The sequence below is a fragment of the Stenotrophomonas sp. 1278 genome, from assembly GCF_029892765.1.
Taxonomy (GTDB): Bacteria; Pseudomonadota; Gammaproteobacteria; order Xanthomonadales; family Xanthomonadaceae; genus Stenotrophomonas; species Stenotrophomonas indicatrix.
Genome location: NZ_JARXWD010000015.1, coordinates 1 through 57,671 on the forward strand (window position 1 = coordinate 1; position 57,671 = coordinate 57,671).

Sequence of the window (57,671 nt, forward strand, 5' to 3'; positions counted from 1 at the left end):
CCAAAGCCGAGGCAACAGCAACAGCCGGCTCTGGCTTTTCTCTGGTTTGGCGGGGGGGGGGGGGGGGGGGGGGCCCCCCCCACACCCCCCCGCGGGGGGGGGGCCCCCCCCCCCCCCCGCCACTACCACTGCAACGTCGCTGTTTCAGCCCGTGAATGTCCAGACATAGGCAACATCGGCAACCGCTGCTTCAACGCGTCGATGCCCGGCTACGGGTAGTGCCGGCCGCTGGCCGGCAAGCGCAGCAGACCTCCAGTTGACGGCCAGCGGCCGGCACTATCGCTGCAGCGTCGGCAGCGTCTGCTTCAGCGCGTCGATGCCCTGCCACGGATCCGCCTTCAAACGCTTCGCCCGTGCCAACGCCTTGTCCATCGGAAACGCATCGGCCGCGCTCACGCGCGCCAGCTCTTCCCAGCGCAGCGGCACCGCGACTCCCGCGCTCTCCCGCGCGCGCAGCGACCACGAGCACACGCTGGTCGCTCCCCGTGTATTGCGCAGCCAGTCGATGAAGATCACCCCGCTGCGCTTGGCCTTGCTCATCGTCGCCACGTAGCGATCCGGCGCCTGTTCGGCCATCGCCTGCGCGAACGCCTCGCAGAACGCCTTGGCTTCGTCCCAGTCGGCTGCGGGTTGCAGGGGCACCACCACATGCACGCCCTTGCCGCCCGACAGCCGCACGAAGCTCTGCAGCCCGGTTTGCTGCAGTCGATCGCGCACATCGCGCGCGCCGCGCTTCACGTCGGCCCAGCTCACGCCCTCACCCGGATCAAGATCGAACACCAGCCGGTCGGGATGTTCGGGATCGGCCACCGTCGCGCCCCACGGATGCAGTTCCAGGGTGTTCATCTGCACCAGCTGCAGCAGGCCGCGTTCGTCATCGATATAGACGTAGTCCTCGCGCCCGCTCTTCTGCTGCAGCGGCACCGCATGCACCGCATCACCCAGGCCCTGGCCATGGTGCTTCTGGAAGAAACACGCCTTACCTACGCCGTCGGGACAGCGCAGCAGCGACAGCGGTCGCCCACTGATTTCCGGCAGGATCCAGCGCGCCATCTGCCGGTAGTAGTCGGCGACATCACCCTTGCTGAGCTTCTTCTTCGCAAACACCACGCGCTCGGGATGGGTGATGGCAACGTCGTCGCCGTCATCGGCCGGTGTCGCACTCATCGCCAGGTCCTCCTTCTTCTTGTCACTGCGCAGTCGCTTGAAGCTGGCCTGGCGCAGCAACCCTTCCTTGCCCCAGCCGCGGAACGCGACCTCGGCCACTGTCACCGGCTTGACCCAGCGCACGCTCGCCGCACGCAACGGAACGTGCGCCGGCAGCGGCAGCACCGCCTCCTTCACCGCCAGCGGCGCGAGCGTGGCCGCCAGCGCGCGCAGCCCCTCATCGTCGAAGCCGGTACCGACGCGGCCGACATAGCGCAGGCCGCCCTTGTCCGGCGTGGCCAGCAGCAGCGAACCAAATCCCACCCGCGAGCCTTTGGGTGCGGTGTGGCCGATGATCAGGAATTCATCGGTGTCCTCGTGCTTCACTTTCACCCAGCTGCGTGCGCGGGTGTTCACGTAAGGCGCATCGACCTGCTTGCTGACGATGCCTTCGAATCCCGCCTTGCCGCTGGCTTCGAACACGGCAGGGCCGTGGTCGATGACGTGCTCGCTGAAGGCCAGCGTGCCAACTGCATCGCCGATCAGTTCCTTCAGCAGTGCCTTGCGTTGCAGCAACGGCGCGCGGCTGGTGTCGACCCCGGCCACGCCCGGCAGGTCGAACACGATGTAGCGCAGCGGTTGTTTCGAGCTGCCGTCGATCACCCGCTGCAGCGCGGCGAAGTCGCTGCGGCCGTTGTCGTCCAGCACCACCAGTTCCCCGTCCAGACGCGCATCGCGCACCGGCAGCGCCTGCAGCGCCTGCACCACTTCGGGAAAATCGGCAGTCCAGTCCAGGCCATTGCGCGAGCGCAGCGTCACCTCACCTTCGTGCACATCGGCCAGCAACCGGTAACCATCCCACTTGATCTCATGCAGCCAATGCTCGCCATCGGGCGCGGTGTCGCGGTGATCGGTGAGCTGTGGCTTGAACCGGTGCGGGTAGCTTTTGTCGCGCGCCTCGTCCAGCTGCAACGCGCGCGCATGCCAGCGTGCATCGGCCTTGCGGGGTGGCGCGGAACGCGGCGCGGGCGGTAACGCTGGCGCCATCTTCTTCGCTGAAACCCGGGACGTCTTCGCGGATGCTCGCGCTGGCGTGTGCAGCAGATCGTCCGCCTCCGCATCCCGTGCCTGCGCGTCATCTCGCTTGATCAGCAGCCACTGCACCTGGCGGCCCTTCATCGCCGTGCGTACCAGTTTCCAGCCACCGGCCAGGCGCTGCCCGTGCAGCACGAAGTCGACCTTGCCCGCAGCCAGTGCTTGCAGCGGATCACCTTCGCAGGCCCAGCTGCCGTGGTCGAACACATCGACATGGCCGGCGCCGTAATGGCCTTGCGGAATATCACCTTCGAAGCCGGCATAGGACAGGGGGTGGTCTTCCACCTCCACCGCCAAGCGCTTCTCACCCACCCGCAGCGACGGTCCCTTCGGCACCGCCCAGCTTTTCAGCACGCCATCCATTTCCAGGCGGAAATCGTAGTGGCGGCTGCTGGCGTGGTGCAGTTGGACCACGAAAATCGGCCGCCGCTTCGGATTGCCCCGTGCCGGTGCATCGTCCGGCTCCGGGGTCTGTCCGCTCCCCCCGCCCAGCCGACGCTTGCGGCGGTACTGATGCAACGACATGGCTCAACCTGCCTTGCGTCGCGCAGGGGTTTTCTTTGCCGCCTTCTTGGCGGCCTTTTTTGCCGGTGCCTTCTTCGCCGCTGCCTTCTTGGCTGGAGCCTTGCGCGCGGCCACCTTCTTCGCCGGCGTGCGCTTGTTGGCATCCAGGCTCTTCTGCAGCAGCGCCATGAAGTCCACCACGTTGGTGGTTGCGTCCTCGCGCGGTGCCGGCTCGTCCTCCACCTGGGTGGTGCCGCCCTTGGACTTGATGCGCTTGTTCAGCACCTGCTGCAGGCGTTCGCGGAATTCATCGTGGTACTGCGAAGGATCCCAGTCACCGGCCATCGACTCGATCAACTGCTCGGCCATCGCCGTTTCCTTGCTGGTGATGCGGTAATCGGCAAGCTTTCCACTGGGCAGCTTGTAGTCGTCAGGCTCGACCAGTTCCTGCGGATAGCGCAGGATCATCAGCACCAGCGCGTCATCGTTGGGCATCACCGCGCACAGGTACTCGCGCGTGCGCACCACCACCCGGGCGATACCGACCTTGCCAGTGCTGCGCAGCGTTTCCCGCAGCAGCACGTAGCCTTTCTCGGCCTTTTTACCCGGCACCAGCAGATAGGGCTTCTCGTAGTAACGCGGGTCGATCTGGCTGGCGTCGACAAAGGTTTCCACCTCCACCGTTTCATGGCTTTCCGGCGCCGCCGAACGGATATCGTCTTCCTCCAGCACGACGTAGCTGCCCTTGTCGTACTCGTAGGCTTTGACGATGTCCTTCCACGGCACTTCCTCGCCGGTGTCGGCGTTGACCCGTTCGAAGCGGATCGGTTTGCGATCGCGCGAATCCAGCATGCGGAAGTGCAGGTCGACCTTGCGCTCGCCGGACATCAGCGAGACCGGTACGTTGAGCAGGCCGAAGGAAAGCGTACCGGTCCAGATCGGGCGGGCCATGATGCGCACCTGTGTTTCAGCAGGGGTAGCCAGCTTCAGCCGGCTACCGTGAAACAACCGTGTCGGCCACGTGCAGACCATGCGGTAGTGCCGGCCGCTGGCCGGCAGCTCCTTGAATCCTGGCGATGCCTTCCAGCGACCGGCGCTACTGCAGCAGCGGCCTCACCGCAGCGGCGGGGATATGGTCCAGCGCGCGCCAGGCATCTTCCACCACCGGCTGCGCCTGTGCCCAGTTCAGGCGCGACTGTCCGCGCATCTGGTCCCAGTGCTCGGCCAGTTCGCCACTGGTATCGGCCTCGCCGCCACGCGGCCAGTCAGCGGCATGGGTGGTCAGCGCGAAGGCGTACACCGGGCACAGATCGCGCCAGTTGCGATGCCCCTGCCCGCGGCGTTCCTCGTAGTCGCTCAGCATGTACTGCAGGTAATCCTGCGCCACCGCCTGCGGATCCTCCAGGCGGCGCGTCCGGCGCTGCGTGCTGCGCTGGCCAAGCGGATCCAGCAGGGCGTTGAACACGGACGGGGCGGGGCGTTCAAGACGGGGCATGGCCGGCTCCTGCAGCAGGGCGGGTGGGCAGGAATACGCGCGCCGCCGTTATCCAGTCGTGACAAAGATGTTCATGACGCCAGGTTCGCAGTGGCTTTACTTCGTCCGCGCTCTAGTGGAGGCCTACCGGAGGAACGCCCCATGACCACCACCCGTGACCCCCTGCGTGAGAACCACACCCCCGAGCCGGGCGAGCAGCGCGGCAAACACGATCTGGCCGACGCCGAGGACCGTGGCGCCGGCATGTCGACACCGGACGAAGGCGTACTGCCCGTCGTGCGCCGGCCTGAACAGGCCGCACAGGACCGCAAGGACTGCGGTGACCGCAATCGCGGTGGCCAGGAAAGTCCGCTGAAGCGGCGCGAGCGCAAGCAGCACGCCAGCGACAACCAGGACGAGGCGCTGGAAGAGACCTTCCCGGCCAGCGATCCAACCTCGCCGTTCGTGCCCGCCAAGGCCCCGGATTGATCGGTAGCGCCGGCCCATGCCCGGCGGATCCGTCACGTCCGCGCTGCGCGCTCGCCGGGCATGGGCCGGCGCTACCGGGGCCCGCCTAACGCCATGACCACTGCAGGCCAACGCTGGCGCGGCGGTCAGGCCCCGGTTCAAAGAACCGGCCGTTACCGTCATTGACGATCACCGAGCCGATGTAGCGCTGGTCCAACACATTGTCGATCCGCGCGAATGCGCGCAGGTCACCGGCCTGCAGCGTCCAGCTGTGGCCGGCTTCCAGGTTCAGCAGCGCGTATCCCGCTGCGCGCTCGGTGGCGATGTCGTTCACCACCACATCGCTGCTGGCGGCAGCTTCCAACCCCCACTGCCACTGCCCCGGCGACCACTGCAGGCGGGCATACGCCTGCTGCCGGGGCACACCGGGCAGGCGGCTGCCAGCAGCAACCACGGTGTCGGGCACTGCGCAGTTGCTGGCCGCACAGGCCAGATAGGGCGAACGCACCTGCGCCTGCAGCCAGGTCCAGGCCAGCTGCAGCTCCAGCTTCTCGGCCAACGGCTGCCGGTACTGCAGCTCCACCCCCTGGCGGCGGGTACGGCCGATGTTGCGGTACGTGCTGCGGCCGTTGGTGTTGCTGGCAACGGCCAGCTCATCGTCGGTATCTGCACGGAACAGGCTGATATCGAGCTGTCTTCCATCCTGCGCATGCCATTTGCTGCCCACTTCCACGCTGCGGCTGCGGGCGGCCGCCAGATCCAGCGCCAGCCCGGCCTGGCCGTCGGCGCGGTAGCCCAGCTCGTTGAACGTCGGAGTTTCAAAGCCACGCCCGATCGCCGCGTGCAGGCGCCACTGCGGGTTTGCCTCGAAGCTGACACCCGCCACTGGCGTGGTGGCCTGGTAGCGACGGCGACCACTGTCGTCCGGGTTGCGCCCGACGATGTAGCGATCATCCGATTCGAAGCGCACCGCGCTGTGGCGCACCCCGGCCAGCAGCGACCAGCGCGGGCTCCATTGCCACCACGCCTGGGCGAACTGGTCCACGTTCTGCACGATGTCGATCTGGTCGCGACGCAGGCGGCCGCGTACCCCCACGGTGGTGCCGACGAAGTTCTCGTAGCCGGTGCGGTGCTGGCGCTGGCGATCGGCATTCACGCCCACCACCAGGTCCAGCGGGCGCCCCCACAGATCGCCGTTCCAGCCCCAGCGCGCGTCCAGCCCGCCATAACCGCCGTCCAGGTCGATCACGCCACCGGCATGCAATGGGTTGGCCTGCGGTCCCGGCGGAATCGGCAGGTACTGGGTCACCGCGCGCTGCCCGGCATAGCCCATCAGCTGCCAGCGCTGCGCACCGGCTTCACGGGTCCAACGCAGGCCTGCCTGCTGCTGGCGCACCGATTTGCGGGTGTTGTACTGCTCAGCCACCGCCGTGGCCTGGCGCGGGTCGGCCGCCACCTGCGCGCGGGTCAGGCCCAGCGGGTCCTGCGCGTTGGGCGCGTGCAGCGCATTGAGCAGCAGCTCCAGGCGGCCGCCGGCGAGCTCGGTGCCAAGGCGCGCGTTGAGCGATTCACGCCGCGCGCGGCTGTGGTCACGCCAGCCATCGGTGCTGAAATGGTTGGCGGCCACGTTGTAGTCGACGCCAGGACCCGCCCCGCGCAGCTGCGCGCCGACGCTGAGCGTGTTGTCGGCACCGGCATTCACCCGCACCCGCCACGGGTCACCGGCCTGGCCCTGCGCGCTCCACACCTGCAGCACGCCCCCGGACGAATTGCCGTACAGCGCCGAGAACGGCCCGCGCAGCACCTCGATGCGCTCGGCACCGAGCAGGCTGGCGTGCGACAGCTGGCCCTGGCCGTCGGGCATGGTCGCCGGCACCCCATCGATCAGCACCCGCACCCCGCGCACGCCAAAGGTCGAACGGGCGCCGAAGCCACGGATCGACAGCTGGGTGTCCTGCGCGAAGTTCTGCCGGTCCCGGGCCAGCAGGCCAGGCACTCCGCCCAGCGCCTCGGACAGCTGCGTGCCCGGGCCGGTACGGTCGGCGTCGATCCACACCGTATCCAGGCTGGCGGGCAGGGCGAAGGGGTCTACGCCGGGCACCCGCGCGGCCTGCACCTGCACCGTCGGCAGGGCGGTCGGCAATGGCTCGGCCGTCACCGCCAAAGGCAGCAGCAGCAGGGCGGAAATCGGCAAGCATTGGCGTCGTGCGCTGGGATTCATGATTCAGGTTGATGGATCGGGCGGCAACGCACGCCATGGTACGGGCAGGCGGATGACGATGGCGGCGGCCAGCCCCGGCAGGCTTTGTTACGATGGGTCGGTTTCGGCCGACAGGCCGCAAGCCGCGTGGCGCAATTCCTCCCCCTTTCCGTCTACCGAACGAGTACCGCCGTGTCCTTCTTTGCAAACGTGGAACTGGTCCCAGGCGACCCGATCCTGGGCCTGACCGAGGCGTACAACGCCGACAGCCGCCCGACCAAGGTCAACCTGGGTGTGGGCATCTACTACGACGAGAGCGGCCGCATTCCGCTGCTGCGCGCCGTCAAGCAGATCGAGCAGCAGCTCGCCAACGAAGCCAAACCGCGCGGCTACCTGCCGATCGATGGCCTGCCGGCGTACACCCAGGCCACCCGTGAGCTGGTGTTCGGCAAGGACTCGCCGCTGCTGGCCGCCGGCCGTGTCACCACCGCCCAGACTGTCGGTGGCAGCGGTGCGCTGCGCGTCGGCGCCGACGTGCTGAAGAAGCTGCTGCCGCACGCCACCGTCGCACTCAGCAACCCGAGCTGGGAAAACCACCGCGCCGTGTTCAGCGCCGCTGGTTTCGAGGTGGTCGATTACACCTACTTCGACCCGACCACCCATGGCGTCAACTTCGACGGCCTGCTGGCCGACCTGGGCAAGCTGGAAGCGGGCACCGTGGTGCTGCTGCACGCCTGCTGCCACAACCCCACCGGCGCCGACCTCACCGTCAGCCAGTGGAAGCAGGTCGCACAGCTGCTGAAGGACCGCCAGCTGTTCCCCTTCATCGACATGGCCTACCAGGGCTTCGACAAGGGCATCGAGCAGGACGGCGCCGCGGTGCGCATCATCGCCGAGGCCGGCATCGACAGCTTCATCGTCGCCAACTCGTACTCCAAGTCGTTCTCGCTGTATGGCGAGCGCGTGGGTGCGCTGTCGATGGTCGCGCCGACCGCCGCTGACGCCAAGGCCGTGCAGTCGCAGGTCAAGCGCGTGATCCGCACGATCTACTCCAGCCCCTCCACCCACGGTGCTGCACTGGTTGCCGGTGTGCTGAACAATCCGGAACTGCGCGCGATGTGGGAGCAGGAGCTGACCGAGATGCGTGAGCGCATCCACGCCCTGCGCCAGGGCCTGGTCGAGAAGCTGGCCGCCGCCGGCGCCCCGCAGTTCGGCTTCATCAACGAGCAGGCGGGCATGTTCTCGTACTCCGGCCTGAGCCGCGAACAGGTCGAGCGCCTGCGCGACGAGTTCGGCATCTACGCCGTCGGCACCGGCCGCATCTGCGTGGCCGCGCTGAACCAGAACAACCTGGAATACGTCGCCAAGGCCGTGGCCACCGTCGCCAAGGGCTGATCGACCGCTCCAGCAAGCTGTGGAAACAAAGGCGCCGAAAGGCGCCTTTGTTTTTGCTCCTGCCTTGCCACACCCTCCGCGCTCGCGGCCAACCCTGAAGCGCGCGGGAGGGGGAGGCAATGCAGGACCGTTGGCGCCATGGGCGCGAGGCATGCCTCGGGCGGGTTGGGCAGGATGCCCAACCCCGGTCTTGCCGTGTGCGCAGGACAGCGCACACGAGCAAGGCGCCATCGAGCTTACATGGACGTACTTGCAGCGTGTCCTGCATTGTCTCCCCCTCCCGCGCGCCTCGACGAAGAGAAGGCGCCACGACCGCAACGCCTCTGGAAACGATTACGCCTACCCCCGCTCACCCACGCGCAAGTCAGACCAGCGACAATAGGCGTTTTCCCGTTGCCGAGACCTGCCCGCCCATGTCCCGTACCTCGTTGACCCGCTTCCTGATCCAGCAGCAGCACGCCGGCCGCATCAACGCCGACCTGCGCCAGCTGATCGCGGTCGTCGCCCGCGCCTGCACCAGCATCTCCATCGCCGTCAGCAAGGGCGCCCTCGGTGGCGTGCTCGGCGAGGCCGGTACCGGCAACGTGCAGGGCGAAGCGCAGAAGAAGCTGGATGTCATCAGCAACGAGATCCTGCTGGAGGCCAACGCCTGGGGTGGCCACCTCGCCGCCTGCGCATCGGAGGAGATGGACCACAGCCAGCCGGTGCCGGACATCTACCCGCGTGGCGATTTCCTGCTGCTGTTCGATCCCCTCGATGGCAGCTCCAACATCGACGTCAACGTCTCCGTCGGCACCATCTTCTCGGTGCTGCGTTGCCCGACCAACGTCGAACTGCCCGGCGATGACGCCTTCCTGCAGCCGGGCAGCAAGCAGATCGCCGCCGGCTACTGCATCTACGGGCCCAGCACGCAGCTGGTGCTGACCGTCGGCCACGGTACCCACGCCTTCACCCTCGACCGCGAAACCGGCGAGTTCCTGCTGACCACCGAGAACATGCAGATCCCCGCGGCCACCCAGGAGTTCGCCATCAACATGTCCAACCAGCGGCACTGGGAAGCGCCGATGCAGGCCTACGTGGAAGATCTGCTGGCCGGCAAGGAAGGCCCGCGCGGCAAGAACTTCAACATGCGCTGGATCGCCAGCATGGTCGCCGACGTGCATCGCATCCTGACCCGCGGCGGCATCTTCATCTACCCGTGGGACAAGAAGGAACCGGGCAAGGCCGGCAAGCTGCGCCTGATGTACGAAGCCAACCCGATGGGTCTGCTGGTGGAGCAGGCGGGCGGCGCTGCCTGGACCGGTCGCGAGCGCATCATCGATGTGCAACCCGACCAGCTGCACCAGCGCGTGCCGGTGTTCCTCGGTTCGCGCGAAGAGGTCGCCGAGGCCGTGCGTTATCACCAGGAGCATGACGCAAAGAGCGTCTGACAGCGGCCATCCCTACAGCGGTCATGGCAGATTGATGACATGACCGCAGGGTGACAGCTGCAGCTGCAAACGGCACCATCAAGCCCTTGCCGTCGAAGGAATGCACGCATGCACGAGCCGGGCCCTGTCGATTTCATCGAGGTCATCCACAACGCCGTCCCCAGCGACGTGTGCGCTGCGATCGTCGCGCGCATGCGTGCAAGCCAGGGCCTGAAACCCGGCGCAGTGGGCAGCGGTGTGTTCCCGGAACTCAAGCACAGCAAGGATCTGCGGATCAGCGGCGTGGATGGCTGGCAGGATGTGGACCAGCAGCTGCAACAGGCGGTATTTGCGGGTCTGCAGACTTATCTACGCCGTTATCCACAGGCATTGATCGCGCCGTTGATGTTGCAGATCCAGGACAGCAACGGCCAGCCGCGACGCCTGTCGGCCGAGGATTTCCCCGACATGGCGCCGGAGCAGCTGGCGGATCTGGCGCGCACCTGCCTGCGCCCGGGCGCGATCAACCTGCAGTGGTATGCGGCGGGCGAGGGCGGCTACCCGTACTGGCACTGCGAGCTGTACCCGAAGGACGCGCAGGCCGAGACCCTGCACCGGCATGTGCTGTGGACGCTTTACCTCAACGACGACTTCGACGAAGGCGAAACCGAGTTCCTGTTCCAGGGGCGGAAGATCGCACCGCGCACCGGCAGCCTGCTGATCGCGCCGACTGCGTTCACCCATACCCATCGCGGCAACCGGCCGCAGGGCGGCGACAAGTTCATCGCCACCAGCTGGATCCTGTTCCAGAGCGCGCAGAGATTGTTTGGTGGGGGCTGAGGCACAGCACCACGCCGCGACCGCGACGACCTAGAACAAACTCCCCTGCGGCGTATCCACTTTCGGCGGCAACGGCTTCTCGAACCGGCTGCAATCCAGCTTCGGCCAATGGCTGTTCTGCGCGTTGAAGCCCAGGCGTTTGCGCGCCAGCTTGAAGCGATTGCTTAGCAGCTCTGCGTAAACACCCTGGCCGCGCATGCGCGTGCCGAACTGACTGTCGTAATCCTTGCCGCCGCGCAGCTGCTGGATGGTGCTCATCACATGCGCGGCGCGATCGGGATGATGGGTATCGAGCCAGTCGCGGAACAGCGGCGCCACTTCCGGCGGCAGGCGCAGCAGCACGTAGCCTGCAGTGCTGGCGCCGGCGTCGTGCGCGGCTTCCAGCACGGCTTCCAGTTCGCTGTCGTTGATCCACGGAATCACCGGCGCAACCATCACGCCCACCGGAATGCCCGCCTCGTGCAGGCGCTTCATCGCACGCAGCCGCGCATGGGGTGCCGAGGCGCGCGGCTCCAGCTTCGCCGACAGATGCGGATCCAGCGATGTCACCGAGAAATGCACGCTGACCAGGTTCTCCGCCGCCAGTGGTGAGAGCAGATCGATGTCGCGCTCGACCAGCGCATTCTTGGTGCTCAGCGAGAACGGATGCTTCGTCTCCAGCATCACTTCGATCAGCTGGCGGGTCAGCTTGAACTTGCGTTCAATCGGCTGGTACGCGTCGGTGTTGATGCCCAGCGCGATCGGCTGCGGCACGTAGCCGGGTTTCGACAGTTCCTTGCGCAGCAGCTGTGGCGCGTTGGTCTTGGCAAACAGCTTGGTCTCGAAGTCCAGGCCAGGCGACAGGTTCAGATAGGCATGCGAGGGGCGGGCGAAGCAGTAGGAGCAGCAGCACTATATGTGTTCGAGGAAAAGTGCTCACACGTCGCTCTCGAGTTTCGAAGTCCTCTAGAGACTAGCCGCGGCGGGGTTTCACTTTGCCTCCCAACCTAGGCCAGTGCGGGGCAGGTTACGGCCCCCGGCGGCGTTCAGCGTCCCTCGCTGAAAGTCTTTCGACTTCGAGGCGCTCATCCGACGCTCGCCGGTGGACGAGGAGGCCGAAAGCGAGAAGACACTGACTGCGTTGCATGGACGCCACCCGAAAGCGGAGATTACAGCTCTTTGGAGGGACGACGTTTCACCTAGTTCAAATGCTTAGGGATTGGCCTTTCGGTCGCCCTAGTAGATTCCTTGAGTAGAACGCGCAGGCGCCATGGGATCCATAGGATTCGAGATTCTCCATCGTAAGCCGTTATGCCTCATCGAATCCTGGTCACCACTGGCTATCAGGCAGTTCTGGCCATGACTGCACCTCGGTTTACTGGGCATCTCCTCCACGTCTGCATCTCCTCTTGCCGCATGCCATCAATAGTGATCAAAATTGAACGCACCTTGCTCAACCTTGTCGGAAGACTTGCTGCGTTTGTACAGGTAGTACATGTTCCGCGTCTCCCGGATGACAGGGTACTTTCCGACGTGATTCACTAGCAGAATTTCATCTTCGAGTTTTTCCGCTCGAAGCATCTTTAAGTGCTTTCCCTTGACCCATTCATCTGACCAGAATCCTTCCTCAATGGATCGATTGAGCTGCCGGTTGTTCATCCAGAAGTAGTCGAGGTCGAACCCTTTGAAGTCAAAGGTTGACAGGCAACCGATTTCCTGCTTTCGAGCATGGAAGTGAGTGTCGTAGAAGTTCTGGTCCATTTCAGCTTCAAGAGACGCCCTCCATGGTTCAAAGTCTCCCCTGTCAAAGCTCTGCGGTTCACCTTCTATACGCGGGGTGAAAAAGCAATAGACGCTGGATATACCTGACTCTGATGCCAAGTAGTCAAGCTCCCCAGGATCGACATAGATCCGGGCAGCCCCCTGCACAAGGAAGGAAGACTTGATCTGCAAGAACCTTGTCCACAACTCTTCACCCTTGAATTTCGATCGTGCTGCATTTGTAACCACAAGATCAATTCCAAAATCTGGACTGTACTTGCCGGCTTCAAAGCCATGGAAGTACAGTTGACTCGCGACCCAATACTCCGCTGCGTTACCTAGAAAAAAGTTCTCGTAGTTCAGTTCGTCGAGTGGCAATGCTGATCATCCCGAAGTGTCATTTCCTGAATTGTTGATTGTTCGTGCCGGATATGCAAACAATTACTAATGTGACTTACCGCGCCAGCTGCTACCGCATTGCGTTTTCAAATTGTTCCGTGTCTGGCTCTGAACTAGGATGATGCCGCAGAGTAATGTAGCTCCCGATCCACTTCCTTCGGCTCCCATGCGGGCTGGTGCGCCATGGGAAGCGCATGAGTTCTTAGAACTTGTTGGTGGTGTTGAGGCTGGATTGAGTCGCGAACGGATAGCGCACCGCCACGGGCGCTCGCCGGGAGCGATAGATATGGCCGCACGACGGCTGCTCCCGGCGTCCGTGCGCCCTAGGGCTCCAGAGATGTCCGTAGCCGCTCTCGCCGCTTATCTGCGCGAGAATCTGTACGTAGACAGGCAGGCGCTTATCTCGAGTGCATATCCCGCCTTCGCTTCCCGCCATGTCGGCAATCCAATCCAAGATGCGAGCCCTGCAATAGCTACCTCGCCGGTGATCGAGTCCACTGCATCAATGTCGGGCGACGCGACGCACCCTGACCTTGACTTGACCTCCATGTTCAGACCAAGCCTGCAGTATGGTGCGGATTCTGTTGGCCTCGAAGATGTGGGTATGCTGCTCAGCGCCGCGGTGGCGAGCCTGCCAAATGAGCGGGACCGTGATGTGCTAGGCCTGCGCTTGGGTCTAGACGGGCAGCCGCGAACATTCGCCGTTATCGGAGCGGAATGGGGCGTAACTAGAGAGAGAGTCCGCCAGGTCCAAGAGCGTGCGCTTAGGCGGATGGCATACCGCTCGCGGTATGAAGGGATGCCTGGTGCTGCACTCAGGGCTTTGCTTGAACCAGCTTCAGGTTCAGCTGAATCACTCGCTAGCTTGTTGTTAGAAATTTGTCATAGCTCGTTCGATATTCCGCCAAATCTGGCCGCGAAGTTGGTTCTGCGGGCTGCGGGCTTTTCCGCCGCGTCAGCACTCGAGATAGCGTCGATTCTCCCGGCTCTCGTCCGTGCAAAAAGGGCACAGCTCAGGAACGAGCACCTGCATCGTTCCTCAGCGCAAAGGGTTGGTCAAATCTTCGGTCGATGGCTCGAACATTGTGATTGGCCTGAACAACTAGCTCCTCCTCCTGCGGTGGAGCGACTCTCGTCGCAGCGTGCTGTAAATGGGTCGGAGATTGCCGGGCTTTTTCACTCGGCCAAGCTTGGCCGCCCGGTGCAATATGAATCAGGCTTGGAGCTCACTGTATTGAAGCTTCTGGAACGTTGCGAGCAGGTCGCCTACTACCAGGAGCAGCCGGCCGTTATCCCGTACACTTTTGCCGGTCGGGACCGAAGCTACTTTCCAGATTTGTTCATTGCAACGACTGACGGGCGCGGTCTACTTCTTGAAGTGAAGCCGAGCGACGGTATGGCGCTCAGCATCAACCAAGCTAAGGCCAGGGCTGGGCGCACGTGGGCAAATTCGCAGGGTTGGGGATGGCTGGTGGTGAGTGACCGTCACACCATTAAGGAGATCGAGGAGCACGTGATCCCCTTGCACCGATGGCATGCCCTGGAGCAGGAACTGAAGCTCCGAGGGGTGCTCACATGGCACGACATGATCAGCTTACGCACGAATCACGGCCTAACCAGGCTTGACGTAACCGCCTACGTGGTTCAGTCCGGCGCAGTCCTCGATTCAGGATATCGCCTCACTGCAGGCACCAACTGAGCTCTGATGTAGGAAGCGGAGCTCAGTTGCGTTCCTAACCACCCGAACTTCGGCGTCGTAGGTCTTCATGGATGCGGAACCTTGCACTCGGATGCGCGAGCGCAAGCCCGTGAACCGACTGGTGCGCCGCAAGTTCGAATGCGTCTAAAGCATGTAGGCGACCACCTGCCAAGAAGTTGCCTAGCAGGTGATCCAGCTTTCAGTCTGAAGACATCCCTTGACTAGGACCTGCGATGCGGAACATCGTTCGAAGCTTGATTAGACACCCGTCGTGATTCGAGACTGGGTTCTGTTCGGTCGGCAGCTTCACCAACAGATGCGCCCTACTTGAACCAATACTCCTTCATGTGCTGTGAGGCTTCCTGAGGCACGTTGTACCAAGAAGCATTGTTGCTGCTGGCATCAATCACTATCAAACAGTCATTGGCATCCATTACTGCCCATATCCTCTCGGCAGCCTGTTCGCAGGTGTACTGCGAGTCGACATACCAGACGGACTTCTGGACCTTTGCCCAGCTCCCCAATGCCTTAATAGCATTGAAGACGCTGTCGTAGTCCTTCCCAGGAGTGTTCAAGTCATAGGTTACAAAGAGATTATTTGCCACGACAGTCTCCATAACTGATGGCTGATTTGAGCGTGCTCCTACAGCCTGATCTTCTACTCGACGACCACATAGAACGGCTCGCTGTAACCAACCAGATGCTGATCAACCCTCATATGCCCAACGGCGGATACACGTTTGTGTCTCAGCCGAGTCCGACCCGAAAGCTGGGCCTCCGGCCAAGAGCAAACGCGTACACCAATGGCTTCTGAGATGGGTTGCGAAAGCGGCCGATGCGGGTAATCGATCAGCCGGCGACGGATCTATTGGCAAACACTTCGACGCTGTTGATCGACCTCGTAGTTAAACCGCTTGCGCTACTAGCAGCCATGGCTTGTATCGCCGAAAGAAGAGACGACGAAGGCCCAGGTAGAATCGCTCCAGTGGACCAATCCGGAAGAACGTAAAGCCTGAGTCGCCATTCTGCCGTTGAGAGGGACTTTCCTCTGCGACTTCCCACAAGTCGTGAACCCAGCAGTACGTTCTCAAGAAGCCCCTCTCGCGCCCCGTTACTTCGTGATTATGCATTCGTTCGGAGAGCAGCTTGCTTGCTCGAATGACCGCGTTATCAGCATTGTTTGCACTCAAGAAGAAAGTTGTATGGAAGCCGCCGACACGCCCCTCAAGCTCAGGGGCGTGAACGAAAACGCCTTCGATCATTATCCTATAGGAGATCATCGCGGCTACCTATTTCCATTCAGCTTTTCGTCGAGCTTCTTGGAATCAAGTCTTCCCCCAACATTGAAGTAGCCCTGGAATCCCCCATCCTGCCCAACCTTAACGCCTGGCATGGGTATGCCTGTGGACTTGTTGATCGTCCCCATTAAATTGTTCCATCTGTCTATATCAGCTTGTTCAGCCGGTCGCGGCGCAGGATCCGGAATGTACTCCGCTGCCTCTGCCACCTGCTCAAGAGCGCCCGCAGCTGCCAATGCAGCCACACTCAGTTTGCCCCAGAAAGAATGCCCTCTAACACCTTCTGTCTGATAGTGCGGCAAGCCCTTGCTGCCATCTTCCAATTCGTGAGCCGCATGCTTCAGCTGATCTGCTCTTCCGTGCGCAGCTGTTTCGATCTGACTTGCCACTTGCCTGCGATCTGCGACGACATTCTGCCCTGCGCGGCGCGCAGTGACTGCTTGCTCTTGTGTGATGCGAGCAACCTTGTTCGCCTGATTCGCCGTCAGCCGAACAAGCCATGCCACCCGCCCCGCCTCTCCGCTAGGATCGATGAATTTGTATGGATTGTTATTGGCATAGCGGTAGCGATTAAAGTGCGAGGCGGGCTTCTGTAGAGCCGTAATCGGATCCACGCTTAGGAAGATGCCGATGCTTGGGTCGTAGTAGCGCTGCTGCATGTAGGACAGGTTGTTGGCACTATCCGAAACATGCCCGGCGTAGCCAATACCATCGGTTAGCGGACGATTGCGTAGTTCGCCATAGGGCTCGTAGTAACTGCGCTCGACCACAGTTCCAGAAGCGTCGGTCACGGCCACCGGAGATCCCAACGCATCCAGATGCTGGTAGGTTGGACGAGTCACGCCATCAGAACCGGTTTCCAAGGTAGCTACCAGCATACCGCCAAGGTAAAGGTACTCGCGACTTTTGCCGTCGCGCTCGCTCTGCTGGCGGCGAAGCTTACCGTCCCCATCGTACATCGATAGGATCGAGCCGCTGCCCTGCAACCACGCCAGTACGCGACGACCCTCCGCGTCATAGCGGTAGTTTTCCGGCCCAGGAGCGGAGCGCAGGCGGTTGCCCATATCAAAGATGAAAGATTGGCCGTTGCGGAGTGCGAGATTGCCTTGAGCGTCGTAGGCCAAGCCGATGGTGGTGGCACCTTGGCTGGACATGACATTGGTCAGGCGGTTCTTCGCGTCGTATACGTACGTGTGGTCCTTGCCGCTCGCAACCCGCGCACTGCGGATGTTGTCCAGCACGTCATAGGTATATAGCAGGTTTCCGTCGCCACCAAAGGTGGGGGACGTTGCCTGCACTAGCCGCCCCAAACCGTCATAGCTCATCTGGCGGTCGCGTCCTGCGCTGACCATGTCAGTGATGCGGGTGACATTGCCGACGCGATCATATGCATACGCTAAACTACTGACGCTCGGAAGAGCGCCGATGCTGCTGGGCGCCTGCTGGATGTTAAACGCCTGCTCGAACCTGACGCCGTTACCGTAGGAGAAGCCCACCGGGCTGCCATTGGGATGGTAGGTTACGCCGAGGACATAGTTGCCTACTCGCGTTGCCTGACCGAGCGCATTGGGGTCAAGTGCAATGTAGGTTCCGCTCGGATACTGAATGCCCGATCGTGCGCCGTTGGCGTCGTAGGCATAGCCTAGTGCCCAAGTAAACCATCCGGCCTGGGCTGTGGATTCCCCCACCAGCAGCCTACGTTTGTTGTAGGTGTAAGTGTTGATAGTGTGGTTAGCACCACCGTCGTTTGCGGTCTGTACCTCCGCCGGCAACCCATCAGAGGTGTAACTCCAGCTCTGGTTGCCGTTGCCGTCCGGGAAAGTCAGGGTGATGATACGGTTGCGGGCATCGTAGGCACGCGTCACCTGACGCCCCGAGCCCTGTGCAGCTGTCAGATCACAGTTGTCTGGACTGGGCAGGTTGAGGCCGCTCGCGGACCAGGCCAGGTTTCCGGCGCCATCATAGGCGGTTACCGTCGTACCTGCTTCCGGCTCGATGAGCTTGCACAGAGTTCCGCCCTCGCCATAGGCAAAGCTGCGGCGTAGCTGCACGCTGCTGTCTGCGTTGCGTCGGATCACAGCGGTGGGCCGGGCGTAGCGGTCACGTAGCACGTCTGTGAATGAGCCTTCCGGTGCGCGAATGGCGATGGGATTCGACTGCGCCGGGGTACCAAAGGCTTGGTATTGGATCTGCGTCGTGTGGCCTAGCGGATCCACCGTGGTCTGCCAATTACCTGGCTGGTAGGTGGATACGGTGATGGCCAGTCCATCGTCTGTGTCTTGGGCGGTGGATGTAACGCGACCCAGCGCATCGTATTCCTTCCATGTGCCCTTCACCGGAGGCAGCGTTACCTGCACGTTGGTGTTCGGCGTGGACTCGCCGAACCGGCCGATGCCTTCTTGGTTCATCCGCCACTGCAGCGGGTAGCTGCCCGGCGTGGAAGGAGCAGTGATTGTGAAGACGAACTCCACCAGCCCGTTAGGCGGCACGCTGCTTGGTAGCGCAACACGTTGCGTGCCCCAGACCGTGTTGTCGGCAGGATTCTCCGATGCCAATGCATAGCCGGCTGCTGAAGTCCAAGTTGTCTCACCATTGTTGCGAACCAGCAGGCGCATTTGCGTAGAGCTTCCGGTCTGCATGCCCAGCGGCATCGGACCGCCCTCCATTCGCGCCGAGTTCACTGGGGCACTGACGTTGATCGCCACATTTGGCGTGGCAGGGCCGAACCAGCCCTTGCCATCCGCCCACATCTGGCGCTGGAAGTTGTAGGTGCCTGGCGTAGCCGGCGCCTGCAGCGTAACGGGTATGTCCAGGGATTCGCCAGGCGCAACCGTCCGTGGCAGCGCAGTACGTGCCGCGCCCCATACGGTGGAATCGGTGGGATTCTGCGAACCCAGCCAGTAGCTACCTGGCTGCCAAGCGATATCTCCGGTGTTTTTCATGCGTACCGTAACCACCTGCGCGGCACCGGTCTTCATAGCCGTTGGCACCGACTGGGCTTCGAAATCGGCACTGTTGACTGGCTGCCAGACGAAGAAGCTAAATTGCCCCGTTGCCAAGCCAAACCAGGCCCCACTGCGTTGCATCTGGAACTGAATGCCGTACAACGCCCCGTTGGTCGCATATGGACTTGGGGTGGCAACGAAATTAAACGTGGCTGTCTGGCCTGGTGCGACGGTTCCCGGCACTGTGATGCTGCCTACGCCCCAGCCGGCCTCATGCATGGCAAGCGCGTATCCGCCTTCGGGCGTCCAAGTCGTCTCACCGGTATTCTTCATCGTCACGCTGACATTGAAGGGTTGTCCGGCCACAACGCGATTGGTGGAAAGAGACCCGGCCACTATCTCGGCCGAATCGATGGGCGCAGGCGGTGCATTGACCGTTATGGTCACTGGTCCACTGGATAGCGACCGCACCACTTCCTCACCGTTGAGGTTGCGTATACCCTGCGCGGTAAGCATGTAGACGTAGGTACCGGGCGGCAGCCCCTGCACGGTATAGGTGCCGTAGGCGAAGTTGGTAACAAGGGTGCCGTTCTGCGTCAGGCGGACATTGTCGATGTACTCGGATTTGGGGCCGCCGTTGGTGCTACCGAACTCGACCGTCATGCTTACGGTTGCCGGGGCAGTGTAGACGGTCTGTGCAGGCCCGGTCAGCCGCACCCAGGCCTGCGCCGCTACCGATGGGTTGACACCCAGCAGGCAGAGCGCCAGCAGTGCGGAAGCTGCGCAGTGGCATCGCAGGGCATCCAGGAGCTGTCGAATCATGTTCATCACGGCTCCCCCACGCGGTACTGGCCGGGATAGGACGTGAAGGTCATCCGGCCGGCATAGTCATAGCTATTGATGACCTGTCGAAGCGTGCCGCCACGATTGGTCGCATCGTATTCTTCGGACAGCACAGGGCGGAGCAGCACATCGCGGTAAGTGATGCGTCGTGCATTGCCGGTCGCCTCCATCTCCCGCCAGTGGCCAGCTGCCAGACCACGCTCAGTGGTAGCGGTGCGTTGGCGTGAGAATGTCGTGGCATTCCATCCCACGCTGTCGCCGCCGGGATAGTTAATCTGGGTCAGGCGACCCATCGGGTCGTAGCCAAAGCTGGTAACTGCCCCCGTCTCGTCGGCCCGATTCAAGACCCAGCCATTACCGTCCACCAGCGCGGTAATGCCGGTACCGTCTGCATAGACGATCGTGCGTGGAGTTCCGCGGTAGTAGTCCTGAAAGTGGGTGGTGTTGCCGTTGCCATCCATGCTCTGACTGAGCATGCCCTGTGAATCATAGGCAAGCGTGGAGGTAAGCTTGCCGAACGTCCAGGTCTTGTACGGCAGCGACTGCGCGTTGAACTCTATGCGTGAGCTTTCCACGCCAGAATCGATGTCCGCCACGACCGCCTTCTGGCCCAACGTCCAGCTTCCCAGGCCGTCGTGATAGGTGATTCTGTCCTTTGCGACACCCAAATCGCTACCGCTGAATGTTTCCACCGGGCGTGCGAAAACATCGAAGCGGTCCACTCGCTCCACGTACTGCGTTCCGTCGCGAACGGTCGTGACGAGCTGCTGCGGCTCGACCAGACCTTCTGTGGGGGTGATGGCGCTTAGGGACTGCCCCACAAGCGGTACGAACTGCCCGGCCGCCTGCTCCTTAGCGAGGTACTCATAGTTCACCGTTTCCAGGGTCGTTCCCGCTGTGCTGACCGTCCGGCTTTCCAGCAAGCGGCCTTCGTCTTGGCGCGGTCGTACGCCGAAGCGATACCGGTTCGTGGACCCATCGGGCTGCGTTACCGTGGTCCAGCGGCCCTGCGGCCCGAATGTACCTTCATAAGCGTAGGTGGTGGTCATCCCCGATAGTCCAGCGCCGGTGACTGAGCGCTGCTGCAGGTTCCAAACCGCCACATAAGGCGCGCGCTCGCTGGACGAGCAGGGACTGATGTCAGTGGCGCGGTAGAAGTACCTATAGTTCAGGGTATAAGTGGCCGTCGCCCCGGCCGGGTGGGTCACGGTGTAGATATAGGGTCCCAGCACATCAGGCATGCGGGGATCGCATTCAGAGCCCTCCGGCGTGGGGCCGAAGATCGGTGGGCGCAAGGTTCCATTGGGTGAATAGGTCCATCGGGAGCCATCCGGCAGAATGACGGCGGCTAGACCGCCATCAAGGCGCGACCCCAGCGCTCCTGGCTCACGATACTGGTATGTCCAAGTCCGGCCATTGGCCGTCGCACTGGTGATGCGCTCTCCAGTATAGGTAATGCTGATGCTGCGGCCGTCGCTACTGCTGATAGAAGTCAGCTTGTCGCCCGTGTATCCGTAGTTCACCCAGTTGCCGAAGCGGTCCTCGGCACGGGTGGCCATGAAGAACACATGGCTGCGCGACAGATAGCGTGTGGGTGCTAGCGGGTTGTCCTTGTAGCTGTACAGGGGCATCTCGCGGCTGACTACCCAATTCAAGGAGTACGTGATTCCTTGCGGAGTGATGACCTGAAAAGCCTCGCCAGGAACGCCGTTCTGAGTCTGCGGTAAACAACGTACGCGTGTGTCACCAACGGTCACCCAGGGATAGCTTTTCCCATCGCTTGGCATTGGAATGTTGGCCGAAGCAACCAGCAACTGCGCATCACTCTCCCCCGGCAGATGCAGGTTGTAGCCGTTCCAGATCAGGTCTTCCGGGTAGGGGGTGCTTTCTCCGATAAAGGGCTTCTTCTGTAGTGAACATCGCTGGTAGCGGGTTGCATCGCCGTCCGCCCCAACCACCCAGCCGCGGGAACTGAAGATGCCTTCCAGATAGGGAACGTCCAAATCCCAATCGTAGAAGCCGGCCAGGTCGCCAGGTCTGGCGCCCTGATGGAGGTAACGCTCACTGATTGTCCGCTTGCGACGGAGCGCTACAGACAGAGCGTTGTTGCCCGGAATGGTGATATCCGTTATCGAAAAATCGAGTTGCCCATTGAAAAGGGAGACGTTTTCACCGAACGAACCTTCATCCAGCTGCCCAGTGTGCTGTGCCTTGCCAACCTTGTTCGCATATTGCGACTCAGGTTCGACACGATCCTGTGCCCCTGCAGTACCGCAGACGAGGCATGCAATTGCTGATGCTACGCACCATTTTCTGGAAACCATTCCTGTCCCCTGGCAGTAGATGAACGACTCGTTCATGAACCGTTGAGAGTTTGCACCGGATCGCGATCCCCGTGGCTATAAGAATTTCCCGCATCGTGCTGTAGGAAATATCCGACAAGCGCCCCAGTGCTTAAGCTATGGGATGGTCAGAAGAACGTAACGGTAGCTAGCGCAGGACCAGCATCAGTCATCATCTATGAGAAGGAGGAGACTGGGGGTTTCTTGTCGCTACTTATCATCATTAAGCCCAATAGCCTTGAAGAAGCTCTTCATCGATCAGCTCGAACGTTCTGCCTCTCGCATCGAGGTAGTGATGGAAGTCTATGAGGTCCTCAGCCCAGGCCTTTGCTGATGCAGGGGAACAGACAAGAGACGGTCGCTTTTCCCTGGTCAGGGTTTCATAGCAAAGAAACTCAAACGCTGGCTCGATGGCCATTGCCGTGTTTCGGCTGACCAGGAAGCTGAAACCTGCTGGTAGCGGTATGCCGGCATCTCCGGATCGTTTTGAATGTGTGCGCTTCCCAGCGCTTTGATCGTTTGCTTTGGGTGCTTTTACGCGCCGGATTTCAGCGTCATAGATCGTCATGGCGCGAGAACATAGTCGCACCCTTGTTCCCAGTTCAAGGCTGGAAAAATTCTTGTCGGAAATCGCTTAGACAGCCTCAATCTTCGAACAGTTAGTTGTGGGAACTCAATGCGTTACGCTCAGAGGGAAGGATGCGCTGCAGTTCTTAGACCGATTTCACAGAACGAAATTTGTGCGACTCGCGTCGCATTTTCTCCAAGGCCAGTGCGCAGCTTGTGCGCTCGCTGCGGAGCTGACTCGGTGCTGCAGCATGCAACGCTTCAACTTTTTTGCCTGTAGGCAACCATGTCCGAGATCCTTTGACCTCTACCTACCGTTAGTGGTAGTGGCGCTCATTTGCATGCTTGCCGCAAGCCATACATGTCCGATGCAAGCTGTATCGGCCTTGTTTCTCGGGACCAAGGGGGCCGCCACAGTAGGGGCAGATAGGACCATGTCCGAGTTCAGCTTGCCTGCAGCGATAGGTTGTCCAAGCCCCGAGAATGAAGGCGTAAACCATTCCGGCCACTGGGAGCCAGATCATCGCCTGATAGAACCCTCTGGTCATGCTGTTGCCGCTTAGCGAGGACACTATGAGCGCGCAGATCAAGGACAGGAAAGCGGCCAGCAGGGCGGGGAAGTACAAGCGCAGTAGCTTCAGCCAGTTCATAGGTTTGCTCTCCGTCGTCGTTGGAAGGCTAGGCTCAGCCTGTCTCACGGCGTGAGACCGTTTCGTCCCTAGTTGCCTGCAGCGATCGCTCTTTTCGGCGTTAGAAGAGTTGGCCTTGTGGGGAGTACTCCCTAGGAGGTTGGAACAGTTCTGTGTTCAGAGGCGGGAGCTTTGTGAAGCCAAGCTGCCGGTGTGCCTTCTTGAAACGCTGCGCCAGGAGATCTGCGAAGGGCCCGGTACCACGCATGCGCGTTCCGAAGGTAGAGTCGTATTCCTTCCCACCATGCAGTTGGCGCATCAGGCTCAGCACATGTTCCGCCCGATCCGGATAGTGCAGCTCCAGCCATTCTTTCCAGATTTCCTTGATCTCGTTGGGTAGGCGCAGCAACACATACCCTGCAGCCCGCGCTCCATGGGCATGAGCTGCTTCGAGGATCGCCTCGAGCTCGTTGTCAGTGATGCGGGGAATTACTGGGGCAACCAGTACTCCTACCGGAACGCCGGCTCTATGCAGTGCATCCATTGCCCTCAATCTCGCATGCGGTGCCGCTGCCCTGGGCTCGAGCTTGGCTGACAGCTTTCGATCAAGTGTGGTCACGGAGAAGTAGACCGTGACCAGACGATCCTTCGCCATCGCTGCGAGCAGGTTGATGTCGCGGGTGATCAGCGCACTCTTGGTGACGAAGCTCACAGGGTGGCGCGTCTCGGCCAGGAGCTCAAGGCATTGGCGGGTAATCTGATAACTCCTTTCGATAGGCTGGTAGCCATCTGTGTTGATGCCTAGAGCGATTGCTGCACATTTGTAGCTCGGGCGGCTCAGCTCACTACGCAATCGCTCTGCGGCATTCGTCTTGGCAAAGAGCTTCGTCTCAAAGTCCAAACCCGGCGATAGGCTCAGGTAGGCGTACGAGGGTCTGGCGAAGCAGTAGACACATCCATGTTCACATCCCCTGTAGGGATTGACCGATGCGCTGAAGCCAACATCAGGTGAAGTGTTCCGGCTGATCACACTCCGCGCCCGCTCTTCAGTTACCTCAGTCCTCAGCGAGGGCATCTCGCGAAGATCTTCATAGACTGATTCCCAACCATCATCGATTCCGACTGTCGCTGTTGTGTCGAATCTGCTCGGTACGCGTGAGGCGGAGCCTCGGCCTTTGATTGGAGCCTGGACCTTGCGAGCGTCTTGTTCCATATCTCCCCCAAGCCCTTCAGCGAGCAATTAGTATTATTGCTAACCACAGGCAGTGCAACTGACGGGGATTCATGTAGCCGTAGGGACTGAGCTGAATTCGACGCCCCATTGCCCCCAGAGTTATCCACATCTCAATGTCAGGCGCCGTTGAGCCAAGCGGCTCGGTTGGCTTCTTCGAAGTACGGGCACGAACTAGGAGTCGTTCCATTGGCCTTGGCAGAGAGGCGCGGGCTGCATTCCGCGTGCAAAGTGCTCATCAGAACTCGCGTATGTGATTGCTTTATATAAATAATTTCCGTGAGCACTTACGGCACGTTCGCACCATGCTCGCAGCCGCGATACGGATTCACCGATTGGCTGAAGCCGACGTCCGGGGAGGTGTTGCGGCTGATGATGCTGCGAGCGGTCTCCGCGCGTACTTCGGTGCGCAGGCGCGGGGCGAGGAACTCCTCGCTGTCGTCCACTGCCCAGCCGTCGTCCACCGCTTCGCTGACGGTGCTTTCAAAACGCCCCGCAAGATGGGACGTGGAACCCCGGCCCTTGATGGCGGCCTGGGCGTTGCGAGGGGGGTGCTGCATGTTGCCCTCCGGCCGTTACGGGCTATTAGTATTATTGCTAACCACAGGCAGCGCAAGCGGCCAGGATTCACGTAGCTGTAGGCGCGCAGGCACTTGGGAGCGCACCTTGACCCCAGACTTGTCCACAGGGTTGCATGGCTTGGGACCGGGCACGCACCATCGCCGCGGCAGGCCAGCATGGGCCACGGGTGTCTCAGCAGCTGCGATGGGAAGATCGGCTACAGGGGCGCTTGCCAGGCCGGAACACGGGGACCTGCCGCACGTCTTCGGGCTTCAACCTGGCGGGGAAGTCCCATGCACTGCTACAGCAGTGCCAGGTAGCCCTTCACCGTGGCATCCAGGCCGTCGTACAGCGCCTCGCCGATCAGCGCGTGGCCGATCGACACCTCCAGCACCTCCGGCACGGCGGCCAGGAAGTCACGCAGGTTGTCCTGCGACAGATCGTGCCCGGCATTCACACCGAGGCCGACGGCCTGTGCACGGCGCGCGGCCGTGGCGAACAGTTCCAGCATGGCGCGGGCGTCGCCGGCGGCATGGGCCTCGGCATACGGGCCGGTGTACAGCTCGACGCGGTCGGCGCCGACATCGGCCGCCTGCTCCAGCAGCGGGTTGCCGGCATCCACGAACAGGCTCACCCGGCATCCCATCGCTTTCAGCTCGGCCACCAGCGGGCGCAACCGCTGCGCGTCGCGTTCGAAGTCGAAGCCATGGTCGGAGGTGATCTGGCCATCGCCATCGGGAACCAGCGTGGCCTGCGCCGGGCGCGTCTGCGCGCACAGCGGCAGCAACCCGGGGTAGCCCTCACGCGGCGGCGCGAACGGGTTGCCTTCGATGTTGAACTCCACACCACGGGCACGGGTCAGCGCCGACAGCGCCAGCACGTCCTCGGCGGTGATGTGCCGGCGGTCGGGCCGCGGGTGCACGGTAATGCCATGCGCGCCGGCATCCAGGCAGGCCTGGGCGGCACGCACCACGTCCGGTTCGGTACCGCCACGCGAATTGCGCAGGACGGCGATCTTGTTGACGTTGACGCTGAGCTGGGTCATGGAACGGGACTACGGGGAGTAAGAGGGAGGGTCGCTGCCGTCGGCCGCAGCAACCTTGGCCTGCTCGCGCAGACGCCTGAGTTCATCGCTGTCCACCAGTGTCGCCGGATCACGCTGAAGGTCGCCGAAGCGTGCGGCGTATCTCCCGCGCACCCATGCCAGCAGGAAGGCGAGGGTACCCAGCAGGGCCAGCGACATCAGGCCCATGTTCGGTGTTTTCAGCGCAAAGGCGAAGCAGCCCAGCGCCAGCAGCAGGTACAGCCAGTACATTGTCAGTCTCCCCGGGCCACCGCCGCAGTGTAGCGCTGCCTCACAGCAGCGGCGAGGCCAATCGCGCGAAGGCTTCGGGCAACCGGTGCAGCCACAGCGAGCGTCCTGCCTGGTCGTGCACGCGGGTGGCACGCTCGAATTCGGACTGCAGCAACGTAGACAGTTCCGCCACCCGGCCACGGTCGCTGATCATCATCGACAGCTCGAAATTCAGGCGGAAGCTGCGGTGATCAAAGTTGGCGCTGCCGACGATGCAGACATCGTCGTCGGCGATGAACGCCTTGGTATGCAGCATGCGTGGACCGTACTCGTAGATCTTCACTCCCGCATGCAGCAGCTCGTCGAAATAGGAGCGCGCGGCCTGGGTCACGAACCAGGAGTCGCTCATCTTCGGCACCAGCAGGCGCACGTCCAGGCCACCGAGTGCGGCCGAGGTCAGCGCCATCCGCGCCGCTTCGCCGGGTACGAAGTAGGGGGTGACCAGCCAGACCCGCTCACGTGCTTCCTGGATGGCGGCCACGTGCAGGCGATGGATGGTCTCCCATCCCGAATCCGGGCCGGACACCAGCACCTGCGCGTTGATCGCGCCGTCGCCGCGCAGGGGCATGTCGCTGGGCCACAGCCGGGCGATATCGAACCGCGAGTGGTCCTGGCCGCTGGCGTACAGCCAGTCCTCGGCGAACACCAGCTGCAGGCTGCGCACCACGTGCCCGCGCAGGCGCATGTGCAGATCGCGGTAAGCATCCGGGTTGCGGCTTTCGTCTTCGTCGTCGGTGATGTTGATGCCGCCGGTGAATGCCAGCCGGCCATCTACGATCACCAGCTTGCGGTGCGTACGCAGGTTCAACCAGGGTCGCTTGAATGGTTTCAACAGTTGCCGAGGATGGAACCAGATCACCTCAGCGCCGGCGTTCAACAGCGGCTGCAGGAAGCGCTGGCGCACGGCCGAAGAACCTACCGCATCCAGCAGCAGCCGCACCTGTACGCCGGCGCTGGCCCGTTCCACCAACGCATCCCGCAACGCGGTGCCGGCGTGGTCGGGATTGAAGATGTAGTACTCCAGGTGCACATGGTCCTGCGCCTGTGCCACCGCTTCCAGCAGCGCGGTGTAGGTGGCCGCGCCGTCGACCAGCCAGGTCACTTCGGTGGCTGTGCTTGGCGCCAGCCCGGTGGTCGCCTGCGCGATCTTGGCCAGTTCGGTGCAGTCGGCATCGGGCGGGCAGACATCGCTGTAGTGCTCCATGCCCGAGCGCGCGCGACCGCGCCGCAGCCGTTGCCGCTTCACCTTCTGTGGGCCCAGCAGGTAATAGATGAAGAGGCCGAGGTAGGGCAGCAGCGCCAGCGACAGGATCCAGCTCAGCGTGGCCACCGGCTCGCGCTTCTGCAGCATGATCCAGCCCGTCAACGCCAGCAGATACAGCAGATAGGCCACCGCCAGGATCGTTCCCAGGTGGGCGATGCCATCAAGCCAATGGCGCACGGAATCGAAGAGGGCGAGCATCCGCCGATCATAGCGGGGACAGGCACCGGCCAGAGGCATTCATTGCCAACGGCGTTGCCGGGAAGACGCCTGCACGCACAAAAAAAGACGCCCCTGTTTCCAGGGGCGTCTGCAGTCGCGTCATGACTGATGTATTGCGGTGTAGCGATTTACTGCTGCACGAAGCCGATCTTCTTCATCTGAGCATTCTTCGCGGCGGCCAGAACCTTGGCCATCACGTCGTACTCCGAATCCGGGCTGGCATCGATCCGCAGTTCCGGCTGGTTGGTCGGGTCACGCTGGACCTCCTGCTCCATCCGCTGCTGCAGTTCATGCGTACCGATCGGGCTGTTGTTCCACGAGACCTGGTTGCTGGCGTCGATCTTCAGCTCGATCGGCGGCGGCGGTTCGACCAGCTGCGGCGGTGGGTTGAGCACGCGCTGCGGCAGGTCCACGGCGATCGGGTACGTCATGATCGGCGCGGTCACGATGAAGATGATCAGCAGCACCAGCATCACGTCCACGAGGGGCGTGACGTTGATGTCTGCCATGGGGCCTTTGCCACCACCACTACTGAATGCCATGGCTTATTGCCCCTTCTCTTTGGTCGCCACGAAGCCGACGTCCAGCATGCCCTGTTCCTGCGCGACCTTGGTCATCTCGTTGATGACACGCATCTTGGTGGTGCGGTCACCACGCAGGTTCAACGGCGGCTGCGGGGTCTGCTGGGCGGCGGTCGCCAAGCGCGACTCGAGGGTCTGCTTGTCGATCTCTTCGTCGTTCCAGTAGATCGAACCGTCTTCCTTGACTGCCAGGGTGATGGGACCCTTGCGGTCGTTGGTGTCGTCCGGCTTCTGGACCAGATTGGCCTCCGGCAGATCCACCTTGACCTTGTGGGACATCAGCGGCGCCGTGATGATGAAGATGATCAGCAGCACCAGCATCACGTCCACGAGGGGCGTAACGTTGATGTCGGCCATGGGGCCGCCGCTGTTACCACTACTGAAAGCCATAACGGGCTCCGTCTAGATCTTGGTGACTACGTTCTCGCGGGTACAGCGCGTCGCAATTAGCGGACGCGCGAACCGGTGGCGAAGAAGTCGTGCAGGTCGTGCGCGAAGGTATCGAACTTGCTGATGGTCGCGCTGTTGATCTTGCTGAAGAAGTTGAAGGCGAACACGGCCGGGATCGCGACGAACAGACCGATGGCGGTCATGATCAGTGCTTCACCCACCGGGCCGGCAACGGCGTCGATCGAAGCGGAGCCGGTGGCACCGATCTTGATCAGCGCGCCGTAGATGCCCCACACGGTACCCAGCAGACCGACGAACGGAGCGGTTGCACCGACGGTGGCCAGCAGGGTCATGCCCGACTGCAGCTTGTTGCTTTCGCGGGTCACGGCCTGGCGCAGAGCGCGGTCGACGAACTCCGAACGGCTCAGGTTCTCACCCACGCCGCCGACAGCGCCGCCTTCAGCACGCTGGTGGTGCGCAGCAGCCTGTGCAGCGTCCAGTGCGATCTTCGAGAACGGCTCCGAAGCCGGCTGCTCTTCCATTGCACGGATGGCGTCCTGCGCGTTCGGGGTATCCCAGAACAGGCTGACGACGCGATCAGCGGCGCTCTTCAGGCGGGTAGCACGGAAGATGTTGATGACGGTCCAGTACCAGGACATGGCGGACATGACGACCAGGGTCAGCAGCACGACCCAGGAAACCGCGAAATCACCCGGCTTGGTGGTCATTTCGTGGATCAGATGCTCGAAGCCCATCTGCGACAGGGCGTTGGACGGATTGCCCCCGGCAGCAGCGGCGATGAAAATTTCCTGCAGCATGACGCTTACCTTTGTTGTGTGTGGTGATAAAGGGTGTAGCTAAGCTAAACAATCGAACTGGAGGCGAGGGTGGCCAGGCGGCCACCCGGGCGCATCAGTTCAGCGCAAAGTTGACCGGGACGCGGACGCGGCCAGCAGCCTTCTTACCGCCAGCTTCGGCGGCGTTGAAACGCCACTTGCGGGCAGCTTCCATCGCAGCACGGTCCAGATCGCGGTTACGGCTGGACTTTTCCACCGTGACATTGGTGACGTTGCCGCTGGCATCGACATCAATGATCAGGATCACTTCGCCCTGGATACCAGCGCGGAAGGCGGCCGGCGGATAGCGCGGCGGATTCATGGCCTTCGACGAGATGTCCACGCTGGCCTCGATCGAGGTCGGCGGTGCCGGCGGCGACGGCGGCGACGGCGGGGTGACGATATCGTTCGGGCGCGGTTCCGGCACGTCGACGACCGGCGCCTGCGGCGGCGGCGGGACGGGCGACGGCTTCGGCGGCGACAGATTCTTCACCGGCGGCGGCGGGGTGTCCTGCGGCGGCGGCGGCGGCGGCGGCGGTGGCGGCGGCGGCGGTGCGTCGACGATGGTCACCATGACGTTGCGCTCCTTCTCCGCCACGGCCTTGGGAGCCACGGCAGGAATCAGGAGCATCATGAAGGCGGCCAGATGCAGGGCGATTACAAACGCGATACCGACGATGCGAGGCCAGCTCAGCCCCTTGTCATCGGGTTGTTCGTACCGGTGAACGACTAGTTGTTCCGTCATGCGCCAAGAGCTCAATAGTGGGGCCGGAATCCCGGGGGCGGGATCCCTGATCAGCGGTGCATGACACCGCAGGAACCTCCAAGCTTATACCAATCCTGAGCGCTTGCGCATCAACTGGGCAGGCGTTCAGGCGTTATTCCTACTTACTTCAGGTTGATGATTTTCTTGGCATCCGCCTGGTTCTTCACGCCCTTCGCCAGCGCCTGCTGGGCGGCCTGCTTGGCCTCCGGGACACGACCTTCACTGTGCAAAACACGTGCCAGATTCAGGTAGGTCTCACCGTCCTTGGAGAGCGGGGCGGCCTTCTGCCACGCGTCGATCGCCTGCGGCACCTGGTCGGAGTAGTAGTAGGACTGGGCCAGTGCCAGGTAGACCTGGTAATCCGGCTTCAGGATGCCCTTCTGCAACCCCTCATTGATGACCGCGATGACGTCCTTTTCCTTGTTCTCGGTGTTGGCATAGATCGAGTACAGCTGCTTGTACTCGCGCTCTTCGGTGAGCTGGCCGCTGCTGCGCAGCTTGTCCATCACCGCGGCGGCCTTCGGCATCTGATCGGCCTGCATGTACATGTTGGCCAGGTTCAGCTGCGCTTTCTTGTCGTTCGGGTTCTTGGCCGCCAGTGCCTCGGCGGCCTGCACGGCCTCACCGGTCTGGCCGGCTTCGGACAGTGCGGCCATCAGCAGCTGGTTCCAGTTGTCCTTCGGCTCGGCCGCGCCGGCAATGGCCTGCTTCAGCACCGGGATCGCTTCCTGGTAGCGCTCCAGCTGGTACAGCGCCTGGCCCTTGATGATCAGCTCTTCCGGCTTGGTCGACTTGCTCTCGGCGAAGTACTTGTCCAGGGTCGCCAGGCCTTCAGCGGTCTGGTCTTCCTGGATCTGCAGCTGGCCCAGCATCAGCATCGACTGGAAGTGGCCGTTGTTGTCGAGGCCGTTGAACTGCAGCACCTGCTTGAGGTAGGCGATGGCGGCTGCGGTGTCGTCGGTCTGGTAGGCGGCCTGCGATGCCAGCTGCGCGGCCAGCGACTTGTCGTACTCGTTGGCGCCGTCGGTGGCCAGGATCTCGTCGGCCAGCGTGCGGGTCTCCGGGAACTTTTCCTTGTTGTAGCTGTCAATCATCTTCTGCAGCTTGCTGCCCAGCTTGGCCGACGACTTCGCTGCCGGTTCCTGGCGGGTCGCGTTCGGGAACAGCACTTCGGCCTTGGCCTGCTTGCCGCCACGGTTGCCACGCTCGGACGAACGCGAGGACTGCGCGAACGCGTCGGTGACCACGGCGCCGGTCAGGGCAGTGGCGATGAGGACGGAAAGCACAGCTTTGTGGTTACGGAAAATCATCGTTCACCTCGATCGAACCGCCGGTAGCGGCAAAGTCGGACTGTCAGAAAAATCTGAGCCGCCAAACGTATCAGAAACAGATGGCGTGAGAAATCGTTTTATGTGCTGCAATACAGCATGAATCTGCGCACTCAGCCACACTTTGGCCGGCGTCCGGCCGCCTGCGCCTGCTGGTAGACGGGGCCGAGCGCCGGCACATCACGCTGCAACTCCCTGATCCGATTGGCTGGATCGGGATGGGTCGACAACCATTGCGGGCTGCGACCGCCACTGGCGGCCATCATGTTCTGCCACAGATCGACGGCCTGGGCGGGGTTGAATCCGGCCTCGGCCATCAACCGCTGACCGATCACGTCAGCCTCGCTCTCCTGGGTGCGTGAGCCGGGCAACAGGAACGCGGTCTGCGCCCCCATCCCGCCCAGCTGGTTGACCGTACTGGCTGCGCCTTCGCCGCCATAGGCGCCGGCCAGCGCCCCCAGCACCGCCAATCCGGTCTGCGCGCCCATCTGCCGGGTGATGCGTTCTTCGTGGTGGCGGGCGATCACGTGGCCGATTTCATGGCCGATCACCGCTGCCAGCTGATCCTGGTTCTTGGCAACGCTGAAGATGCCGGTGTTGACCCCGACCTTGCCGCCGGGCAGGGCGAAGGCGTTTGGTTCCTTGTCGACGAACACCGCCGTTTCCCACCGTACGCCACGGTACTGAGGCGGCAGTTGTGCGACGAGCGCGTTGACCACGCATTGCACGTAGCCGTTCTGGCGGCCATCGCTGCTGATCTTCTCTTTCTGCTTCGTTTCGGCGAACGCCTGCGCACCCAGCTGGTCCAGCTGCGCCTGCGACACACCGCCCACCATCTGCCGACGGCCGGTGGGTGAAGTGGTGGTCGCGCAGGCGCTGACCAGAGTGGTGATGACGATGGCCAGCAGCAGTTGTTTCATGGACCCACCCCCGTGTTCAGAAGCCCAGTGTGTAACGGGTCTGCTTAATCTTTCGTCAAGCGGACAGAGCCTTACGTTGCCCCGAAAAACACCAGGGCCGCAAGCGCCACGGCATTGTTCAGTGCATGTGCGGCGATCGCCGCCCACAAGGTGCCGGTGCGGCGGTACAGCCAGCAGAACGCGGCGCCCATGCCGCCATAGACCAGCCATAGCTGGGCAGTACCGAGCAGGGAGTTCTTGCTGACCCCGGGCACTTCATGGACCAGGGCAAAGGCCAGGCTGCTGAGGACAATGCCAAGCCATGGACGCCCGGCCTGCCAGAGGCGCCCGAACAGGACGCGACGGAACAGCAGTTCCTCGTAGGCGGGTGCCAGCACGATTGCAAACAGCGCCAGGAATACAGGGAAACGCGCAATCGCGTTCTGCATCAGTTCGAGATTGGTGGGAACCGGCTCGATGCCCATCTGCTTTGCAAGGAAGGCAATGCCGTTGCTTCCCAGCACGATCAGCAAGGCGACCAGCAGAGTCCAACCCCAAGTGGAAGGTCGCTGCAGAGCCTGGCGCGAATGCTGGCGCTCAGCGGCATTGGCAGGGCGACGCCAGAAGTAGACCAGCAGGGCCGCACCACCGGTGGCGATCAATGCCATCAGGATCTGCCCCAGCGCACCGGGTTGGCCAACAGAGGCGATAGTACCGGCGGCAGCGCCTTGCGCATTGGCCGCGCTGATCTGCAGGCTGCGGTAGAGCCCCCATATCGCCCCGCAGACGACACTCAGACCGAACAAGGCGACTGTCGCGATTCCCAGATCGATGAAGAAGCCCGCCAGCGGCGAGGAGGCGCGGGGCGTGACAGTAGCCGGTGGAACCGGCGGCGGAGCGGAAACCGGGGCGGAAGCGGACATCGATTACCTGCGATCAAGGGACAAAAGCCGGCGCGCCTCCCCGCGCGCCGGCCACCATCCGATTGTGTCAGATATCCAGGTTGGCGACCTTCAGCGCGTTGTCTTCGATGAAGTCGCGGCGCGGTTCGACCACATCACCCATCAGGGTGCTGAAGATCTGGTCAGCGGCCACCGCATCTTCGATACGGACCTGCAGCAGGCGACGGGTATCGGGATTGACGGTGGTGTCCCACAGCTGTTCCGGATTCATTTCGCCCAGACCCTTGAATCGCTGGATCTGACGGCCGCGCTTGGCTTCGTCCAGCAGCCAGTTGCGGGCCTGCGCGAACGATTCGATCTCGATCGACTTGGCGCCACGGGTGATGACCGCGCCTTCGCGGACCAGACCGTGCAGCAGCTGCGCTGCCTGGTGGATGCCACGCAGCTCGCCGCTTTCAAGCGCGGACAGCGGCAGCACCTGGATGTGCTGTTCGCCCATGTGGCTGCGCGTGACCAGCACCGCAGCCGGACGCTGCTCGTTGGGTTCCTGCAGTTCCAGGGTGAAACGGGCGCTGCCGAGGTTGCCTTGGTTGAGGTGCTTGGCCAGCGCGTCCAGGCCTTCGCCGGGACCTGCGTTGCGCAGGTTTTCCAGCTCCAACGGCATGAAGTCGACCAGCGCTTCGAGCAGGTTGCGGTCGTAACGATGGGTATTGCGGTTGATCGTGTCCTGCGCGGCAGCGTAGGCAAGCAGCAGCTTTTCCAGCGCCACGCCATCGATCGGCGGCTCGCCGCTGGCCGGCACCAGTCCCGCGTTCTCCACTGCGCTGCTGGCCAGATAGCTGTCCAGCGCCGGATCGTCCTTCAGGTACAGCTCCTGCTTGCCCTGCTTGATCTTGTACAACGGCGGCAGGCCGATATAGACATAACCACGCTCGATCAGCTCCGGCATCTGACGATAGAAGAACGTCAGCAGCAGGGTGCGGATGTGCGCGCCGTCGACGTCGGCGTCGGTCATGATGATGATCTTGTGGTAACGCAGCTTGTCCGGGTTGTACTCGTCGCGACCGATGCCGGTGCCCAGCGCGGTGATCAGCGTACCCACCTGGTCGGACGCCAGCATGCGGTCGAAGCGTGCACGTTCCACGTTGAGGATCTTGCCGCGCAGCGGCAGCACCGCCTGGTTCTTGCGGTTGCGGCCCTGCTTGGCCGAACCACCTGCCGAGTCACCCTCGACGATGAACAGTTCGGACAGCGCCGGATCCTTTTCCTGGCAGTCGGCCAGCTTGCCCGGCAGGCCGGCGATATCCAGCGCACCCTTGCGGCGGGTCAGGTCGCGGGCCTTGCGCGCGGCTTCGCGGGCACGGGCAGCGTCGACGATCTTGCCGGCGATGGCCTTGGCTTCGTTCGGGTTTTCCTGCAGGAACTCTTCCAGGCGCTGGCCGAACGCACTTTCCACGGCCGGACGCACATCCGAGCTGACCAGCTTTTCCTTGGTCTGGCTGGAGAAGCTCGGGTCCGGCACCTTCACCGACAGCACCGCGATCATGCCTTCGCGCATGTCATCGCCGGTCAGGTTGATCTTGGCCTGCTTGGCGATGCCGTTCTGCTCGATGTAGTTGTTGAGCACACGGGTCAACGCGCCACGGAAGCCGGCCAGGTGGGTACCGCCGTCTTTCTGCGGAATGTTGTTGGTGAAGCAGTACATCGTCTCCTGGTAGGAGTCGGTCCACTGCAGCGCCACTTCCACGGTGATGCCGTTGGATTCGCCGGTTACCGAGATCACGTTCGGGTGCAACGGCGTCTTCAACTGCGCCAGATGCTCCACGAAGCTGCGGATGCCGCCCTCGTAATGGAAGTCGTCGCGGCGGCCATCACCACGCTCGTCCACCAGCACGATCTTGACGCCGGAATTGAGGAAGGACAGTTCGCGCAGGCGACGGGCCAGGATGTCGTAGTGGAATTCCACGTTGTCGTGGAAAGCCTTTACCGACGGCCAGAAGCGCAGGGTGGTACCGCGCTTGCTGCTGGGGCCGACCTGCCTGAGCGGATGCAGTGCTGCGCCGTCGGCGTATTCCTGCTGGTAGTGGAAACCGCCCTGGTAGATATCCAGGACCAGCTTCTGCGACAGCGCGTTGACCACGCTGACGCCCACGCCATGCAGGCCGCCGGAAACCTTGTAGCTGTTGTCGTCGAACTTGCCGCCTGCGTGCAGGACCGTCATCACGACTTCGGCTGCAGACACGTCGCGATCGAGCTTCTTGCTCATCTGCTCGTGCTTGCCCGTCGGAATGCCGCGACCGTTGTCGGACACTCCGACCGAGCCGTCGGCATGGATCGTCACCGACACGTGGTCGGCATGGCCGGCGAGGGCTTCGTCGATCGAGTTGTCGACGACCTCGAACACCATGTGATGCAGGCCGGTGCCGTCATGGACGTCGCCGATGTACATACCTGGGCGCTTGCGGACAGCCTCCAGGCCTTCCAGGGCCGTAATGCTGTTGGCGTCGTAGTTGCCGTTGTTTGCCGGGGTGTTCTGTTCGTCGGTCATTGCGCTTGCCGTAGGCTCCGCAGGTCGGACACCGCTTTGAGCGATGTGTCGAGAATGAAGGGATAGCAGCCTGAATTATACCAGCCGGGGCTGAGCGGCCTTGCCGTGCCCACTATGGCACAGCCACGATCTGTGCATGTTCCACGTGGAACCGGGTGATGTTGCTCAGAGTCTCCAGTGCTGCAGGCGTTTCTGTTGCAGTGATGAATATCTGCGCCGGTGCCGCCAACAGGCGGTGCAGTACCCGGGCCTGGTGTGTGCGATCCAGCTCCGAGGCCAGATCGTCGAGCGCGATGACGGGCCACTCGCCACGCTGCTCGGCGTAATCCTCCGCCTGGGCCAGTAGACAGGTGAGGGCGGTGAGCTTGGCCTGGCCGCGTGACAGCGCATCGCGCCCCGGGATGCTCTGGAACGCCACGCTCCAGTCCGCCCGGTGTGGGCCCAGCGAGGTGTAACCCGCCTGACGGTCGCGATCGCGCGCCAACAGAAGGGCATCTGCCAGCGGAACCTCGTGCCGGCGCCAGCCGGGACTCAGATTCAGGCCGACGATTCCGAGTTGCGGAGCCAATGCCTCAGCCAGGGCGATGGTTCGGGACTGCAGCCGCTCCAGGTAGTGCTGCCGACGACTGGTCAGCGGTTCTCCCGCCTCGGCCAGCTCGTGATCCCAGGTATCGAGCATCCGCGACGGCCCGCCCTGCTTGAGCAGGGCATTGCGCTGCTTCAACGCGCGCGAATAGCGCCGCCACAAGGAAAGGAAGTCTGGTTCCACGTGGAACAGACCCCAATCCAGAAAGCGCCGTCGCGGCTCGCCACCACCACTCACCAAGGCGTGACTGCCCGGTTCAAAGGTCACCACAGCGAGGGCGGCACACAGGTTTCCGAGTTGGGCGACGTCTTCGCCATCCAGCCGCCCCTTCCACTCCTGCCCGCTATGCCGCAACCCGGCTTTTCGCCTCTGCACGGGCAGATCACCGCGTTGCTCGTCCCATTCCACGAAGACTTCCAGGGCTTCATGGCCCTGACGCACCAAGCCATCGCGTACCCGCCCGCGGAAACTCCGCCCATAGGCCATCAGATGCAACGCTTCCAGGACGCTGGTCTTGCCAGCGCCGTTGTCACCGGTCAGCAGATTCACCCCTGGCTGGGGCGACAGCTCCACCGCATCGAAACGACGCAAGTGGTGGAGGGCAAGACGACGAATCTGCATGGGATGCGACAGACCATCCGCACATGGCGGTAGAGGGGCGGGGAATCACCCAGCTTACTGCATTGGTCAAGCCAGCCATCGTGGATGGATGTGGACCGACATCAGCGGGGCGTTGCAGCCTTGGAGAACACGGGTTCCACGTGGCGGAGGCCTGCCGGCATGCAGGCGGCCGGAGACAGTGGCCGAAATCGTTCAAATCCGGCAGGAAGCCAAGGCTCAAGGCGTCCAGATTTCGCCATTCCGAAGACGGTTTTCCCGGCTCATGGCCTGACTCCACACCGAGATTGCAGTCAGTGCTCCCCAGATTTCTTGAAATCTGCCACCAACGCCCCTGCGAGGTTCCACAGATTTCAAGAAATTCAAAGCGGCAGTTCCACGCCATCCACAACAGGTCTGTATGACTTATACACAAGGTGTGGGCGAACTGTGGATAAAAAAGGCACTTTTCCTCGGCTGTAAAACTATCCACAGGTTCCCCCCCAGGCTTGATGGCCTATATACAGGGGGTTTCAACCCTATAAAAGCTTTTTAAAACAGACACATAGCCTACTTTTACATGAAATCTGGCCCTACCATCACCACCAAGCTTTTGATTTATACCCAGATTTAGAAGCTAGGGAAGCGCCGAATTCCTACGAACGAGGCCTGTGGACAGAGAGGTCAGCACGCAAGCGGAAGCCGCTGGATCGACCCCGCTGCGTGCTCATATCCAACGTGTCTCGTCATCTCAGCATGTGGATTCCACAGCTGGCTTCCCGGGATCGTGGGTTCCATGCGCCGACAACCCATCAGGGCAACGCGGATGCTCTCATCTGCAGGAGCCACCAAGGTCGGCGGTAAGCATTGGCAGCGATGCTCCACGTGGAACAAAAAAAAAGACGCCCGGAGATCCCGGGCGTCCATGTGTTCCACGTGGAACGGCGCAGCTGTCAGAGACGCAACGGCATCACCACATGACGCGACTTCTCGCTGCTCGATTCACGCACCAGCGCCGAGGAGTTGGAGTCGCGCAACTGGATGATCACTTCTTCGTCGCGCAGGGCGGAGAGGGCATCCAGCAGATAGTTCACGTTGAAGCCGATGGCCAGGTCGCTGACCGTGGTGTCGGCCTCGATCTCTTCCTGGGCTTCTTCCTGCTCCGGGTTGTGCGCGCTGATCTTCAGGTTGCCCGGCGAAACTTCCACGCGGATGCCGCGGTACTTCTCGTTGGACAGGATCGCAGCACGCTGCAGCGAGGCACGCAGTGCTTCGCGATCAACCTTCACCTCGCGGTCGGCACCAATCGGAATCACTGCCTCGTAATCCGGGAAGCGACCGTCGATCAGCTTCGAAGTGAAGGTGACATCGTCGCGCTTCACGCGAACGTGGCTACGGCCGACTTCCAGTTCGATCTCGCGATCACCGCTTTCCAGCAGGCGCTGCAACTCGGTCACGCCCTTGCGCGGCACGATGATCTGGCGCTTGGAACCGCTGGGCTTGGCCAGATCGGTTTCGCACAGGGCCAGGCGATGGCCGTCGGTGGCGACGGTGCGCAGCGCATCACCGCGCAGGTCGAACAGCAGGCCGTTGAGGTAATAGCGGACGTCCTGCTGGGCCATCGCGAACGCAGTGCGCTCGATCAGCTCCTTCAGGGTTGCTTCGCCGATCGCGACACGCTCGGTGGCTTCCACTTCGTCCACCGACGGGAAGTCGTTGGAGGGCAGGGTGGCCAGGGTGAAGCGGCTGCGTCCTGCCTGCACGGTGATCTTGTCACCGGTCTGCGAGACGGTGATCCGGCTGCCATCAGGCAGGGCGCGGATGATCTCGAACAGCTTGCGGGCGGGAATGGTGGTTTCGCCGTCCTGGGCATCTTCAACCGCGATCCGCGACACCATCTCCACTTCCAGGTCGGTACCGGTCAGCGACAGCTGGCCGTTCTGCACCTGCACCAGGAAATTGGCCAGAACCGGAAGGGTCTGGCGGCGTTCGACCACGTTGACGACCTGTGCCAACGGCTTGAGAAAGGCTTCGCGCTGCAGTGTGAAACGCATGTGGTTCCGTGCCCCTATGCTTTAAAAAAATGTGGAATAAATCAAAAGCTTGGTGGTGCTGGTAGAGCCAGAATCGCTGGAAAACACAGCTAAGTCTTTGTAAACAAAAGGGTTTCAGGCTTCGAAACCCTCTGCATTACCAGCCCCCAAGGGGTGGGGAAAGCTGTGGATAAATCTTCCGGGAAATCCAACGGCATTTTTATCCACACCCTGTCCCGCGCTTGCTACCGGATTCTGCACCGTTTTATGCGGTGACGCCTCATCGGCGTACGTGCATCATTCGCTCAGCTTCCGGATCAGCTTGTCCCAGTCCTCGCGGAGCTTGCCGTCGGCTTCCATCAGGGTGCGGATCTGCCGGCAGGCATGCAGCACCGTGGTGTGATCGCGACCGGCAAAGGCGTCGCCGATTTCGGGCAGGCTGTGTTCGGTCAGTTCCTTGGTCAGCGCCATGGCAACCTGGCGCGGACGGGCCAGCGACCGGGTCCGACGCTTGGACAGCAGATCCTTGATCTGCAGCCCGTAGTAATCGGCAACGGTTTTCTGGATGTTGGGAATGCTGATCGCCTGCTGCTGGGCGCGCAGCAGGTCGCGCAGGGTTTCCTGGGCGAATTCGGTGGTGATCGCACGGCCGGTGAAATTGGCGCGGGCGGTCAGGGTATTCAGCGCACCCTCGAGGTCGCGCACATTGGAGCGCATCTTCTTGGCAATCAGGAACGCAACGTCATCGGGAATCTCGGCACCACGCTCGCGGGCCTTGGCCAGCACGATCGCAGCGCGGGTCTCGAAGTCCGGCGGCTCGATGGCGACCGACAGGCCCCAGGCAAGCCGCGACTTCAGGCGCGCCTCCAGGCCTTCGACTTCGCGCGGATAGCGGTCGCAGGTCAGGATGATCTGCTGCTTGCCATCGAACAACGCGTTGAAGGTGTGGAAGAACTCTTCCTGGGTGCGATCCTTGCCGGCGAAGAACTGGATGTCATCGATCAGCAGCGCGTCGACCTGCTGGAACTGGCGCTTGAACTGATCCATGGTCTTTTCCTGCAAGGCCCGGATCATCGCGCTGAAGAACTGTTCCGAACGCAGGTACAGCACCTTGGCGGCCGGATTGACCTGACGCATCGCGTTGCCGGCGGCGAACATCAGGTGGGTCTTGCCCAGGCCGGTGCCCCCGTACAGCAGCAGCGGATTGTGCGCGCGGTCGCCCGGCTTCTGCGCCGCCTGGAATGCTGCGGCCAGGCCCAGCTGGTTGCTGCGGCCTTCCACGAAGTTGGCGAAGGTGTAGTGGTTGTCCAGGTTGCCGGCAAAGGGAACCTGCGGCTGCACCGGCGCCTGCGCCGAATGGCTGGAAACCGGCGCGATCTGCGCGTCCACGGGCCGCGGACGCGAGCCGATTTCAAGAAATACGTCGCCGAAACCGGCAAAGTGGGTGACCAGCTCGCGGATCCGCGGCAGGTACAGTTCGCGCACCTGATCGACAATGAAGGCATTCGGTGCATACAGCACCAGGCTGTCAGCGCGCAGATCTGCCTGCAGCGGCTTCAACCAGGTGTGAACATCCTCGGGCGGGAACTCCGCCTCGAGTCGCTCAAGACTACGTGACCAGGCATCCATCAGCAATAATTGTCCGGTGGCCGATGCATAGGCGCGAAAAGGCGCCCAAACACAGGCCTGAAAGGGGGGAAATGGATGGCTCAGCCTACCACCGAGCGCCCGCCTTCGGAATGCTTGTCCCCTACTTATTCACAAAAAGATCCACAGCTATTGCACAGCCCGGTGAATTGGCGTAGCAGACAGGGGTTGACGGGAGGGGGGACACCTCTCTAAAATTTCCGGTTCTTTCCGTCCCATTCATACGAGAGGCCCACATGGCCACCAAGCGCACCTTCCAGCCCAGCAACCTCAAGCGTAAGCGCGACCACGGCTTCCGTGCCCGTATGAAGACCGCTGACGGCCGCAAGATCCTGTCGCGTCGCCGCGCCAAGGGCCGCAAAGTCCTGAGCGCCTGATTGCCATGCCGCATCCAGCGGCAGACGCAATCCATTCGACAGTGAATACTGCAGACCCGCGCAAGCGATTCCCTCGCTCTGCGCGGGTTCGCACGCGTGCCGAATATTCAACGGTCTTCAACGGCGCCCGCCGTGTGTCCGATCCGCTGATGACCCTGCACTGGCTACCGGCTGACCGGCCGGCCAGGCTGGGTCTGGCGGTTTCCCGCAAGGTCGATCCTCACGCCGTTGGGCGTAACCGGATCAAGCGCGTCCTGCGCGACGCCTTGCGTCAGACACGAACCGACATACAGCCAGGCGACTTCGTCGTCGTGGCTCGTACTGCTGCGCGTCATGCCAGCAACGAAGATATCCGCCAGGCCTTCCTGCGCCTGCTGCGGCGCCTGCGCGCATTGCCCGCGCCGGGCGTGGACGGCACAATGCCGCCGCCTGATGGCATTGCCATTTCCTCCGTCACCGAGCCGGCACCGCGTCCCGGCCCCGCTGAGCCTGCCTGCTGATGAACCAGACCCGTGTTTTCCTGATCTTTGCCTGGCTGATGGTGGCCGTGCTGCTGTGGATGGAGTGGAGCCGTGAGAAGTCCGCCCCGACCCCGGCGCCGACGACCAGCTCGGCCCCGGCCGCCGCCCAGAGCGTCCCCGGCGCGTCCCCGGGCAGCATCCCCAGCGCGCAGGTTCCCGGTGTCCCGGGTCAGGCCGCTGCACAGGCCCAGGCCAGCGCCACCCCGTCCGCACAGACCGTGACCATCACCACCGACGTGCTGCGCCTGAAGCTCGATGGCGGCCGCGTACTCGACGCCGAACTGCTGCAGTTCCCGCAGAGCAAGGACGAAGGCAGCCCGCCGGTGCGCCTGCTGACCGAAGATCCCGCGCATCCCTACAGCGCGATCAGCGGCTGGGCCAGCGAAGACAAGAACACCCCGGTGCCGGGTGCCGACGGCTTCAAGCTGGTCGGTGACACCCGCGACTTCGTGCTGGCCAAGGGCCAGAACGAACTGCAGATTCCGTTCGTATGGACCGCCGACAACGGCGTGACCATCAAGCGCACCCTGATCGTGGGCCGCAACGAGTATGCGATCCGCTTCAAGGATGAAGTCAGCAATGCCGGCGTCGCGCCGTGGAACGGCTACGTCTACCGCACCCTGGACCGCAGCCCGACGATCCTGTCGCGGAGCATGACCAACCCGGACTCGTTCAGCTTCAACGGTGCCACCTGGTACGACAACGACAAGAAGTACCAGCGTCGTGCGTTCAAGGATTACCTGGACGATGGCGCGCTGAACCAGAACATCACCGGCGGCTGGCTGGCGATGCTGCAGCACCACTTCTTCACCGCCTGGATCCCGCAGAAGGACCAGACCGCACACTACGTGCTGTCGCAGGTGGCCGGTCGTGACCTGATCGAAGCGCGTGGCCCGGCCTTCACCGTGGCCCCGGGCCAGTCCACCAGCACCGAGGCCCGCCTGTGGGTCGGCCCGAAGCTGGTCAACCTGATCGCCAAGGAAGACGTGCCGGGTCTGGACCGTGTGGTCGACTACAGCCGCTTCTCGATGATGGCGGTGATCGGCCAGGGCCTGTTCTGGGTGCTCAACCAGGTGCACAAGCTGGTGGGCAACTGGGGCTGGGCCATCGTCGGCCTGGTGGTGCTGCTGAAGATCGTGCTGTACCCGCTGTCGGCGACGCAGTACAAGAGTGGCGCCAAGATGCGTCGCTTCCAGCCGCGCATCGCACAGCTGAAGGAACGCTATGGCGATGACCGCCAGAAGTTCCAGACCGCGATGATGGAGCTGTACAAGAAGGAAAAGATCAATCCGATGGGCGGCTGTCTGCCGATCCTCATCCAGATGCCGATCTTCTTCGCCCTGTACTGGGTGCTGGTGGAATCGGTCGAACTGCGCCAGGCGCCCTGGTTCGGCTGGATCCAGGACCTGACCGCCCGTGACCCGTACTTCATCCTGCCGGTGATCAACGTAGCGGTGATGTGGTTCACCCAGAAGCTGACGCCGGCACCGGGCATGGACCCGATGCAGCAGAAGATGATGCAGTTCATGCCGCTGGTGTTCGGCGTCATGATGGCCTTCATGCCGTCCGGCCTGGTGCTGTACTGGGTGGTCAACGGTGGCCTGGGCCTGCTGCAGCAGTGGTGGATGACCAAGCGCCACGGCAGCGATCCGGTGCCGGCCACGGCAGCCACCGCTCCGGCCAAGAAAAAGTAAGGCGCGTCTGCGCCGACGGGTAGAGCCGGCCGCTGGCCGGCTGGCCCAGCAAAGGCCCGCCGCAAGGCGGGCTTTTCGCATGCGGCGTTAGAATCGCCGGCACACCATTCCCCTTTGTTCGAGTCCGCCATGCCGCGTGCGCCGTCGTTCCGCCTGTTTCTGCCCAGCCTGCTGTTGACCCTGCTCGTGGCTGGCTGTGGCGACAACGACGCGCAGGCACCGGCGGCGGTTACCCAGCCGAGCGCACAGGCTGCCGCTGCCGCCGACCCGGCCGCCGCGCCGTTGCTGGGCGCATTGCAGAAGCAGCTCGACGGCTATCGACGGATCATCGTCCTGCTGGCCGATGAGGAACAGCAGTCCGCAGCCGATCGCACCACCTCCACCCGCATCGGCCAGCAGCTGTTCCACGATGGCCTGGAACAGCGCGGCGCCATTGCCACGCAGTTCGACACCCTGCTGCGCGGCACCAGCCCGCAGCGCTTCGCTACCCTGGGCACGGTGCTGGATTACATCGAGTCGGCGCCCGAACTGTTCGATGCCGATCGCCTGGCGTTCCGCGAGGTGCTGCGTGACCTGCACGAACGCATCGGCGCCGATTCCTCGTTGCCGGCGGTGAAGCTGCACCAGCGCATCGGTGAAGACCTGGAGGCGCTGGACGAGATCGAGCGCAACTACAACCAGGAACTGACCCGCATCTTCAGCCGCTTCGAGCGCACCCGTGCCATCGAACTGAAGCGCGAGAAGTGGGACGACTACATCGCGCACCTGCACAAGGACTACAGCCGCGAAGCGATCCTGCGCGACTACGGCGTGATCGAGCCGTACCCGATGTCGATGAAGGACAGCGACCGCGAGATCTTCGGCCGCGACCTGCCGCCGAAGACGGTGGTGCTGACCTTCGACGATGGCCCGCACAAGGCCTATACCGATGAAGTGGTGGCCATCCTCAAGCGCTACGACGTACCGGGCGTGTTCTTCGAGGTCGGTCGCAACCTGGGCAAGGTCGACACCGACGGCAAGGTCAGTCTCGGGCCGATGGCGAAGATCAGCCGCAACCTGATGGAAGAGGGCTACGCCGTCGGCAACCACAGCCTGACCCATGCGCAGCTGTCGCGCACCACCGGCGATGCGCTGCGCCAGCAGGTGCTGGACACCGACACCCTGCTGAAGGACGTGGACAGCAAGCGCGCGCCGCTGTTCCGCTTCCCGTATGGCGCACGCAACGCCGAAGGCCTGCAGCTGCTCAACGAGGCGGGCCTGAAGTCGATCATGTGGAACATCGATTCGATGGACTGGGCCGACCCGGTGCCTGAATCGATCGTGCAGCGCGTGCTCGACCAGGTGAACAAGGAGCAGCGCGGCATCATCCTGTTCCACGATATCCACGACCGCGCGGTGAAGGCACTGCCGCAGATCCTGGACCGGCTGATCGCCGACGGCTACCAGTTCGCCGGCTGGAATGGCCGCGACTTCAGCGTCGCCCGACCGCGCAAGGGCAGCGACCGCGATGCCACCGTCACCACCGGCTATGAAAAATCGTGGGCGATCGTGGTCGGCATCGACAACTACGCCAAGTGGCCGAAGCTGGAATACGCCAGCCACGATGCCCAGGCCGTGGCCGATACGCTGACCGGGCAGTTCGGCTTCCCCTCCTCGCAGGTGATCGTGCTGAAGAACGAGCAGGCCACCCGCAACAACATCCTGGCCGCCTTCCACGACCGGCTGTCCGACGACCGCACCGGCAGGAATGATCGCGTGTTCGTGTTCTTCGCCGGCCACGGTGCTACCCGTCAGCTGGCATCCGGGCGCGACCTCGGCTACATCATTCCGGTTGATTCGGACCCGAAGGAATTCGCCACCGATGCCATCGCGATGACCGACATCCAGAACATCGCCGAGAGCATGCAGGCCAAGCATGTGATGTTCGTGATGGACGCCTGCTACAGCGGCCTTGGCCTGACCCGCGGCGGCCCGTCGTCGTCGTCGTTCCTGCGCGAGAACGCACGTCGCAGCGCGCGGCAGATGCTGACCGCCGGCGGTGCCGACCAGCAGGTGGCCGATGCCGGCCCGAACGGCCACTCGGTGTTCACTTGGGTGCTGCTGCAGGCATTGGCTGGCAAGGGCGATCTCAATGGCGATGGCCTGATTACCGGTACCGAGCTGGCCGCCTATGTGGCGCCGGCGGTGTCGGCGGTCTCGCAGCAGACGCCGGCCTTCGGCAGCCTGCCCGGCTCGCAGGGGGGCGAGTTCGTGTTCCAGGTGCCGGACAGCCAGGAATACCTCAACGCCGATACGCGCCAGCTGACTGCCGATGCGATCGCCCTGAACAACAAGGTCGACGCTGCCCAGGACGCCAAGAACAGCGAAGCGCCAGTGACCGTGGCCGACCTGCAGGGCGGCAAGGCCAAGCTGGTGGTGCCGACGGCCGGACCGGCCTCGGACCGCCAGCGCTCGCAGCAGGCCAACGACCGTGGCCTGCAGCTGTACCGCGAGAAGCGCTACGACGAAGCCGCCGTGCAGTTCGCCGAGGCACTGAAGCTGCGCCCGGATTTTGCCCAGGCGGCCAACAATCTCGGCTTCGTCTACTACCGCCAGCAACGCTACGCCGAAGCGGCGCGTTGGCTGGAGAACACGCTGAAGATCGATCCGTCGCGCGCGGTGGCCCATCTCAACCTGGGCGATGCCTACTTCCACGTTGGCGACAAGGCCAAGGCGAAGCAGGCCTACACCACCTACCTGGCACTGCAGCCGCAGGGCAGTGGTGCGGCGCAGGCGCGCGCGCAGCTGGAGAAACTCTGAGCGATGAACGATATGAAGCGCACCGAGACCATCGTGGCCATTGCCAGCGCGCCCGGCGCGGGCGGCGTGGGCCTGCTGCGCCTGTCAGGCCCGCGTGCCGCAGCCATTGCCAACGCACTCGGCGCACCGACGTTGCGCCCGCGCCACGCGCACTACGCGCGCCTGCGCGATGCAGACGGTGAGGTGATCGACGATGGCATTGTGTTGTGGTTCCCGGCGCCGAACAGCTTCACCGGCGAAGAAGTGGTGGAACTGCAGGGTCATGGCAGCCCGGTACTGCTGCAGCAGCTGGTCGCACGCTGCATCGCATTGGGGGCGCGGCAGGCGCGGCCCGGCGAGTTCAGTGAGCGCGCGTTTCTCAACGGCAAGCTCGACCTGGCACAGGCCGAAGCCATCGCCGATCTGATCGCGGCCGGGGACAACCGCGCGGCGCGCGCGGCACGACGTTCACTGGACGGCGTGTTCTCGCGCCGCATCGAGGCGGTGGTCGAACAGCTGGTGCTGCTGCGCATCCATGTGGAAGCAGCCATCGATTTCGCCGACGAACCGCTGGACACACTCGGCGGTGCACAGGTGCGGCGTGGCCTGGAACAGGCGCGCAGCGATCTGGCCCTGCTGCGTCGCGACGCAGAGCGTGGCCGTCGTCTGCGCGACGGCCTGCATGCGGTGCTGATCGGCCCACCGAATGCCGGCAAGAGTTCGCTGTTGAACGCGCTGGCCGGTAGCGAGCGTGCCATCGTCACCGACATCGCCGGCACGACCCGTGACACGCTGCGCGAGACCATCCGCCTGGATGGGCTGGAACTGACCCTGGTCGATACCGCCGGCCTGCGCGACGGTGGCGATGCCATCGAACGCGAAGGCATGCGTCGCGCGCGCGCGGAGATCGAGCGCACCGACCTGGCGTTGATCGTGCTGGATGCACGCGATCCGGCAGCCGGCGAAGCCGCGATCGGCGAAGCGGTACTGGCGGTGCCGCACAAGGTCTACATCCACAACAAGTCGGATCTGCTGGATGCGATGCCGGTGCGGGACGACCCGGACCGCGTGTTCGTCTCCGCTGCCACCGGCGCGGGGCTGGACGAGCTGCATGCGCGCCTGCGTTCGATTGCTTCGGCCGGGGCAGGGGAGCAGGTGGAGGGCGAATTCTCCGCACGCACCCGCCACGTCGATGCGATCGAACGCGCACAGGAACACGCGCAGCAGGCGGATGGCGAGCTGGTGCACGAGCACCTGGAGCTGGCGGCCGAGGAGCTGCGTCTGGCGCACGACGCGCTGGGCGAAATCACCGGGCAGATGAGTGCCGATGACCTGCTGGGTCGGATTTTCTCCAGCTTCTGCATCGGCAAGTAGGCCTTGGTAGTGCCGGCCGCTGGCCGGCAATCCAGGGAAATCAGCTCCCCCAACCTGTCACATTCCCGCCGCATACTGACGCCCATCACAAACCGCTTGGGGGAGTCGCAGTGAAGTCGTGGGGTCGTGCGTTGCTGTTGTCGCTGGCCGTGGCACCATCGGTGGCCATGAGTGCTGAATCCTCCCCTCCGGCCGCGCCCAAGGCGTCGGTCTACGGCCACCGCGGTGCAAGCGCGCTGCTGCCCGAGCACACGCTGGCGGCCTATGCGCAGGCCATCGCCGACGGTGCCGATTACATCGAACCGGACCTGGTGATGACCAAGGACGGGGTGATGGTGGCCCGCCATGAGAACGAGATCGGTGGCACCACCGATGTGGCCGAGCACGAGGAATTCGCCAAGCGGAAGACCCGCAAGGTCATCGACGGGCAGACGGTCGAAGGCTGGTTCACCGAAGACTTCACCCTGGCCGAGCTGAAGACGCTGTACGCCCGCGAGCGCCTGCCGGAGTTCCGCAGCACCGCCTACGACGGCCAGTTCCGCATTGCCAGTCTGGACGAGATCCTGGCGTTCCTGGTCCAGCAGGCCGGTCGTGCCAACCGTGGCATCGGCCTGGTGCCGGAGATCAAGCACCCGACCTACTTCCAGTCGATCGGCCTGCCGATGGAAGACACGCTGCTGGCCGCGCTGCGCGGCAACGCCTATACCAACGTCGGCCCGGTCACCATCCAGTCGTTCGAGACGGCCAACCTGCGCTACCTGCGCGGCAAGATCCCGCGTGGCAGCAACATCCGCCTGTTGCAGCTGCTGTGGAAGGGCGATACCCAGCCGGCCGACATCGCCAAGGCCGGCGGCGCGCTGACCTATGCGCAGATGATGACCCCGGCGGGGCTGAAGGACATCGCGGCCTATGCCGACGGCATCGGCCCGGAGCTGCGCTCGATCATCCCGCTGGATGCCAACGGTGCGCTGGGCACGCCGACGTCGCTGGTGCGCGATGCGCACGCGGTGGGCCTGATGGTGATTCCGTACACCTTCCGCCCGGAGAACCATTTCCAGGCCAGCAACCTGCGCAAGGGCGCGGACAATGCGCGCAACGCGGAGGGGTCGATCGCGGAGATGCGTGCCTACCTGGCGACCGGCATCGATGCCTTCTTCACCGATGACCCGGCATTGGGCCGGCAGGCGGTGGATGGAACGGGCGCGGCGGCGAACGCGGCGAACTGACCGGCGTCAATGCCGCCGGGCATGGCCCGGCGCTACCAGAGGCATCCAGAAGCGGTAGCGCCGGGCCATGCCCGGCGTATCCACCCGATCAACCGCGCGGGTCTTCCGGCCGGCGGAACGGGATCACCACATAGTCCTGCCCTTCGCGCGGCTGCCACAGCACCGGCACGCGCTGCGGTGACGGCGGCTCGAGTTCGTCATCGGCCAGCGGCTCGACCTCGTCTTCCTCGTCCTCCCAGCTGTAACGTGGGCGCGGCGGCAGCGGGTCGGCGTTGCGGAACAGCAGTGCGGCGATGATGCCGGCGAAGGCTCCGCCCATGTGCGACTGCCAGGACACACCGTCGGCATGCGGCAGCACGGTCATCAACATGCCGCCGTAGAACAGCATGCCGATCAGCCCGGTGGCGATCGCCGCGCGGTCGCGGCGCAGCAGGCCAAGGCTGGCCAGCAGGAACATCAGGCCGTGGGTGACGCCACTGGCGCCGAGATGGAAGCTGCCGGGGTTGCCGAGCATCCACGCACCGATGCCCGAGCCCAGCCACAGCAGGGGCAGGGCACGCAGCGTGGCTTTGGGATAGACGCTGCCGGCCAGGGTGCCGAGGATCAGGATGGCGAAGCTGTTGGCGGCGATGTGTTCGACCGAGCCGTGCAGCAGCGGTCCGCCGATCAGGCCGAGCAGGCCCTTGGCTTCCAACGGTGCGACCGCCCAGGGCCGCCAGTCGAAATGGTCCTGCAGGGCGAACACGGCCACCAGCACCAGCACGGCGGCCAGGCTGGCATTGAAGGCGCGCAGGATGCGCGTGCGGTCGTTGCGGGCGGCCGGCGCGTCGCCGGCGGGCAGGGGCGCGTTCGTGTTCATACCCTCAGCAATGGCGGTGGCCGGCGCGAAACCAAGGCCACCGCTGCGGGAGAGTGGCTGCGACCGGCGGGACAATCCACCGGCCGCAGCGTTCAATCGGCCAGGATCAGGCGCCGCCTTCCTTCGGCGGGTTCTTCAGGCTCAGCACCACCGTGGCGGCGATGATCACCGCGACCACGCCCAGCGAGATCGGGGTCGGGATCTTGAACAGGTCGATGATCATCATCTTGATGCCGATGAAGGCCAGCACCAGGGCCAGGCCGTACGGCAGCAGGTGGAAGCGGTCGGCCATGCCGGCCAGCAGGAAGAACATCGCACGCAGGCCGAGCACCGCGAACACGTTGGAGGTCAGCACGATGAACGGGTCGGTGGTGATCGCGAAGATCGCCGGGATGCTGTCCACTGCGAAGATCACGTCGGTCACCGCGATCAGGATCAGCACCGCGAACAGCGGGGTGAACCAGCGCACGCCGTCGCGCTTGACGCTCATCGCGTTGCCTTCGTAGTCCGGCAGCAGGCGCAGGTGCTTGCGCATCCAGCGCAGGGCCGGGTTGGCTTCCAGGTCAGGCTCCTGGCCCGCGGCGAACCACATCTTCCAGCCGGTGAAGAGCAGGAAGGCGCCGAATACATAGAGCAGCCAGTGGAACTGGGTGATCAGCACGCTACCGGCGAAGATCATGATCGTACGCAGCACGATCGCACCCAGGATGCCGATGATCAGCACCTTCTGGCGCTGTTCCTCCGGCACCGCGAAGTAGCTCATGATCATCAGGAAGACAAAGATGTTGTCCACCGCCAGCGCCTTCTCGACCAGATAGCCGGTCAGGAACTCCAGGCCGACCTTGTTGGCCACGACCTGGCCGGCGGTCTCGTTCAGGTAGAACCAGAGGCCGCCGTTGAAGGCCAGCGCCAGCGCGACCCAGCCGATGGACCACCACAGGGCTTCCTTGAAAGTGACCTTGTGCGGGCCACCGTGGCGCATCAATACGAGGTCGACCAGCAGGGCGATGACCACCACCGCTGCGAAGCCGCCCCACAACCACAAATTACCGATCGTCTGCATGGGTTTGTCCGTTGGGAAATGAAAAATGCCTCAAGCCGGACGGCGAGGATCTGCAACGGAGGATCGGGAGGGGATCCAGGGACAGAGCTTCGCCAGTACGGCGAAGGTCTCGCTCGCAGTTCCGATGGGCCGGAACTGCCGTTGCACCGGAGCCTGCGGGCTCGAATTGACGGCGACAACGTTTGGGAGCTACTCCCCTTCTGCCGCCGATTCTGCGGCCTGGCCGGGCCGGCGTCAAATGCCGGGCCTTCACCGGATTTCCGGCGCCCCATGCCCCCCGGCTACAATAGGTGGATGAATACCCCCCTTCCCGTTGTCCGCCTCAAGAACGCGTGGCGTTCCAGCCACCCGTGGATCTTCCAGAAACTGGTCGAGAAGCCGACCGTCCGGCCCAAGCCCGGCTCCCTCGTCGATGTCGTCGGCGTGGATGGCGAGTTCATCGGCCGTGGCTTCTACAACGGGCATTCGCGTATTGCCGTACGCATCCTCGAAACCGACCCGCAGATCCCGCTGGATGCCGGCTGGTTCTCGCGCAAGATCGCCCAGGCGGTGTCGCTGCGTCGTGAGGTGCTCAAGCTCGATGCGGTGTCCGACGCCTGGCGCGTGGTGCACAGCGAGGGCGATGGCCTGTCCGGCCTGGTGGTCGACCGCTACGGCGACCTGGTGGTGGTGGAGTTCTTCGCCGCCGGCATGTTCCGCCACCGCGAATGGATCTACGACGCCCTGCGTGAACAGTTCCCGGGTTGCCGCTTCCACAGCTTCGCCGACGAACACGTGCAGAAGCAGGAAAGCTTCGATTTCCACGGCAACACCACCACCGAAGCGTCGGTGATCACCGAGTACGGCATCAAGTTCCGCGCCGACCCGGCCGGTGCGCACAAGACCGGTTTCTTCGCCGACCAGCGCGAGAACCGTGAGTGGCTGAGCCAGCAGGTGGAAGGCAAGAGCGTGCTCGACCTGTGCTGCAACACCGGCGGTTTCGCCGTGTACGCGGCCGCGCGCGGTGCATCGGAAGTGGTCGGCATCGACATCGATGAGGACGTCATCCAGATCGCCAAGGGCAATTCACGTCTGAACAACGTGCGCCCGAAGTTCGTCCAGTCCGACATCTTCCCGTGGCTGCGCGATGCGGCCAACCGCGGTGAGCAGTACGACGTGGTGATCCTGGACCCGGCGAAGATGACCCGCGACCGCGACCAGGTGATCACCGCGCTGAAGAAGTACCTGGACATGAACAAGCTGGCGCTGGGCGTGGTCAAGCCCGGTGGCCTGTTCGCCACGTTCTCCTGCACCGGCCTGGTGGCCGAGGACCAGTTCCTGGACATGCTGCGTCGTGCGGCGTACTTCTCCGGCCGCACCATCCAGATCCTGAAGGTGGCCGGCGCCGGCCCGGACCATCCGTTCATGGCCCACGTGCAGGAATCGCGTTACCTGAAGGCCGTGTTCTGCCGCGTGGTGGACTGACCTGCGGGGTGTGGAGCCGGGCGATGCCCGGCTCCCCCACACAGCGCCGAAGACTGCCCCCGCGCGCCAGCCTCAGGGCTGCGCGGGTGGCGGCGCAGGAACCGGCTGCAGCTGCTGCAGCAACCCGTTGATCACTTCGGACCTGCGCCGCAGATGGTGGCCGAGCACGATCGCCACCGCACCCAATGCAAGCAGCGCCGGAACCGCGAGCAGCGCGAGCACCCAGCCGACGTCGAACAGAAGCCAGCCCAGCAGACGCTGCTGATGCCATCGCTGCGACCGTTCAGAGCGGGGCAGCCCTGCTGCCTTCTCGAAGCGGGACTGCATTGCCGGCGATACCGGAACACCGATGTCTTCGCCATTGGCCAACGCACGGGCAGTGGCGACCACGGCCGACGAGGCGATGCCGTAGGGAAGCTCCTGCTGTGCACGCAGATAGGCCTGCCACTCGGGGCTGAAGCCGCTGAAGTCTGGACCGGCGATCAGCGCGTCCAGCTGGCGATGGTCGAGGCGATCGCCCTGGCCCATGGCGGGTGCGGTGATGCCCATGCTTCCCCAGGCACCGCACAGCAGCATCGAACCCAGCGCGAATGACCAGGCGAAGCGGCGAAGGCGATGGCGGCTGAGCAGGTCGCGCACGCCGAAGAACATCCACACCAGCAGCAAGGGGGTCATGACCAGCAGGATGAGCAATTGCCTGCCCGTGTCCTTCGATCCATAGCCGGCCGGCACCTGTGCCCACGACGGGGGGCCCAGCTCGGTGCCGGTAAATGCCAGCGCCATGCAGGACAGCGCCGTTGCCGCCAGCGGAAGGCAGGCCAGGCCGAAGACCCGCAGCAGCGAGGCCCGCCGGTAGAACGCGCGCAGGCCCGGAACAGCCTCCACCCGCGCCTGCAGATCCGGCGGGATCTGCAGCGGATCGCGTACCGGCGCGCTCATGCCGGCACCGCCGATGTGCGCAGCAACTGCTGCAGGGCCTGTTTCAGCTGGTCCTGTGCCTGGGCCGCGCTGGCGATCATCTGCGGGCTGGCGTTGTCGCTGTTGTGAAGCGCCTGGATGGTCTGGCGCCAGATCGGCAGCAGGATCTGCACCGTCTCGCTGTAACGGTCCAGCAGGTCGATGGCATGGCTGCGTGCCTGCTGCACCTGCATCCGGCTCATCGAGTGGCTGGCCAGCAGCGCGGTCAGGTTGGCTACGCGGCGTTGCAGCCGCTCGACCGGACGGTCGAGCACCGGCGCGCCATCGTCGCTGTCCACGGCCGCTGGCAGCTCCTGCAGGAACTGCACGCCTGCATCGATGTACACCTGCAGTCGCACCCCCTGCACGTCATGCTCGAGCAGCTGCGCATCCAGTCGATCGACGCTGGCACGCACGGCGATGGCTTCGCGCTCGATCCTGGCCAGGACATTGCCGTTGCTGCCCATGGCAATGCGACGGCGCAGGCGTTCTTCGATATCGGCACCGGTGAACCGCTCCCACCATCCCGCGCGCTGCAGCAGCGCATTGGGATCGTGTTCGGACAGCCGGCTGACCAGTTCGGCAAGCGCCTGGGCCAGTGCGTTGGCGCTGCCATCCTGCCAGGCCGGCTCGGCGCTGGCGCTGGCCAGGTCGGCCGGGCCATAGCGGCCGATGTCGGTACGACCGGCAAACAACGTTGGCAGCACATCACGCTTGAGCTGCTCGACGGTGACCGTGTTGGCGGGGACAGGCGCCTGGCCCTGCACGGGCAGCGCCGGAGGCTGGGAGTTCGACATCGATGCTTCCATTCCATGGTCGACGCAGCACGCGGTGCTGCACGCTGACTTATCGGCTGCCGGCGAGTGTAATGGAGCTGGCGGGTCAATACGGCACTACCGGCGTTGGCCGTCGCGGCGCTATGGTCGTGTCCTTCCCATTGCCGGTGGATGCCCATGCCGTCGTTGCGTCGTCTGTCCCTGCTGCTCGCCCTGGCGCTGAGTGCGCCGCTGTCCGCCCATGCCATCGACTTCAGCGCGCAGGAGCTGGCCCGTGCCAAGGCACTGCAGCAGCGCCTGCTGACCCTGGACAGCCATCTGGATACGCCGGCCAACTTCGGCCGCGACGGCTTCGACATCGAGCAGCGGCACGACCGCAACGCGCTCTCGCAGGTGGACTACCCGCGCATGGTCGAAGGTGCGCTTGATGGCGGCTTCTGGGCGATCTATACCGACCAGGGCGACCGCACGGCCGCCGCGCATCTGGCCGAGCGCGACCACGGCCTGCAGCGGTTGCTGGAGATCCGGCAGATGCTGGCCGCCAATCCGGAGCACTTCGCATTGGCGCTGACCGCCGATGACGCGGCGCGGATCAAGGCCGCCGGCAAGCGCGTGGTCTACATCAGCATGGAGAACGCCAGTCCGCTGGTGGCCGACCCCAGCCTGCTGTCGTTCTATCACCGTGCGGGTCTGCGCCTGCTCAGCACCGTGCACTTCGCCAACAACGAGTTCGCCGATTCGGCCACCGATCCCAAGGGCGCTGAATGGAAGGGCCTGAGCCCGGCTGGCAAGGACCTGGTGCGCGAGGCGGTGAAGCTGGGCATCGTCATCGACCAGTCGCACGCCTCCGATGCCGTGTTCGACGACCTGCTGGCGATGATGCCGGTGCCGTTCGTGCTGTCGCACAGCTCGGCCAAGGCGGTTTACGACCACCCACGCAATCTTGATGACGCGCGCCTGCGCAAGCTGGCCAAGGCTGGTGGAGTGATCCAGGTGAACGCGTATGGCGGCTACCTGATCGACACTGCCAAGTCGCCCGAGCGCAAGCAGGCCGAAGAAGCCCTGAGCAAGCAGCTGGGTGGCTGGGAAGGCATGACCATCGAACAGGGCGTGGCGCTGCAGAAGGCCGAGCAGGCACTGGACCACGAACACCCGGTGCGCCACGCCAGCCTGGACGACTTCTTCGCCCATTTCGAGCACATCCTGAAGGTGGTCGGCCCCGAGCACGTCGGCATCGGTCTGGACTGGGATGGCGGTGGTGGCCTGAGCGACCTGCCCGATGTCAGCCAGCTGCCGAAGATCACCGCGTGGCTGCTGCGCAAGGGGTACAGCGAACAACAGATCGCCGCCATCTGGGGCGGCAACCTGCTGCGGGTGATGCGCCAGGCGCAGGACTACGCGGCAAAGCAGGGCGGTTAGCCGCCCTGCGGTAGTGCCGGCCGCTGGCCGGCAACTGCATGCAGCCAATTGATGCGAAGGTTGCCGGCCAGCGGCCGGCACGACCCAAAGACCGCCGGGCATGGCCCGGCGCTGCCTTTACCGGCCGATCAGCGCGTTGCGACGGCTGTAGGCGAAGTACAGCACCAGGCCGACGACGTTCCACGCCAGGAAGTACAGCTGGGTGGTGTGCGGCAGGCTGATGAACAGGTAGATGCAGCCCAGTGCCGCCAGCGGGCCGACAATGAAGGCCAACGGCGTGCGGAAGGTGCGCTCGCGGTTCGGCTCACGCACGCGCAGCACCACCAGGCAGATGCCAACGGCGGTGAACGCGGCCAGGGTACCGGCATTGGCCAGTGCGGCGATCTCGTCCAGGCGTGCAACGCCGGCCAGTGCCGACACCACCAGGGCGGTGAACAGCGTGGTCGCCACCGGCGTGCCGGTACGTGCGTTGACCTTGGACAGGCCACGCGGCAGCAGTCCATCGCGGCTCATGACGAAGAAGATGCGGCTCTGGCCGTACAGGAAGGCCAGCAGCACGGTCGGCAGGGCGATGATCGCGATCACGCCGATCAGCATCGCGGCGGTGGGCTGGCCCAGCTGGCGCATGATCAATGCCAGCGGCTCGGCACTCTGGCCGAACACGGTGTAGCTCATCGCACCGATCGCGGCCAGCGCCACCAGCACGTACACGATGGTGCAGCCGACCATCGAGCCGATGATGCCGATGGACAGGTCGCGCCCGGGGTTCTTGGTTTCTTCGGCGGCGGTGGAAATCGCGTCGAAGCCGTAGAACGCGAAGAAGATGATCGCCGCTGCCGCCATCACGCCGCGTTCGACGCCATCCGGGCCCAGCGTCTTGGCGAATCCGTAGGGCATGAACGGCTGCAGGTTGTTGGCGTCGAACGCCGGCAGGGCCACCGCCACGAAGATCGCCAGCGCGATCAGCTTGAACACGACCAGGATCGCGTTGAGGGTGGCGCTTTCCTTGGTACCGGCCATCAGCATCAGGGCCACCAGCCAGGTGATGACGATGGCGGGCAGGTTGATCATGCCGCCATCGACGTGCGGGCCTGCCGCGAGCATCGCCGGCAGGCGCAGGTCCCAGCCGAACTGGGTATGTACCCATTCCAGGAAGCCGACGAAATAGCCGGACCAGCCGACCGCCACGGTACTCACCACCAGCGAGTACTCCAGGATCAGGCTCCAGCCCACCACCCAGGCAAACACTTCGCCCAGGGCACTGTAGCTGTAGGTATAGGCGCTGCCGGCGGCAGGCATCATCGTGGACAGCTCTGCGTAGGCCAATGCCGCGCAGGCACACACCGCGCCGGCGATGGCGAAGGAGATCAGCACGGCCGGGCCAGCGCGGTCGGCACCCACGCCGATCAGGGTGTAGATGCCGGTGCCGACGATGGCGCCGATGCCCAGCGCGATCAGGTGCGGCCAGCTGAGGGTCGGGACCAGACGCCGGCCGGCTTCATGGACGGTGACGGAATCTAGGGACTTGCGCCGGAGCAGGGACATGCAGGCCTCGGAAGGGGTGACTGAGAACGACAAGTCCCCGAGTGTGACCGAACGCAGCGCAGCATTGCCACTGACGGGGGTCATGGCCGACACAGCGCGCGCTGGACGCTGGGCACTCTGCCGGAAACGGCACAAACGGCCTCAGCGCAGGCGCCTACCAGTGACAGCCGTCGTCCTGGAAGGCGTTGACGTCTTCGTCGAAGTCCGTGCGGCGACCGTCCCGGGCACGCACGTAGCTGAAGCTGTAGATCCGTGCGCCCTGCGTGCTCAGTGTGTAGTGACCGTTGATGCGACCGTCCACGCGCTCTTCCCAGACGGTGTCGAACTGGTAGGGGCGGTCTTCGTCCAGCACCGTGGTCTGTTCGGAGACCCGGCGCAGTGGCAGGCGCTCGCTGTGCCCGGCGTAGCGCACATCGGCGCGGCCATCGTCCAGCCAGCGCCATTCCAGGTGGATCGTGTTGTCGCGGCCACCGCTGAGGCAGCGGTGGTCCGGTGCGGCCGTGGCCGGTCCACTGGCAAGCAGCAGCACCAGGGCTGCTGCGACCGCGAGCGTTGGTGTTGCGGCCATGGCGCTTTTGTCCAACGAGGGGCGCCAGCATAGCGCGCCCCCGCTGTTACCTGCGCAGCGCGCGTGGCTGCAGACGCGTACCACCGCTCATCAGCATGCGTGGCAGCGGCATCTGCAGGAAGTCGTGCGGGAAGGCAGGCGCGACCGCGCTGATCGCATCCAGCCGTGCCAGCGCCTCAGCCGGCAGCGCCAGATCCAGCGCCGTCAGGTTGTGTTCGAACTGGTCCAGGGTGCGTGCACCGACGATCGGCATGGCTCCGGCCGCGGGTCGTTGCAGCAGCCAGGCCAGAGCGACCTGCGCAGCCGAGTGCGACA

At 63.7% G+C, this 57,671-nt stretch carries 44 protein-coding genes and 2 pseudogenes (1 of these 46 running past the window's edge); 13 read left to right on the forward strand and 33 right to left on the reverse strand.

What is annotated here, in order from left to right:
* Positions 1-276 precede the first annotated feature (276 nt).
* The 3 genes from ligD to M2299_RS13495 all read right to left on the reverse strand — a co-directional run bounded on the left by ligD (position 277) and on the right by M2299_RS13495 (position 4,240).
* Positions 277-2,766, reverse strand: coding sequence for a DNA ligase D (gene ligD, locus M2299_RS13485; protein ID WP_280884525.1), 2,490 nt, complete (start codon positions 2,764-2,766; stop codon positions 277-279).
* 3 nt (positions 2,767-2,769) lie between these two features.
* Positions 2,770-3,696 carry a Ku protein gene (locus M2299_RS13490; protein ID WP_280884526.1) on the reverse strand — a complete coding sequence of 309 codons (927 nt, stop codon included), beginning with the start codon at positions 3,694-3,696 and terminating at the stop codon, positions 2,770-2,772.
* 145 nt (positions 3,697-3,841) lie between these two features.
* On the reverse strand, positions 3,842-4,240 hold the full coding sequence (locus M2299_RS13495) for a hypothetical protein (protein WP_025875521.1): 399 nt from the start codon (positions 4,238-4,240) through the stop codon (positions 3,842-3,844).
* Positions 4,241-4,381: 141 nt separating this feature from the next.
* On the opposite strand from M2299_RS13495, the gene M2299_RS13500 reads away from it, so the two are divergent.
* The gene (locus M2299_RS13500) at positions 4,382-4,708 is read left to right on the forward strand and encodes a hypothetical protein (RefSeq protein WP_025875523.1); all 327 of its coding nucleotides are present in this window, start codon (positions 4,382-4,384) and stop codon (positions 4,706-4,708) included.
* Positions 4,709-4,793: 85 nt separating this feature from the next.
* On the opposite strand, the gene M2299_RS13505 is transcribed toward M2299_RS13500, so the two are convergent.
* The gene (locus tag M2299_RS13505; RefSeq protein WP_280884527.1) at positions 4,794-6,908 is read right to left on the reverse strand and encodes a TonB-dependent receptor; all 2,115 of its coding nucleotides are present in this window, start codon (positions 6,906-6,908) and stop codon (positions 4,794-4,796) included.
* A gap of 171 nt (positions 6,909-7,079) precedes the next feature.
* On the opposite strand from M2299_RS13505, the gene M2299_RS13510 reads away from it, so the two are divergent.
* The 3 genes from M2299_RS13510 to M2299_RS13520 all read left to right on the forward strand — a co-directional run bounded on the left by M2299_RS13510 (position 7,080) and on the right by M2299_RS13520 (position 10,531).
* The gene (locus M2299_RS13510; protein ID WP_033832647.1) at positions 7,080-8,282 is read left to right on the forward strand and encodes an amino acid aminotransferase; all 1,203 of its coding nucleotides are present in this window, start codon (positions 7,080-7,082) and stop codon (positions 8,280-8,282) included.
* Positions 8,283-8,695: 413 nt separating this feature from the next.
* Complete coding sequence (locus M2299_RS13515; protein ID WP_025875529.1) at positions 8,696-9,712, forward strand: class 1 fructose-bisphosphatase; 1,017 nt, start codon at positions 8,696-8,698, stop codon at positions 9,710-9,712.
* A gap of 108 nt (positions 9,713-9,820) precedes the next feature.
* Complete coding sequence (locus M2299_RS13520) at positions 9,821-10,531, forward strand: 2OG-Fe(II) oxygenase (RefSeq protein WP_134831767.1); 711 nt, start codon at positions 9,821-9,823, stop codon at positions 10,529-10,531.
* 30 nt (positions 10,532-10,561) lie between these two features.
* Here the strand turns inward: M2299_RS13520 and M2299_RS13525 are convergent.
* Both M2299_RS13525 and M2299_RS13530 read right to left on the reverse strand, forming a co-directional pair.
* A pseudogene (locus tag M2299_RS13525) lies at positions 10,562-11,416 on the reverse strand (PA0069 family radical SAM protein); the annotation flags it as partial.
* Between the two features lie 516 nt (positions 11,417-11,932).
* A complete protein-coding gene (locus tag M2299_RS13530) occupies positions 11,933-12,649 on the reverse strand; it encodes a hypothetical protein (protein WP_280884528.1) in 717 nt (238 codons plus the stop codon).
* A 358-nt stretch (positions 12,650-13,007) separates the two neighbouring features.
* On the opposite strand from M2299_RS13530, the gene M2299_RS13535 reads away from it, so the two are divergent.
* Positions 13,008-14,369 (forward strand): TnsA endonuclease N-terminal domain-containing protein, encoded by a 1,362-nt coding sequence (locus M2299_RS13535; RefSeq protein ID WP_280884529.1) that lies wholly within the window; start codon positions 13,008-13,010, stop codon positions 14,367-14,369.
* A gap of 323 nt (positions 14,370-14,692) precedes the next feature.
* Here the strand turns inward: M2299_RS13535 and M2299_RS13540 are convergent, their stop codons facing one another.
* The 20 genes and pseudogenes from M2299_RS13540 to dnaA form a co-directional block, all read right to left on the reverse strand.
* Positions 14,693-14,974, reverse strand: coding sequence for a hypothetical protein (locus M2299_RS13540; protein WP_280884530.1), 282 nt, complete (start codon positions 14,972-14,974; stop codon positions 14,693-14,695).
* Between the two features lie 680 nt (positions 14,975-15,654).
* Positions 15,655-19,275 (reverse strand): RHS repeat-associated core domain-containing protein, encoded by a 3,621-nt coding sequence (locus M2299_RS13545; protein WP_280884531.1) that lies wholly within the window; start codon positions 19,273-19,275, stop codon positions 15,655-15,657.
* A gap of 164 nt (positions 19,276-19,439) precedes the next feature.
* Positions 19,440-21,815, reverse strand: coding sequence for a hypothetical protein (locus tag M2299_RS13550; RefSeq protein WP_280884532.1), 2,376 nt, complete (start codon positions 21,813-21,815; stop codon positions 19,440-19,442).
* A gap of 205 nt (positions 21,816-22,020) precedes the next feature.
* On the reverse strand, positions 22,021-22,365 hold the full coding sequence (locus tag M2299_RS13555; protein WP_280884533.1) for a hypothetical protein: 345 nt from the start codon (positions 22,363-22,365) through the stop codon (positions 22,021-22,023).
* A 749-nt stretch (positions 22,366-23,114) separates the two neighbouring features.
* Positions 23,115-24,206 (reverse strand): PA0069 family radical SAM protein, encoded by a 1,092-nt coding sequence (locus tag M2299_RS13560; RefSeq protein WP_280884534.1) that lies wholly within the window; start codon positions 24,204-24,206, stop codon positions 23,115-23,117.
* Between the two features lie 320 nt (positions 24,207-24,526).
* Positions 24,527-24,784: pseudogene (locus M2299_RS13565) on the reverse strand (hypothetical protein); the annotation flags it as partial.
* 302 nt (positions 24,785-25,086) lie between these two features.
* Positions 25,087-25,830, reverse strand: coding sequence for a pyridoxine 5'-phosphate synthase (locus tag M2299_RS13570; RefSeq protein ID WP_099844509.1), 744 nt, complete (start codon positions 25,828-25,830; stop codon positions 25,087-25,089).
* Positions 25,831-25,839: 9 nt separating this feature from the next.
* Complete coding sequence (locus M2299_RS13575; protein WP_099786344.1) at positions 25,840-26,100, reverse strand: hypothetical protein; 261 nt, start codon at positions 26,098-26,100, stop codon at positions 25,840-25,842.
* A 40-nt stretch (positions 26,101-26,140) separates the two neighbouring features.
* A complete protein-coding gene (gene cls, locus M2299_RS13580) occupies positions 26,141-27,601 on the reverse strand; it encodes a cardiolipin synthase (protein ID WP_099786345.1) in 1,461 nt (486 codons plus the stop codon).
* A 149-nt stretch (positions 27,602-27,750) separates the two neighbouring features.
* Positions 27,751-28,164, reverse strand: coding sequence for a biopolymer transporter ExbD (locus tag M2299_RS13585; protein WP_025875547.1), 414 nt, complete (start codon positions 28,162-28,164; stop codon positions 27,751-27,753).
* A gap of 3 nt (positions 28,165-28,167) precedes the next feature.
* Positions 28,168-28,593 (reverse strand): biopolymer transporter ExbD, encoded by a 426-nt coding sequence (locus tag M2299_RS13590; protein WP_025875550.1) that lies wholly within the window; start codon positions 28,591-28,593, stop codon positions 28,168-28,170.
* A 56-nt stretch (positions 28,594-28,649) separates the two neighbouring features.
* Positions 28,650-29,411, reverse strand: coding sequence for a TonB-system energizer ExbB (gene exbB / locus M2299_RS13595; protein ID WP_025875552.1), 762 nt, complete (start codon positions 29,409-29,411; stop codon positions 28,650-28,652).
* A gap of 94 nt (positions 29,412-29,505) precedes the next feature.
* Positions 29,506-30,063, reverse strand: a complete 558-nt coding sequence (locus tag M2299_RS13600) for an energy transducer TonB (RefSeq protein WP_025875553.1) — start codon at positions 30,061-30,063, stop codon at positions 29,506-29,508.
* 254 nt (positions 30,064-30,317) lie between these two features.
* Positions 30,318-31,505, reverse strand: coding sequence for a tetratricopeptide repeat protein (locus M2299_RS13605; RefSeq protein ID WP_025875554.1), 1,188 nt, complete (start codon positions 31,503-31,505; stop codon positions 30,318-30,320).
* 131 nt (positions 31,506-31,636) lie between these two features.
* Complete coding sequence (locus tag M2299_RS13610) at positions 31,637-32,443, reverse strand: M48 family metallopeptidase (RefSeq protein ID WP_025875555.1); 807 nt, start codon at positions 32,441-32,443, stop codon at positions 31,637-31,639.
* 71 nt (positions 32,444-32,514) lie between these two features.
* A complete protein-coding gene (locus M2299_RS13615; RefSeq protein ID WP_025875556.1) occupies positions 32,515-33,345 on the reverse strand; it encodes a CPBP family intramembrane glutamic endopeptidase in 831 nt (276 codons plus the stop codon).
* A 67-nt stretch (positions 33,346-33,412) separates the two neighbouring features.
* The gene (gene gyrB, locus M2299_RS13620; protein ID WP_280884535.1) at positions 33,413-35,872 is read right to left on the reverse strand and encodes a DNA topoisomerase (ATP-hydrolyzing) subunit B; all 2,460 of its coding nucleotides are present in this window, start codon (positions 35,870-35,872) and stop codon (positions 33,413-33,415) included.
* 112 nt (positions 35,873-35,984) lie between these two features.
* Positions 35,985-37,079 (reverse strand): DNA replication/repair protein RecF, encoded by a 1,095-nt coding sequence (gene recF, locus M2299_RS13625; protein WP_280884536.1) that lies wholly within the window; start codon positions 37,077-37,079, stop codon positions 35,985-35,987.
* Between the two features lie 929 nt (positions 37,080-38,008).
* Positions 38,009-39,109 carry a DNA polymerase III subunit beta gene (dnaN, locus tag M2299_RS13630; RefSeq protein ID WP_005411731.1) on the reverse strand — a complete coding sequence of 367 codons (1,101 nt, stop codon included), beginning with the start codon at positions 39,107-39,109 and terminating at the stop codon, positions 38,009-38,011.
* A 276-nt stretch (positions 39,110-39,385) separates the two neighbouring features.
* Positions 39,386-40,717, reverse strand: coding sequence for a chromosomal replication initiator protein DnaA (gene dnaA, locus M2299_RS13635; protein WP_099786347.1), 1,332 nt, complete (start codon positions 40,715-40,717; stop codon positions 39,386-39,388).
* A 254-nt stretch (positions 40,718-40,971) separates the two neighbouring features.
* Here dnaA and rpmH point away from each other — a divergent pair, with 254 nt between their 5' ends.
* The 6 genes from rpmH to M2299_RS13665 all read left to right on the forward strand — a co-directional run bounded on the left by rpmH (position 40,972) and on the right by M2299_RS13665 (position 48,705).
* Complete coding sequence (gene rpmH, locus M2299_RS13640; RefSeq protein WP_006404565.1) at positions 40,972-41,112, forward strand: 50S ribosomal protein L34; 141 nt, start codon at positions 40,972-40,974, stop codon at positions 41,110-41,112.
* A 5-nt stretch (positions 41,113-41,117) separates the two neighbouring features.
* The gene (gene rnpA, locus M2299_RS13645; RefSeq protein ID WP_025875580.1) at positions 41,118-41,612 is read left to right on the forward strand and encodes a ribonuclease P protein component; all 495 of its coding nucleotides are present in this window, start codon (positions 41,118-41,120) and stop codon (positions 41,610-41,612) included.
* On the forward strand, positions 41,612-43,327 hold the full coding sequence (gene yidC, locus M2299_RS13650; protein WP_223487071.1) for a membrane protein insertase YidC: 1,716 nt from the start codon (positions 41,612-41,614) through the stop codon (positions 43,325-43,327). Before rnpA ends, yidC begins: the two co-directional genes overlap by 1 nt.
* Positions 43,328-43,456: 129 nt before the next feature.
* The gene (locus M2299_RS13655) at positions 43,457-46,126 is read left to right on the forward strand and encodes a polysaccharide deacetylase family protein (protein ID WP_223487069.1); all 2,670 of its coding nucleotides are present in this window, start codon (positions 43,457-43,459) and stop codon (positions 46,124-46,126) included.
* Between the two features lie 3 nt (positions 46,127-46,129).
* Positions 46,130-47,479: a tRNA uridine-5-carboxymethylaminomethyl(34) synthesis GTPase MnmE gene (mnmE, locus tag M2299_RS13660; protein WP_099786348.1), complete on the forward strand. Its 1,350-nt coding sequence runs from the start codon at positions 46,130-46,132 to the stop codon at positions 47,477-47,479.
* A 110-nt stretch (positions 47,480-47,589) separates the two neighbouring features.
* Complete coding sequence (locus M2299_RS13665) at positions 47,590-48,705, forward strand: glycerophosphodiester phosphodiesterase (RefSeq protein ID WP_100437204.1); 1,116 nt, start codon at positions 47,590-47,592, stop codon at positions 48,703-48,705.
* Positions 48,706-48,793: 88 nt separating this feature from the next.
* Here M2299_RS13665 and M2299_RS13670 read toward each other — a convergent pair whose 3' ends face one another.
* On the reverse strand, positions 48,794-49,564 hold the full coding sequence (locus tag M2299_RS13670) for a rhomboid family intramembrane serine protease (RefSeq protein WP_025875594.1): 771 nt from the start codon (positions 49,562-49,564) through the stop codon (positions 48,794-48,796).
* A 106-nt stretch (positions 49,565-49,670) separates the two neighbouring features.
* Positions 49,671-50,627 (reverse strand): TerC family protein, encoded by a 957-nt coding sequence (locus tag M2299_RS13675; RefSeq protein ID WP_025875596.1) that lies wholly within the window; start codon positions 50,625-50,627, stop codon positions 49,671-49,673.
* A 294-nt stretch (positions 50,628-50,921) separates the two neighbouring features.
* Between M2299_RS13675 and M2299_RS13680 the strand changes: the two genes are divergently transcribed.
* Positions 50,922-52,091, forward strand: coding sequence for a class I SAM-dependent rRNA methyltransferase (locus M2299_RS13680; protein ID WP_025875598.1), 1,170 nt, complete (start codon positions 50,922-50,924; stop codon positions 52,089-52,091).
* 72 nt (positions 52,092-52,163) lie between these two features.
* Here M2299_RS13680 and M2299_RS13685 read toward each other — a convergent pair whose 3' ends face one another.
* Entirely contained in the window at positions 52,164-53,030 is an 867-nt protein-coding gene (locus tag M2299_RS13685; RefSeq protein WP_280884537.1) for a hypothetical protein, read from the reverse strand.
* A complete protein-coding gene (locus tag M2299_RS13690) occupies positions 53,027-53,845 on the reverse strand; it encodes a protein klaA (RefSeq protein ID WP_280884538.1) in 819 nt (272 codons plus the stop codon). Before M2299_RS13690 ends, M2299_RS13685 begins: the two co-directional genes overlap by 4 nt.
* Positions 53,846-54,001: 156 nt before the next feature.
* Here M2299_RS13690 and M2299_RS13695 point away from each other — a divergent pair, with 156 nt between their 5' ends.
* Positions 54,002-55,243: a dipeptidase gene (locus M2299_RS13695; protein WP_280884539.1), complete on the forward strand. Its 1,242-nt coding sequence runs from the start codon at positions 54,002-54,004 to the stop codon at positions 55,241-55,243.
* 117 nt (positions 55,244-55,360) lie between these two features.
* On the opposite strand, the gene M2299_RS13700 is transcribed toward M2299_RS13695, so the two are convergent.
* From M2299_RS13700 to M2299_RS13710, 3 genes are all read right to left on the reverse strand, one after another.
* Positions 55,361-56,788 carry an amino acid permease gene (locus M2299_RS13700; protein ID WP_032978503.1) on the reverse strand — a complete coding sequence of 476 codons (1,428 nt, stop codon included), beginning with the start codon at positions 56,786-56,788 and terminating at the stop codon, positions 55,361-55,363.
* Positions 56,789-56,942: 154 nt separating this feature from the next.
* A complete protein-coding gene (locus M2299_RS13705; protein ID WP_025875608.1) occupies positions 56,943-57,356 on the reverse strand; it encodes a hypothetical protein in 414 nt (137 codons plus the stop codon).
* Positions 57,357-57,402: 46 nt separating this feature from the next.
* A protein-coding gene (locus tag M2299_RS13710; RefSeq protein ID WP_280884540.1) for an aldo/keto reductase crosses the window boundary here: on the reverse strand, positions 57,403-57,671 show its 3' end. The gene runs 820 nt beyond the window's last position; the window shows 269 of its 1,089 coding nt (coding positions 821-1,089); its start codon lies off the right edge, out of view — the gene reads right to left on this strand; the stop codon is at positions 57,403-57,405.

Bases quoted from the DNA above. Each gene is read 5' to 3' on its own strand.
- ligD (WP_280884525.1), bottom strand. From the start codon at position 2,766: ATGTCGTTGCATCAGTACCGCCGCAAGCGTCGGCTGGGCGGGGGGAGC.
- M2299_RS13490 (WP_280884526.1), bottom strand. From the start codon at position 3,696: ATGGCCCGCCCGATCTGGACCGGTACGCTTTCCTTCGGCCTGCTCAAC.
- M2299_RS13495 (WP_025875521.1), bottom strand. From the start codon at position 4,240: ATGCCCCGTCTTGAACGCCCCGCCCCGTCCGTGTTCAACGCCCTGCTG.
- M2299_RS13500 (WP_025875523.1), top strand. From the start codon at position 4,382: ATGACCACCACCCGTGACCCCCTGCGTGAGAACCACACCCCCGAGCCG.
- M2299_RS13505 (WP_280884527.1), bottom strand. From the start codon at position 6,908: ATGAATCCCAGCGCACGACGCCAATGCTTGCCGATTTCCGCCCTGCTG.
- M2299_RS13515 (WP_025875529.1), top strand. From the start codon at position 8,696: ATGTCCCGTACCTCGTTGACCCGCTTCCTGATCCAGCAGCAGCACGCC.
- M2299_RS13520 (WP_134831767.1), top strand. From the start codon at position 9,821: ATGCACGAGCCGGGCCCTGTCGATTTCATCGAGGTCATCCACAACGCC.
- M2299_RS13535 (WP_280884529.1), top strand. From the start codon at position 13,008: ATGTCCGTAGCCGCTCTCGCCGCTTATCTGCGCGAGAATCTGTACGTA.
- M2299_RS13545 (WP_280884531.1), bottom strand. From the start codon at position 19,275: ATGACGGTCGAGTTCGGTAGCACCAACGGCGGCCCCAAATCCGAGTAC.
- M2299_RS13550 (WP_280884532.1), bottom strand. From the start codon at position 21,815: ATGAACGAGTCGTTCATCTACTGCCAGGGGACAGGAATGGTTTCCAGA.
- M2299_RS13555 (WP_280884533.1), bottom strand. From the start codon at position 22,365: ATGACGATCTATGACGCTGAAATCCGGCGCGTAAAAGCACCCAAAGCA.
- M2299_RS13560 (WP_280884534.1), bottom strand. From the start codon at position 24,206: ATGGAACAAGACGCTCGCAAGGTCCAGGCTCCAATCAAAGGCCGAGGC.
- M2299_RS13570 (WP_099844509.1), bottom strand. From the start codon at position 25,830: ATGACCCAGCTCAGCGTCAACGTCAACAAGATCGCCGTCCTGCGCAAT.
- M2299_RS13575 (WP_099786344.1), bottom strand. From the start codon at position 26,100: ATGTACTGGCTGTACCTGCTGCTGGCGCTGGGCTGCTTCGCCTTTGCG.
- cls (WP_099786345.1), bottom strand. From the start codon at position 27,601: ATGCTCGCCCTCTTCGATTCCGTGCGCCATTGGCTTGATGGCATCGCC.
- M2299_RS13585 (WP_025875547.1), bottom strand. From the start codon at position 28,164: ATGGCATTCAGTAGTGGTGGTGGCAAAGGCCCCATGGCAGACATCAAC.
- M2299_RS13590 (WP_025875550.1), bottom strand. From the start codon at position 28,593: ATGGCTTTCAGTAGTGGTAACAGCGGCGGCCCCATGGCCGACATCAAC.
- exbB (WP_025875552.1), bottom strand. From the start codon at position 29,411: ATGCTGCAGGAAATTTTCATCGCCGCTGCTGCCGGGGGCAATCCGTCC.
- M2299_RS13600 (WP_025875553.1), bottom strand. From the start codon at position 30,063: ATGATGCTCCTGATTCCTGCCGTGGCTCCCAAGGCCGTGGCGGAGAAG.
- M2299_RS13605 (WP_025875554.1), bottom strand. From the start codon at position 31,505: ATGATTTTCCGTAACCACAAAGCTGTGCTTTCCGTCCTCATCGCCACT.
- M2299_RS13610 (WP_025875555.1), bottom strand. From the start codon at position 32,443: ATGAAACAACTGCTGCTGGCCATCGTCATCACCACTCTGGTCAGCGCC.
- M2299_RS13615 (WP_025875556.1), bottom strand. From the start codon at position 33,345: ATGTCCGCTTCCGCCCCGGTTTCCGCTCCGCCGCCGGTTCCACCGGCT.
- gyrB (WP_280884535.1), bottom strand. From the start codon at position 35,872: ATGACCGACGAACAGAACACCCCGGCAAACAACGGCAACTACGACGCC.
- recF (WP_280884536.1), bottom strand. From the start codon at position 37,079: ATGCAGATTCGTCGTCTTGCCCTCCACCACTTGCGTCGTTTCGATGCG.
- dnaN (WP_005411731.1), bottom strand. From the start codon at position 39,109: ATGCGTTTCACACTGCAGCGCGAAGCCTTTCTCAAGCCGTTGGCACAG.
- dnaA (WP_099786347.1), bottom strand. From the start codon at position 40,717: ATGGATGCCTGGTCACGTAGTCTTGAGCGACTCGAGGCGGAGTTCCCG.
- rpmH (WP_006404565.1), top strand. From the start codon at position 40,972: ATGGCCACCAAGCGCACCTTCCAGCCCAGCAACCTCAAGCGTAAGCGC.
- rnpA (WP_025875580.1), top strand. From the start codon at position 41,118: ATGCCGCATCCAGCGGCAGACGCAATCCATTCGACAGTGAATACTGCA.
- yidC (WP_223487071.1), top strand. From the start codon at position 41,612: ATGAACCAGACCCGTGTTTTCCTGATCTTTGCCTGGCTGATGGTGGCC.
- M2299_RS13655 (WP_223487069.1), top strand. From the start codon at position 43,457: ATGCCGCGTGCGCCGTCGTTCCGCCTGTTTCTGCCCAGCCTGCTGTTG.
- mnmE (WP_099786348.1), top strand. From the start codon at position 46,130: ATGAACGATATGAAGCGCACCGAGACCATCGTGGCCATTGCCAGCGCG.
- M2299_RS13670 (WP_025875594.1), bottom strand. From the start codon at position 49,564: ATGAACACGAACGCGCCCCTGCCCGCCGGCGACGCGCCGGCCGCCCGC.
- M2299_RS13675 (WP_025875596.1), bottom strand. From the start codon at position 50,627: ATGCAGACGATCGGTAATTTGTGGTTGTGGGGCGGCTTCGCAGCGGTG.
- M2299_RS13680 (WP_025875598.1), top strand. From the start codon at position 50,922: ATGAATACCCCCCTTCCCGTTGTCCGCCTCAAGAACGCGTGGCGTTCC.
- M2299_RS13685 (WP_280884537.1), bottom strand. From the start codon at position 53,030: ATGAGCGCGCCGGTACGCGATCCGCTGCAGATCCCGCCGGATCTGCAG.
- M2299_RS13690 (WP_280884538.1), bottom strand. From the start codon at position 53,845: ATGTCGAACTCCCAGCCTCCGGCGCTGCCCGTGCAGGGCCAGGCGCCT.
- M2299_RS13695 (WP_280884539.1), top strand. From the start codon at position 54,002: ATGCCGTCGTTGCGTCGTCTGTCCCTGCTGCTCGCCCTGGCGCTGAGT.
- M2299_RS13700 (WP_032978503.1), bottom strand. From the start codon at position 56,788: ATGTCCCTGCTCCGGCGCAAGTCCCTAGATTCCGTCACCGTCCATGAA.
- M2299_RS13705 (WP_025875608.1), bottom strand. From the start codon at position 57,356: ATGGCCGCAACACCAACGCTCGCGGTCGCAGCAGCCCTGGTGCTGCTG.